This is a genomic window from Nonomuraea sp. NPDC049486 (genome assembly GCF_040676925.1).
Classification (GTDB): Bacteria; Actinomycetota; Actinomycetes; order Streptosporangiales; family Streptosporangiaceae; genus Nonomuraea; species Nonomuraea ferruginea.
The window spans coordinates 392,735-437,840 of sequence record NZ_JBFAPV010000007.1 but is presented as its reverse complement, the minus strand read 5'-3'; the positions used below and the strand labels follow the sequence as shown (position 1 = coordinate 437,840).

The window sequence follows — 45,106 nt, the reverse complement described above, 5'->3', positions numbered from 1 at the left end:
AGCTACCCGGACCGGACTTCCACCGGCAAGCGACGACGAGCTTACGAACAGCAAGATCCACCGCTATGTCACGGCTTCACCTCCTGCTCTGCTGGGCGCACGAAAAAGCCTCACTGTTCGACTGATCGACGTCGTCGGATGGCGACGCGTAATCGATCTTGACCCGGCATCAGTTTTCTGGCTTGATCGTTTTCGTTCGCGTCCTTGCCAGGAACGGAGTACCCACGTGCGCTTCTCCCCATCGGAACGGTCAGGCATCGCCCGGACCGTACGTCGGCTGGTCGCTCTCCTGTGTGCCATGACCATGACGACCGGCCTCGTCACCGCCGTGGCGCCCGTGGCCTCGGCCGCCGACTCGATGACAGAGCTCGGCTTCATCAACAACCGGCGGGGCAACAGCGACGTGGCCGCTGGAGGAGGCAAGGTCTTCGTTTCCGGAAATGACCGGATCGTGGTCGCGGACACCAGTGGGGAACTGGTCGGCGCGATCACCGATCTGGCCGGGCCGGCAGGACTCGCGGCGGCACCTGACGGCACCCGCGTGTATGCGGCGCTGTATGAGTCGCACGAGGTCATCGAGATCGACACCGCGACCCTCGCAGTCACGCGGCGGATCGACTTCGCGGCGCACCCGTGCCCGGTCAGTCTGTCGCTGTCCGGCGATGTGCTGTGGACCGCGTACGGGTGCGACCGTGGCGTCGGTGGTGTCGCCGGTCTCGATGTGTCGGCCCCGGCGCCGCAACCTGTCGCGGTCGTGACGGGGAGGTACACCCCACCTCTGATCGCCGCCGCGGGGAACACGCTGGTGCTCGGTGACTCCCGCGTCGAACCAGTCGACCTCCAGGTGTACGACGTGAGCGCAGGTTCCGTCGAGTTGCGCGGCGAGATCGACGAGGGCGCCCATGCCATGACCAACCTGAGAGATCTCGCCGTCACACCGGATGGCTCGAAGGCCGTGCTGACCTTCTCGGACCGGTACGAGACCTGGGACACCACGAGTCTGACCAGGGTCCGGGTCTACGGCGAGGACATGTCGGCCCAGGGCCATGCGGCAGCCGTGGCGGTCAGCCCGGATGGCAGTCATATCGTGGGCGGGTGGACCACTCGAGGCGTCGAACTGTACGACGTGGTCACGGGGGCCACGACCTACTCGCAGAAGAGTCCTACCGGGTGGCCCAGCCCCGTGATCATCAGCGGAGGGGTGACCGTCGCCGGTGATGACGTCTTCGCCGTGCTGTGGGTCCCCGGCTCCGAAAGGCTCCGCCTGTGGCGGCTGGAAGACGCCACTCTGGTGCAGACGACCATGACCTTGACGGCTCCGGAAGAGGCCACGGCGCTGGAGCCGCTCACCCTGACCGGCCGTCTCACCCGGGCTGACGGCGCGGCTCCGGGAAGGCAACGGCTGGAGGTGTCCCACCGGCTGCCCGACGGGACCAGCACGGCCCTCCGCCGTGCACGGACAGCGGCAGACGGTACGTTCACCATCACCGTCACCCCGCCGGTCGCCGGGACGGTCGGCTATGACGTGAACTGGCCCGGTGCCGCCGGCGTCCGAGGGAGCACGGCATCGGTGGCGGTGATGGTGTCCCTGCAGTCGGCGTTCGTGACGTTGACCGGGCCCGTGGACGGAGTCGTCGGAAAGCGGCTCCGCTTCAAAGGCGAGTTGAAGTTCGGCGACCAGGCGCCCACCACACGCCCGTCGTTGACGGTGATGCGTGAAAGCGCCGATGGCGTCGTCGAGGACCTCGGCACGGTGCGGGTCGCCAGGAACGGGTCGTTCCGCTTCGACGACCGACCCGATCAGGAGGGCAGGTACATCTACGGGGTCTGGTGGGATGGTGACGATGCCACCGAACACGCGGGTGCCGCCCGGCACGTCACGGTGAGGCCCGGAAACGGCTGAAGCCGGTCTCGAAGGCGGGTGAGCCGGTCGTCGGCGACGGCGATCGGCTACCGCCCGTGGCCCACGGCGGTGAGGCCGGCGACCGCCGCGACGACCTCGTCCACCTCCTGTTCGGTGTTGTAGTAGTGCGGCGACAGGCGCAGGCACCAGTCGACGTCCTTGTCGCCGAAGTCGAACTGCGCGAAGTGGCGGAAGCTGAGCGCCGAGTTGATCCGGCGGGCGTCCATGGCCGCCTTGAACGGCTCCGGCTCCCAGCCGTCCACGGCGAAGGTGACCAGGGCGCCCAGGCGCCGGCCGTGGTCGAGGACGCGGATCCCGGGCAGGCCGGCGAGCGCGTCGCGCAGGCGGGCGGCCAGGGCGGGGGTGCGGCGGCCGATGGCGTGCATGCCGACCTCGCGGGCGTAGCGCGCGGCGGCCGCGCAGCCGAGGACGAGGGCGTACGGGAACTCCCAGTCCTCGAACCTGGCCGCCGTCTCGACCGGCTCGTAACGGCCGAGCTCGACCCAGCGCGCCCCGTACATGTCGATGAACAGCGGCTCGTAGCCCGCGCGCAGCACCCGGTCGGACACGTACAGGAAGCCGGAGCCGCGGGGGCCGCGCAGGAACTTGCGGCAGGTGGCGGTGAGCAGGTCGCAGCCGATCTCCTCGACGTCGATCGGGTACTGGCCGACGGACTGGCAGGCGTCGACCAGGTAGAGCAGGTCCAGTTCGCGGCAGAGCCGGCCGATCTCGGCGACCGGCTGGACCAGGCCGGAGTTGGTGGGGATGTGGGTGACGGTCACCAGGCGCGGGCGGTGCAGGCGCATCAGCGCGGCCATGGCCGCCACGTCCACGCCGCCCTCGGGCAGGTCGGACGCGTGCACGATCCGTACGCCGAACCTCTTGCGCAGCGACAGGAAGGCGATCTGGTTGGAGATGAAGTCGTTGCGGGTGGTGAGGATGACGTCGCCGGCCTCGAACGGGATCGCCGACAGGGCGGTGGAGAACGCGTGGGTGGCGCTACCGGCGAAGGCGATGTTCTCGGGAGCGCAGTTGATCAGCGCGGCGGTCTCGGCGTAGAAGCCGCGGACCTGCTCGGCGCGGGCGGCCGCGGCCTCGTACCCGCCGAGGTCCGCCTCCAGCCGCAGGTGGTCGACCATCGCGGCCAGCACGGGCGCGGCCATGAGGCCGCAACCGGCGTTGTTGAAGTGCACGACGCCCGCGGCCCCGGGAGTGTCGGCGCGCAGGGCGGCGACGTCCAGAAGCGGTTCTGGGGAGATGCTGGAAGCGCTATTATCGATCCTCATGTCAGACGGTAGCAGTTCGGTCGAGCTGGCGGCCAGGCTTCGCGCGGAGATCGAGCGGCTGGCGCCGGGTGACCGGCTGCCGAGCAGCCGGGAGCTGATCCGGCGCCACCGGGTGGGCCCCGCCACCGTGTCGCAGGCGATCGCCACGCTGGCCGCCGAGGGCGTGGTGGTCACCCGTCCGGGCAGCGGCACCTACGTCGCCGCCCGCGCCCAGCGGCGCGCCGAGGTGGCCGACACCTCCTGGCAGACCGTCACCCTCGCCGACCGGAGCGTGGACACCCGCCTCCTCACCGACGCCGGCGGCCCGCCACCCGCGGGGACGATCATGCTGGACGGCGGCTACCTGCATCGGTCGCTCCAGCCCGGCAAGATCCTGACCGCGGCGCTGGCCCGCGCGGCGCGCCGCCCCGACGCCTGGGACCGCGCCCCCGCCGGCGGCCTGGCGGCCCTGCGCAGCGTGTTCGCCACCATGGCCGGCGACGGCGTGCACGCGGACGACATCCTGGTCACCGCCGGCGGGCAGAGCGCCCTTTCCATGGCGTTCCGCGCCATCGCCGGGCCGGGCGACCCCGTCCTGGTGGAGTCGCCCACCTACCCGGGGGCGATCGCGGCGGCCAGAGCGGCCGGCCTGCGCCCGGTCCCGGTGCCCATGGACGCCGACGGCCTGCGGCCCGGCCTCCTGGCCGACGCCTTCGGCATGACCCGCGCCCGCCTGCTCTACTGCCAGCCGACCCATCACAACCCCACCGGCGCCGTGCTGGCGCCGCCACGCCGCAGGGAGATCATCGACGCGGCCAGGGCGGCGGGCGCGTTCGTGATCGAGGACGACTTCGCGCGGCACCTCGGCCACGGCACGCCGGCGCCGCCGCCCCTGCTGGCCGACGACCGCGACGGCACCGTGATCTACCTGACCTCGCTCACCAAACCGGCGGCGCCGAGCCTGCGCATCGGCGCCCTGGTGGCCCGGGGCCCCGTGATGGCGCGCCTGCGCGCCGTCCGGCTGGTCGACGACTTCTTCATCAGCCGCCCGCTCCAGGAGACGGCGCTCGAACTCCTCAGCTCTCCGGCCTGGGAACGGCATGTCCGCGCCCTGGCGGTGGCGTTGCGGGAGCGGTGCGGGACGCTGGCGGCCGCCGTCACGCGCGAGCTCCCCGGCTGGACACTCGACCGCGTCCCCGCGGGCGGGCTCCACCTCTGGGTCCGCCTGCCGCACGGCGCCGACGAAACCACGGTCGCCGGCACGGCCCGTCAGCACGGCGTCGCCGTCAGCGCCGGCGACCGCTTCTTCGCCACCGAGCTCCCCGCCGCCTACCTGCGCCTCAGTTTCGCCGGCGCCGCCGACCGGGCCGAGCTGATCGAAGCCGTACGCCGGCTCGCGTCCTCCGGTCCCTGACGCGCGATCCCACATCTCAGGGCGCCCACCGGTCAGAGCACTCCGGGAAGCCCGACCCGTACTGGCAAATCGGGGGCTTTCGACTCAACTGCCTCATGGCTACGATCGGGCATCGGTCGCCGATGCGGCGATCTTCTCCAAGAACGCACCGATCGCCGAGGAGAGTGTCCCGCACGTGGCTGAGTCAGGCAGGACCGGGCGACAACGGACGGGGACGATGGACGACGGGAACGGGTTAGCGGGGCCGTCCGGCGACGGCCCGCGGCGACGGGGCGGTGTCCGGCGGCTGCCGTTGCGCACCGTGCTGCTCATCGTCGTGTTCGTGCCGAGCCTGACCTTCGCCCCGCTGCTCGCTTCGGGCATGAACCAGTTGTTCACGCAGTGGCAGGCGGAGAAGGCCCAGATGGACCTGGCCACCACCACGGTGGGCGTACCCGCGTCCGCCCTGTTCTTCGGCCTCGACCAAGAGCGGCGGCTCACCGCGGAGGTGCTGGCCGGCTCGGCGAGCGCCCGCGCCGAGCTCACCGAGCAGCGCCGGGTGACCGACCAGGCCGTGGCGGCGTTCCGTCCGCTGACCGCCCTGGACGTCCCCGACGCGCAGGAGGGGCTCGCCGACGCCATCGCCAGGACCGATCGCGGCCTCGGCCTCCTCGCCGAGCAGCGCCGGGCGGTGGACGCCGGCCGGTCCGGCGCGCAGCGCGCGTTCGACTACTACAGCGGCGTCCTGGAGTCGGGCCTCGGCGTGCTGACCACGCTCGGCAGGACCGACGAGGGCCAGGTCAACAGGGAGGCGCAGGCGCTGAGCGACCTTTACTGGGTCGTCAACCTGCTCGGCCGCGAAGACGCCGTGCTGGCCCGCGGCTGGGGGACGGGGCGCCTGACGAGGGACGAGTACGTCCTCGTCTCCGACGCCGTCGGCGCCAGGAACCACCTCATGCGCTCCCGGGTGATCCCCGCTCTCAAGGGCGACGAGACCCCGTACGCGAAGCTGACGGACGGCAAGGCGTGGGCGACCATGACCGCCATGGAGGAGCGGCTGGTCACCAGCGCCCCCGAGGGCGACCAGGTGACGCTCCGCGGCGACAGCGTGGCCTGGCGCTCCTCCGCGGAGGCGGTCACCGGGCAGCTGCGGCAGCTGATCGACCTCCGGTTCGAGAACGTCAGCAAGATCGGTTACGACCACGCCCGCATGGTCTTCACCGTCTTCGTCAGCATCTCCAGCGTCGGCCTGCTCGCCCTGGCTCTGGTGATCTTCACCAGCTGGCGGCTCACCGCCATTCTCCGCCGTCGCATCCTGCACCTGCGCCACGAGGCCCACGAGCTCCAGGAGCGGCTGCCCGACGTGGTCGCCCGGCTCGAACGCGGCGAGGACGTCGACGTGGACGCGGAGGTGCGCACGCTCCAGCCCACCCCCGACGAGCTCGGCGAGCTCGGGCAGGCGCTCAACCTGGCCAGCCGCAGCGCCGTGCTCACCGCCGTGCGGCAGGCCGAGCAGCACCGCGGCTTCCAGCGCATGCTCCAGCGCATCGCCCGCCGCACCCAGATCCTCATCGGCCTGCAGCTGAAGAAGCTGGACGAGCTGGAGCGCAGGCACGAGGACCCCGAGGTGCTGGAGGGCCTGTTCGACCTGGACCACCTCACCGCCCGGCTGCGCCGCTACGAGGAGAACCTGGTGATCCTCGGCGGCGGGCAGCCGCAGCGCCGCTGGCGCAAGCCCGTCCACCTGCTCGACGTCCTGCGCGCCGCGCAGGGCGAGGTCCAGGACTACCGCCGGATCGCGATCGACGTCGAGGGCGAGTCCTGGATCGCGGAACGCGCGGTCGGACCGCTGGTCCACGTCCTGGCCGAGCTCATGGAGAACGCCACCGCCTTCTCCAGGCCGCTGACCCCCGTGGAGGTGCGCGCCGCGCCGGTCAGCCGGGGCGTCGCCGTGGAGATCGAGGACCGGGGCCTGGGCATGGAGCCCGAGCAGTACGACGCCGCCAACGACCTGCTGCGGTCGCCGCCGCGGCTCGACGTGATGACCCACGCCGACGACGTGCGTCTCGGCCTGTACGTGGTCGCCCGGCTCTCCGCGGGCCTGGGGCTCAAGGTGGAGCTGCGGTCGTCGGCCTTCGGCGGCACCCGGGTCATCGTGCTGATCCCCGAGTCGCTGGTGGTGGACCGGCCCCGCGCGGTGCCGGTTCCCGAGGAGGTCTCCAGTCCCCGGGAAGACGCCCGCCCGGCTCACGAGGACGGCGATCTGCCGGCCCGTTCCAGGGGACGCGCGATGGCGCACGTGACCGCCTCGGCGTCACCGGAACGGGACGACGCGCCGGCGTCGTCCGGCCTCCGGCCGCTCCCCCAGCGGGTGCGCCAGGCCAGCCTCGCCGCGGAGCTCAAGGTCCCGGCGGCCAGAGACGAACGGACCGGCCAGGAGTTCGCCGTGCGCGACCAGCCCGGCCGGTCCAGCGCCGCGATCGGCGCCTTCCAGAGGCAGTCCCGCAAGCGCCGGACCGGTGACGACGCCTCCCGGCCCGGGCAGGGCGGATCCGCCGAGTCCAGTTCCCCTACGACGGAAGATCGATGATGACGCAGCGCACCACCGCCACGAACATAGACGTGGACTGGCTCCTGGACGGCCTGGTCGACCGGGTCGCGGGCACCCGGCACGCCATCGTGCTGTCCGACGACGGCCTGGTGATCAGCCGGTCCAGGACCATCGAACGCGCGGACGCCGAACGCCTGGCCGCGATCGCCACCGGCCAGCAGAGCCTGGCCCGCGGCGTCGGGCAGCTGTTCAGCGGCGGCCCGGTCCACCAGGTGATCATCGAGATGGCCGACCTGTGGCTGTTCGTCACGGCCGCGGGCCGGGGGACCCATCTGGCCGTGGTCGCGTCCCAGGAGGTCGACGCCGAGCTGATGAGCGTCGCGATGCACACCCTGATCCAGCAGGTGGGCCAGGCGCTGGGCACCGAGGCGCGCTCCCCGCATGACGGGGGGAGACACGGATGAGGCACTGGACGGAGGGCTTCGAGGACGAAGACGCCGACGAGTCCCTCGTCCGTCCCTACACGATCACCGGCGGACGGACCGCGCCCGAGCGGGACGACCTGGCGCTGATCACCCTGGTGACGACGGTCTCCGAGGCCTTTCCGGAAGCCGCGCGCGGCCGGAGAAGGATGCAGCCGGAGCACCGCACCATCTTCACGCTCTGCAAGCGGCCGCTGGCGGTGGCCGAGGTCGCCGCCGCGCTGAACCTGCCGGTGTCGGTGACGAAGATCCTCATCGGCGACCTGATCGAGTCGGGTCAGGTGCTGGCCCGGCCGCCGCTCTCCTTCGCACAGGCAGGCGGTTTCCCCGACATGGCAATCCTTGAGGCGGTGAGGGATGGGCTACGCGAACTCTGACCATGCGGACGCCGCTCCCCTGGCAGTGAAGATCCTGGTCGCCGGCGGTTTCGGCGTCGGGAAGACGACCCTGGTCGGCGCGGTGAGCGAGGTCGCCCCCCTGCGCACGGAGGAGTACCTGACCCACGCCAGTGTCGGCGTCGACGACCTGGAGGGCGTGGGCGGCAAGTCCACCACCACCGTCGCGCTGGACTTCGGCCGCATCACCATCAACAGGCAGCTCGTGCTCTACCTGTTCGGCACGCCCGGCCAGGAGCGCTTCTGGTTCATGTGGAACGACCTCGTCAACGGGGCGATGGGCGCGGTCGTCCTGGTGGACACCCGCCGGCTGGAGGTGAGCTTCGCGTCGATCGACTTCTTCGAGAGCCGCGGCATCCCCTTCGTCGTCGGCGTCAACTGCTTCCACGGTGTCCGTGACCGGACGCGGGAGGAGATCCGCAAGGCGCTCGACCTCGACCCGCAGGTGCCGCTGGTGCTCGGTGACGCCCGCGACCGGGCGGCGGGGCGCGACGTGCTGCTGGCGCTCATCGACCACCTGATGGCCACCCGGTCCCGCACCGCGCCGCATCCCGTGGCCTGACGCGTCCTACCAGGCGGAGCCGTCGTGGCTCCGCCTTGGCGGGCGGTTCAGGCGCGGCCGTTGGCGGCGCACCAGCTCGCCCAGGTGGTGGCGCCCTTGCCGAGCTGCTTGTTGTAGAAGGACGTCCACGAGTTCTCGCTCGGCCCAGGCGCGCCGGGGGCGGCCTTGTACAGCGGATGGCTCTTCTCGACCTCGGCCCGCAGCCACGGCTCGATGTCGGCGTACGAGCTCAGCGACCAGCTGCGGGCGTGGTAGGTGAGCTGGCCGCGCACGTCGGTCTCCGCCAGGCACATGAACGGCGCCCACGGGCTGGTCCGCGACCAGCTGATCTTCGTCTTCATCGCGCCGGACGGGACGCCGGGCTTGGTGCGGGCCGCCACCTCGCGGTCGTCCACGGAGAAGTCGAACATCTCCTGCGCCGCGTACACGCCGCCGACCAGGCCGAACCGCTCGCCGAGGGTGGCGCCGAAGTCCGTCCTCACGGGGATGTCGCTGGTCCACACGGTCTCGTCGTGCAGGCGCTGCAGCGGCGGGCCGACGTAGGAGGAAGTGATCGGGAACGGGCCGAAGTTGACCGTGTCGTTGTTGATGGGGACGACGGGATACGTCTTGCCGTCGACCGGGTTCTTCCACGTGCGCACGACGTGCTTCGGGTCGGCCGGGTCGGTGTAGAAGACGATCTCGCGGGAGAGCTGGTAGAGCTGGGTCGTCCCGGGGACCCGGTACAGCCGCCGGATGTTGTAACCCTCGATGTTGAAGAGCTTCTGGCCGTGGCGTAGCTCCGGGTCCAGGCTGTTGCCCTCGATGTTCGCGTACACCGAGCCGGAGATCCGGAAGACCATGTCCTTCCCGTCCGGGCGTCCGAACGTCTGGAGGGAGAGCTTCGCGCTCTTGTCGGTGACCGTCTTGTAGACGGGCCCGGGGTCTGTGGGGGCGCCGCCGTCCGCCGCCGCGCCCGGCATGCCGGTACCGAGGACCAGGACGACAAGGGCTAAGAGCCCCGTAACACTTCGTTTTAACACATGAACGCCTTTCACTTGGAGACGCAAGCGAACAGCGCCATATGTGATCATGCCGAGCGAAGGGTTGTCCAGGCGGCGTCAGCGCCGGGGGTCGATGTGGATCTTCGGACCGGCGCCTCCGGGACGGCGGCCGGCGAGCACGCCGGCCGTATCGGCGAGGCCGACCGTGGCCGCGACCAGCGGGCGGGCGTCCACCGAGCCGTCGGCGTAGGCGGCGATCGCGCCGGCCAGACCGGCCGAGCCGCCCAGGATGCCGACGGCGGTGACGTCCTTGAGTACGAGGTCGCGGGTGTCGAGGGTGGACGGGCTCCGGGCCAGGCCGATGTAGACGAGGCGACCGGCGGGTTCGACGAGGTCGAGCGCGAGTGCGGGCAGTCCGGGCGCGTTGGAGGCGTCGATGACGGCGTGCCAGGGCAGCGCGGGCAGCGACGCCCTGGTCCAGGCGCCGGTGAAGCCGAGGTCCGCGGCCAGGCGCAGGCCCTCGTCGTCGCGGCCCATCAGGTGGACCTCGACGCCTTGGGCGCGGGCGAACAGCGCCGCCAGCAGGCCGATCGTGCCAGTCCCCAGGACCAGCAGCCGCTCGCCCGGATCCAGGGCGGCGCCGCGGACGGCCCGCAGCGCGTTGCCGCCGGGTTCGACGAGGGCGCCGAGCGCGGGGTCCACGGTGTCCGGCAGCCGGTGCAGGGCGGTGACGGGCAGGGCGACTTGTTCGGCCAGCGCGCCGGGGCGGCCCCGGCTGATGCCGATCTCGGCCAGCTCGGCGCACACGTGGTGGCGGCCGGCGCGGCAGCGGGCGCAGTGGCCGCAGCCGAGCATGGTGTCGCCGGTGACGCGGCGGCCGAGCCAGGCGGGGTCGACGCCCTCGCCGGCGGCGGTGACGCGCCCGCACCACTCGTGGCCCGGCCGTAACGGGTAACGGGACCGGCCGGTGCTCAGATAGCTCATGTGGCCGGTGAACAGCTCGACGTCGGTGCCGCACACGCCGGCCCTTTCGACGTCCACCACCACCTCCCCGGGCGCGGCGACCGGCGGCTCGACCTCCTGGACCTCCGCCTCCCCCGGGCCGGTCAACACCAGCGCCCGCGTCACCGGGGGCCGATCACCTTCTGGCGCTGGCTGCCCAGGCCGTCGATGCCCAGCTCCATCACGTCGCCGGGCCGGAGCCAGACGGGCGGGTTCTGGCCCATGCCGACCCCGGGCGGGGTGCCGGTGTTGATCAGGTCCCCCGGCTCCAGCACCATGAACTGGCTCAGGTGGTGCACGATGACGTACGGGTCGAAGATCATCGTCTTGGTGGTGCCGGTCTGGCGGCGCACGCCGTTGACCGTCAGCCACATGCCGAGGTTCGTGACGTCGGCGATCTCGTCAGGGGTGACGAGCCAGGGACCGGCCGGGTTGAAGGTCTCGGCGGACTTGCCCTTGCTCCACTGGCCGCCGCGCTCCATCTGGAAGGCGCGCTCGCTGACGTCGTTGACCACGCAGTAGCCGGCGATGGCGTCGCGGGCCTCCTCCACCGAGTCGAGGTAGGAGGTGCGCCTGCCGATGACGATGCCGAGCTCGACCTCCCAGTCGGTCTTGGTGGAGCCGCGCGGGATGCGCACGTCGTCGTACGGCCCGACGAGGGTGTTGGGTGACTTGGTGAACAGGATCGGCTCGTCGGGGACGGCCTGGCCGGTCTCGGCGGCGTGGTCGCTGTAGTTGAGGCCGATGCAGAGGATCTGGTGCGGCCTGGCGATCGGGGCGCCGACGCGCTCGCCGGCGAACGCGCGGGGCCGGCCCGCGGCGACCCGGTCGGCGAGCAGGGCGGCGCCGCCCCGGGCGAAGAACCGCTCGTCGAAGTCGGGGGTGACGTCGGAGACGTCGATGTAGTGGGTCTCGTCCACGCGGACGACGGGCTTCTCGGCGCCTGGCGCGCCGATGCGCATGAGCTGCACGTGTCTTCTCCGTTAGCTGGAAGGGGGCCGATCGCCGGAGACGATGGCGAGGATGGCGGGCAGGTCGTCCACGAGCGCCCGCACGGGGGTGCGGTAGGCGAGGCCGCTGATGCTGATCGCGCCGCTGGGCACGGTGGGCGAGGTCAGGTAGGCCGGGACCGCCAGGCAGTTGACGCCCGGCTCGTTCTCCTGGTCGTCGACGGCATAGCCCTGCCTGCGGACCCGTACCAGCTCGGCGTGCAACTCCCCGGCCGTGCCGATGGAGCGGCCGGTGGGCCGCTCCAGCGTCCGGTCGCCCACCCAGGCGCGCACCGCGTCCTCGTCGGGCAGGGCGGCGGCCAGCAGCATCTTGCCCACGCCCGTGCAGTGGGCCGGGTTGCGGCCGCCCACGACGGAGCTCAGCCGCACCGCCCCGGACGGCGGGTCGAGCTTGGAGCGGTAGACGACCCAGGGGCCGTCGAGCACCGCGTAGTGCACCGTCTCGCCGTACCGGTCGCACAGCGCCTCAAGGATCGGGGTCACCCGGACGTGGTCGGGGCGGGCCTCATGGTGGGCGAAGGCCATGCGCAGGAACTCGTCGCCGAGCACGTAGCGGCCGTGTCCGTGCCGGCTGGCGAACCCGGCCCGGCGCAGCGAGGCCAGCGCCCGATGCACCGTCGGCTTCGAGCTGTCCACCGCCCGCGCCATCTCCTCCAGCCCCACCCCGTCGGGGTGACGGGCCAGCTCCGCGAGCACCGCCAGCACGCGATCGGAGCCTACGAGCCGCTGCTCCTCCGTCCATTCGGGCATATTCCGTACGTTAGACCGTCGTTCCAGGAAACGGAAGTTGCTCCCGGCGAAGCCTTCCCCCGGACGGCGGGAGCCGGTTAGCCTCGCAGACAGTTCCACCCATGTGTTATCGATTCCGACTATTGGAAAGAGACATGCGCACCGCTCTCATCACCGGCGGGGTCAGCGGCCTGGGCAGAGCCGCCGCCGTCCGCCTGGAAGCCGACGGCGTCCGGGTCGTCACCCTCGACGTCGCCGACGGCGCGGACCTGGTCGTGGACGTCACCGACGCCGCCGCCGTCCAGGCCGCCGCCGACGAGATCGGCCCGGTCGACATCCTGGTCAACTCCGCCGGGATCGTCGGCCCCAACGCCCCGCTCTGGCAGCTCCCGCTCGACGGCTGGCGGCGCACCTTCGAGGTCAACGTCGACGGCACCTTCCACACCTGCCGCGCCTTCGTGCCCGGCATGCGCGAGCGCGGGTGGGGCCGCGTCGTCAACATCGCCAGCATGGCCGGCAAGGACGGCAACCCCAACATGGCGCCGTACTCCGCCTCGAAGGCCGCCGTCATCGCGCTGACCAAGTCGCTCGGCAAGGAACTCGCCACCAGCGGCGTGCTGGCCAACGTGATCGCCCCGGCCGTCATCGAGACCCCGATGAACGCCGACACCGGCCCGGAGGCGCTGGCGCACATCACCGGGCTCATCCCGATGCGCCGCGTCGGCCGCCCCGAGGAGGTCGCCGAACTGATCGCCTGGCTGGCCTCCGACAAGGTCAGCTTCTCCACCGGCGCCGTGTACGACATCAGCGGGGGACGCGCCACGTACTGAGCTTCATAGGCGAACATTTGACCGTTTTGTGCCTTTTTGCTACGTTTGAGGCTTGCAGCAGCGGGGTCCGCCATGCGACCGCTGTGTTCTGCCCGGACCGCGCCTTCGCGCGGCCGCCTAATCCGCCATCCGGCGGAGCCGGGGACCCACTCTCCTTCCGGGGTGAATCGGCGCCCGATCTCGCGCCGTAGGGCACTTCCACGCCCGAACCCGTCAGCTAACCCGGTAGGCGGCATGGAAGCTAGGAGCAATCCCTTCATGCGTCTCACCCAGCGGATCAGCAGTGCCCTGCTCGGCCTCGCCGTAGCCACGGGCGCCATGACCACCGCCGCCGGCGCCGCGCAGGCCGCCACTCCGGCCGCGGCCGTCGAGCGGCCCCTCGCCAACGCCCCCTCCGTGGCCGGCAGCGCCGCGTACCTGATGGACGCGGAGAGCGGCGAGGTGCACTTCAGCAAGGAGGCCGACCTGCGCAGGCCGGTCGCCAGCCTCACCAAGGCGATGACCGCCTACACCGTGCTCAAGCAGGCCAAGCCGACGGACAAGGTCACGATCACCGCCGAGGACGTCGAGTACGGCAGCCAGGGCGGCGCGTCGGTGGCCCACCTGCGCGCCGGCGACACCCTCACCGTCGAGAACCTGCTGTACGGGCTGATGCTCCCGTCCGGCGCCGACGCCGCGCACGCGCTCGCCCGCGCCTACGGCCCCGGCGTGCCCGGGTTCGTCGCCGAGATGAACGACACCGCCCGCAAGCTCGGCATGACCGACACCGTGTACGTGAACGCCGACGGCATGCCCTATCAGGGCGGCGGCCACTCCACCGCCCGCGACCAGGCGACGCTCGCCAAGGCGACGCTGGACGACCCGACCCTCAAGAAGATCACCTCGACCCGGTACCACGCCGTGGAGTCGACGTCCGAGCACGGCTCGTACGCGTGGAAGAACACCAACCGCCTCCTCGCCGCGCCGGGCGCCCTCGGCGTGAAGACCGGCTACACCAGGGACGCGGGCTACACGCTCGCCTTCGCCGGCGAGCGCGACGGCAACCGCCTGGTCGGCGTGATCCTCGGCGAGACCGACTCCGGCCGCCGCTTCCAGACCGCGCAGGCTCTGCTGGACTGGGGGCACGCGGGCAACCGATAGGTCCCTTTCCTGCTTGTTGCCTGGGAAGATGTGGCCTGGTGACAGCCGGGGCCGCACGATCGGCTAGCGTCGAAAACGGCGCGTGCGGACGGTTTGTCCGGCACGCGCCCACTCGCCGGTCGCAGGTCCAGGCCCCGGCTTCGAAAGGAAAGAGATGGTGGAGCCGGTGCCGGCTGACCTGAACACGATTGAGCGCCGAGGCGCGATGCCGGGACGGGGGTGCGCGCGATGAGCGTCGCGCTGGGCCTGGTGGCCATCTTCGTCCTCACCCTGGCCACCGGCTACTTCGTCGCCCAGGAGTTCGCCTACGTCACCGCCGACCGGCTCGCGCTGACGCAGCAGGCGGCCGCGGGCGACAAGAAGGCGGCCAAGGCCGTCAAGGTGCTGGAGCGGCTGTCGTTCATGCTGTCCGGCGCGCAGCTCGGCATCACCGTCACCGCGCTCGTGGTCGGCTTCATCGCCCGCCCGGCGCTGGCCGAGCTGATCTCACCCGCGCTGACCGCGCTCGGCATGCCCGCGGGGCTGGTGGACGCGGTGGCGCTGGCGATCGGGTTCGCGCTCGCCACGATCATCCAGATGGTGATCGGCGAGCTCGCCCCGAAGAACCTGGCGCTGGCCAGGCCGGAGCCGCTGGCCCGCGCGCTGGCCTCGTCGACCCTGATCTACCTGGCCGTCGCCGGGCCGATCATCAAGCTGTTCGACGCCACTGCCAACAGGCTGCTGCGCGCGGTCGGGATCGAGCCGGTCGAGGAGCTGCACCACGGCGCCACCCTGGAGGAGCTCGGCCACATCATCGGCGAGTCCGAGGCGCACGGCCACCTGCCCGGCAGCCAGGCCGACGTGCTGGAGCGGGCGCTCGCCTTCTCCGACCACACCGCCGAAGAGGTCATGGTGCCCCGGGCCGACGTGGTGGCCGTCGCCGCGTCGGCGACCGTCGCCGAGCTGGACGAGCTCATCGCCGCCCACGGCCACACGCACTATCCGGTGCTCGGCGCCACGCTGGACGACGTCGCCGGGCTGGTCAGCCTGCGTGACGTCGCCGCCGTGCCGACCGGCGCGGCCGCCACCACCCGGGTCGGCGACCTGGCCCGCGAGGTGCTCGTCGTGCCGTTCTCGCAGCCGCTGCCCGACCTGGCCGGCCAGCTCCACGCGCGCGGCGAGGAGGTCGCCTGCGTGGTCGACGAGCACGGCGGCCTGGCCGGCCTGGTCACCTGGGAGGACGTCGCCGAAGAGCTGGTCGGGGAGATCGCCGACGAGAACGACGCCGACACGCCCGCCGCGGTGCGCCGCGGCGACGGCTGGGAGCTGGACGCGGGCCTGCGGATAGACGAGATCGCCCTGGCCACGGACCTGAGCCTGCCGGACGAGGACGACTACGACACCCTGGCCGGGCTCATCCTGCACCGGCTGGGCCGCTTCGCCGTGCCCGGCGACGTGATCATCGCCGACCTGCCCGCCACCCTCGACCCCGGCGCGCCCACCCACGCCCGCATCGAGGTGCTGACCCTGAACCGCCACGTCCCCGAGCGCGTCCGCCTCACCCCGTACCGGCACGAAGGCGAGCAGCAGCCGTGAACCTGACCCTGGGCCTGGCCCTCACCCTGTTCCTGCTCGTCGGCAACGGCTTCTTCGTCGCCGCCGAGTTCGCCCTGGTCGCCGCCAAGCGCCACCGCCTGGAGAAGGCCGCCGCGCGGGGCAGCCGGGCCGCCGCGGCGGCGCTGGCGGGGATCAAGGAGCTGTCGCTCATGCTGGCCGGCGCCCAGCTCGGCATCACGCTCTGCTCGCTCGGCCTCGGCGTGGTCTCCGAACCGCTCATCGCCGGCACGCTCACCCCGCTGTTCCACGCCGCCGGGCTGCCCGAGGCCGCCGCGCACGCGGTCGCCTTCGTCATCGCGCTGGCCATCGTGACCTTCCTGCACATGGTCCTCGGCGAGATGGCGCCCAAGTCCTGGGCGATCGCCCATCCGGAGCGCTCGGCCACCGTCCTGGCGCTGCCGTTCCGCGGCTTCACGCTGGTCGTCCGTCCCCTGATCAGCGTGCTGAACGCCGTCAGCGACGCCCTGCTCCGCCTGTTCAAGGTCAGGCCCCGGGAGGGCGACGCCAACCCGCGCACCCCCGAGCAGCTCCAGCACCTGGTGGAGGAGTCTCGCAGGCTCGGGCTCATCGAGGCCGACGACCACGCCGTGCTCACCCAGGCCCTGCACGCCCCGAACACCGGCATCGCCGAGCTGATCACCCCGATCGACCGGATCGTCGGCGTGCCCGCCGCCGCCTCGGCCCAGGACGTGGTCGACGCCTGCCTGAACGCCGGGCGCTCACGCCTGATCGTCGGCCCCGCCGCGGCGCCGCTGGGCGTCGTCCACATCCGCGACGCCTACCTGGCGCGCCGCCGCTCCCGCGACGTCACCGCCGAGCAGCTCGCCTACCGCGTCCCGGCCCTGCACGCGGGCGCCTCGGTGTCGGACGCGGTGTCGGCGCTCCGGGCCGGCCACAGCCAGCTCGCGCTCGTCCGCGACGACGACGCCACGATCGGCATCGTCAGCCTCGACGACCTGCTGACCACCCTGCTGGTGCCAGGGAACGGGGAGCCGACGGCGCGCTGACGAGTCACGTGGCGATCCGGCCATTCCGAGGCCATGGCGGGAGGAATGGCGCTCTGGCTCACGGTGATGCGCCCGGGCACCGAGCGCGCCGACGTACGGGCACGTCAGACGGCGTGGCTGCTGACCACGGCGCCCGTCGCGCTCACCCTGACCTGTGCGGGCCTGGCAGTCGGCGGCTCACCGGCCCTGCTCCCGTGGGCGATCATCGCGATGGCGGTCGTGCTCGGCGACGCCGTGGACGTTCCCTGCACGGCTGGGCGCACCCTGGCCGGTGGTCGTCGGCGGCGCGCTGATCGCCCTGGGAACCCTGATCTACCTGCTGATCCTCGTACGTCTGACGGCGAGACTCCGCTCGCCGGGCGTGAGCATCGGCGGCGGGCTCATCGGCCCCCGGGCCGTCCGTCCACGGCGTTCCCGGAATCCCGCAGGTGGGTGGCGAGCTGTTTGCGCACGGGCCCGTAGTGGGCCTCGATCGCCGCCTGGAAGGCGGCCACGTCGCGCCGCCGGGCGGCCGCCACGATCTCCGCGTGCGCGTCGGCGGTCTCGCGTCCGTCGGCGGTGGACGGGGCCAGCAACGGGGCGACCATGCTGTGGACGTCCCAGAACGCCCCGGTGAGCTGCTGGACGAGGTCGATCTTCAGCGGCTCCATGAGCAGCAGGTGGAAGGCGCGGTCCTGCTCGACGAACGTCTCCCCCTTGTCGGCCAGCTCCCGCATCTCGGACACCAGCGCGGCCAGGGCGTCGAAGTGGGGCTCCTCCAGAGCCGCCACGAGGGAGGCAGCCAGGCCCTGTTCGAGCAACTGCCGGACGCCGATCACCTCGCCGAGCACGGTGAAGTCGTCGCGGCTGCTGAGCTGGACGCGGAAGGCGAGGCTCTCCACCAGGGCCACCAGGGACAGGCGGCCGACGTACATGCCGTGGCCGTGCCGCACCTCCACGATGTCGAGGGCGCTCAGCGTCTTGATCGCCTCACGCACGCTGGAGCGGCTCGCCCCCAAGCTCTCGCAGAGCACGGACTCGGTGGGCAGCGGATCGCCGGGCTTCAGATGGTTCCGCAGGATGAACGCCTTGATCTGCTCCGTCACCTCCTGCCGCCGCAACGGATGCCGCCCCGTGGCGGGTCCAGGGAAGTCCAGCGTCATCTTCTGCCTTTCCCGCGATGCCGGTCTCTGGCGTGCACCCTAAGCATAGGACGTCAGACGTCGTACGCCTCCCGGCTTCACCGCGTGCCCGGGGACGATTCTGCCGGAACCGTGGCTGTCACGCCCCCGGCCTCGTCACTCTGTCGGCGAACCAGCGGGTGATGGTCGTCGGGTGGGTGATGGCGGTGCCGACGACCACGGCGTACGCGCCCGCCTCGACGGCTGCGGCGGCCTGCTCCGCCGTGTGGACCCGCCCCTCGGCGATCACCGGGACGGGCAGGTCGCGGGCGAGCCCGGCGACCAGTTCGAGGTCGGGGCCGGGTCCTGGGCGGGAGTACGCCGTGTACCCGGACAGGGTCGTCCCGACCACGTCCGCGCCTGCCTCGGCGGCGGCGATTCCTTCCTCGTACGTGGAGACGTCCGCCATCACCAGCCGGCCGGTACGCTCGTGCACGGCCTTGACGGTTTCGGCGAGCGTGCGGCCGTCGGGGCGTGGTCTGCAGGTGCCGTCCACGGCCACGATGTCCGCGCCGGTCGCGGCGACGGCGAGGGCGTGGTCGAGGGTCGGCGTGATGAAGACGTCTCCGTCGCCGTCCTTCCACAGACCGATGAGCGGCAGGTCCAGCGCCGCGCGGATCCGCCGCAGGTCCTCCAGCCCCTGCGCCCGGATCCCCGCCGCCCCGCCGGCGGCCACCGCCCGCGCCACCCGGCACATCGTGTCCGGGTCACGCATCGGCTCCCCGGGGTACGCCTGACACGACACCACCAGACGGCCCCGAATGGCGGCCAGCGCAGGGTGCTCAGCGGCCGACGTCATGATCCTCCTCGATTGGTGATCGCGCGAATCCTCGATGGTGGTCGCGCGAAGCGGGCCGATCATTCGCGCGTCCAGTACGGTTCCAAGCGCCCAGCGGGCCAGCGCGAAACGGGCCGACGCGAAACGGCTCACGCGAAGCGGACCGACGCAAGGCGGGACCGGCGCGAAGCGGGGCGGCGCGAAGCGGAAAGTGGTGTCGGTCATGGGGACGCTTCCAGGGCCATGCGGGCGGCGCCGAGCAGGGCGGCGGCGCCGGCGAGGGCGGCGGGTTCGACCGGGACGTCTCGCAGTGCGGGCAGCACCTCTGCGGCGATGGCGGCGCGCAGCGGTCGCCACCACGGTTCGCCGCATCCGGCGACGCCTCCCCCGATGACCACGATCTCGGGGTCGATGACGTTCATCAGCCCTCCGATGAGCGAGCCGAGCGCGGCCCCGCCCTCGGCCAGGACATCCGCGGCTAGAGGATCCCCGGCCGCAGCCAACCGAGCCACCCCGGCGAGGTCCGCAGCGTCCGTACCGCCCCGGCGACGGTACTCACCAATCAGGGCGGGGCCGGACGCGACCGCCTCCACATGCCCCTGCCCGCCGCACGGGCACGGCCTCCCGGCCGCCGCCGCCACCGGCACGTGGCCCGCGTGCCCGGCCACAGCGTGCGCCCCGTGCCGGACCCGCCCACCGAGCATGACCGAGGCGCCGACGCCAGTGCCGACCGCGACCAGCAGGACGTCCTCCCGGCCGGCGGCGGCACCGCGCCACTGCTCGCCGAGGGCGTGCGCGTGCACGTCGTTGCCGACCACCACCGGCACCCCGAGCCTGCGCGACAGCTCGCCACGCAGATCGGTCCCCGCCCATCCAACCAGCGCCCCGGTCGCCGAGACCACCACACCACGCCCCGGATCGACCACCCCAGCACTACCGACACCGACCGCAGTCACAACCCCCCGGCCACCGCGACCCCCGACACCAGCCGGCTCCACGGTCCCATCGTGGAGGTCACGACCGAACTCCGCATTACCACCCGCCCTCACGGACCTACGCCCGTCACGGACACCGCGACCGAACTCCCCACTACCGGCGGCGTCCACGGCCCTCCGCCGGTCACGGAGGTCACGACCGACCTCCGCACTACCCGACTCCACGGCCCCCCGCCTCTCACGGAGGTCACGACCGGCCTCCGCAGGCGGCCCCACCGATCTCCGCCCATCGCGAAGGTCACGACCGAACTCCGCACTACCAGCCGCCCTCGCGGACCCCCGCCCATCACGGAGATTCCGACCGAATTCCGGACCACCGTCCGAGCCCACAGCCCCCCGCCCATCACGGAGATCCCGACCGAACTCCGCACCACCGGCCGCGATCACAACCCCACGGCTCTCGGTGAGGGTGTGGATGAGGGCGGTGGCGGTGGTGAGGATGGCGTCGGGGCCTTCGGTGGCGGGGGTGGGGCGGGTGGCCGTGGCCAGGAGGGTGCCGGAGTGGTCGACCAGGCCGGCGGCGATCTTCGTGCCGCCGATGTCCACGCCGACGACGAGGCTCACAGCAGCCCGGCCTCCTCCAGATGGGCGGCGACGGCGCGGCCCTCGCCGGCGGTCAGCTCGCGCATCGGCGCGGCGACGGCCGCGTGGCCGATGACCCCGCGCAGGGCCAGCGCGGTCTTGAACGCCCCGACGCCCCGCGTGCTGCCACCGGCGGTGGCAGGGGAGGCCGCCTCGACGATGCGGAACAGCCGGGTCAGGCGGTCCTGCTCGGCCTTGGCGTCGGCCCAGCGCCCGTCGGCGCAGGCCCGCAGCAGCCGTACGTAACCGTGCGGGTCGACGTTGGCCAGGCCGGGCACGGCGCCGTCGGCCCCGGCGAGCATCATCGCGTCGACCACGACCTCGTGCCCGGTCAGCGCCGAGAACCCGGCGAGCCCGGCGGCCCGCAGGACCACCTGGCGGAATCCCACGTCGTCGCCGCTGGAGTCCTTGAGCCCGTCGACGACCCCGTCCGCGGCCAGGGAGAGCACCAGGTCGGCGGTGAGCTTGGTGTGCACCGACACCGGCACGTCGTAGGCCAGGAGCGGCAGGTCCACGGCGGCCCTGACGGCGCGGAAGTGCCGGTCGACCTCGACGGGATGAATGCGGGCGTAGAACGGCGCGGTCACCACGACGGCGTCCGCGCCGAGCTTCCTGGCGATCTCCGCCCGCTCGATCACGCGGCCGGTCGTCGTCTCGATGCAGCCGGCGAGCACGGGCAGCCGGCCGGCGGCCGCCCGCACCACGACCTCCAGCGCCTTGTCCCGGCGGGCGTCGGTGAGGAAGACCGCCTCGCCGGAGCTGCCGAGGGCGAACAGGCCGCTGACGCCCGCCTCGATCAGGAACTCGACCAGCCGCTCCAGTGACGCGGCGTCGATCTCGCCGTCCGGCGTCAGAGGGGTGACGACCGGCGGGATGACGCCGCTGAAGCGGGGCTTGCGGGGGCTCAAAGAAGGCTCCTTACGGGCGATTCGGGGTGGACGCAGTGCCAGAAGTGCGCCTCCGCCTGAGTGGCGGGCGGGAACTCCTGCGCGCACGCCTCGGTGGCCTTCCAGCAGCGGGTGCGGAACGGGCAACCGGACGGCGGGTGAGTGGCGGACGGGACCGGGCCGGTGAGCACGATCCGTTCGGTGTCGTCGAGCAGGCTGGGCGTGGCCGAGAACAGGGCCCGCGTGTACGGGTGGCGCGCCCGGCCGGCCACGTCGGCGACCGGCCCCTCCTCGACCACGCGGCCGAGGTACATGACCGCGATCCGGTCGGCGAGGTAGCGGACCGTCTGGATGTCGTGGGAGATGAACACCAGGCCGAGCCCCAGGCTCGTGCGCAGGTCGAGCAGGAGGTTGAGCACCTGGGCGCGGACGGAGACGTCCAGCGCGCTGGTGGGCTCGTCGGCGACGATCACGTCGGGTTCGAGGGTCAGGGCGCGCGCCACGGCGACCCGCTGGCGCTGGCCGCCGGAGAGCTGGCCGGGCAGCGCCTCGGCGACGTGGCCGGGCAGCCCGACCAGGTCGAGCAGGTCGCGCACGCGTTCCTCGCGCTGCTTCGGCGTGCCGCGCCGGTGCACGTCGAGGGGGTCGCGCAGGATGCGGCGCACGGACAGGCGGGGGTTCAGCGCGGTGGAGGCGTCCTGGAACACCATGGCCACGGCGGCCCCGAAGTCCCGCCGGCGGCGCCGTACCGGCAGCGTCCACAGGTCCTCGCCGCGGAAGCGCACCGTGCCCGAGGTGGGCGCCTGGAGGCCGACCACCACCTTGGCGAGGGTGGACTTGCCGCATCCCGACTCGCCGACCACGCCGAGGATCTCGCCCCGGCCGACGGAGACGGTGGCGTCGGTGAGTGCGTGCACCTTGTCGCGGCGCACCAGGCCGCCGCTGCGCGCGGTGTGCACCACGTGCACGTGTTCGAGGCTGACGACTGGTTCGTTCACCGTTGTCCCCCTCCGGGATGGAAGCAGGCCCGCGCGTGATCGTGCGGGTCGCCGGCCAGCGGCGGCGGAGCGGTGCGGCAGGTCGCGTCCGCGGCCGCGCACCGGCCCGCGAAGCGGCAGCCGGGCCCGAAGTCGCGGGGCGCGGGCACCACGCCGGGCACCTGGTGCAGCCGCTTGGCCCCGCTCTCCAGGGAGAGCACCGAGCCGAGCAGGCCCCGGGCGTAGCGGTGCTCGGCGCCGGACAGGAGCGAGCCGGTCGTGCCGATCTCGGCGAGCTGGCCGGCGTACATCACGGCGATCCGGTGCACGAGCTGACCGACCAGGCCGAGGTCGTGCGAGACGAGCAGCATCGCGAAGCCGAGTTCGTCCCGCAGCTCGACCAGCAGCTCCACCACCTGCGCCTGCACGGTCACGTCGAGCGCCGTGGTGGGCTCGTCGGCGACCAGCAGCCGCGGGCCGCGGGACAGGGCCATCGCGATCAGCACGCGCTGGCGCTGGCCGCCGGACAGCTCGTGCGGGTAGCTGCGCCGGGTGCGCGCCGGGTCCAGGCCCACGAGTTCGAGGAGCTGCTCCGGCGTACGGGTGCCGCCCCGCTTGGTGAGCTGGCGCAGCTGAGTGCCCACGAGGACCGACGGGTTCAGCGACGACATGGCGTCCTGGTAGACCATGGCGATCTCCGGGCCCGAGATCGCCCGCCGTTCGCCTGGCGGCAGATGCAGGATGTCGCGGCCGTCGTAGACGATCCGGCCGCTCACCTGCGCGGCGCGGGGCAGCAGACCCATGATCGCCAGGCTGGTCAGGCTCTTGCCGCAGCCGGACTCGCCCACCAGCCCGAGCGTCTCGCCCACCCGTACGTCGAAGGAGAGCGACTGGACGACCGGGACGTCCCCGTATCGCTGCGGGAAGCGGATGGTCAGGTCCTCGACCGACAGCAGCGGCGCGGCCCCGGGCGGCAGCGGCGGGACGCGCGGCGGGCGCTCGCCCGCCACGACGGCGAGCCTGGCGAGCGCGTCCCCGGTCTCGGTGCTCTCCTCGGCGGGTACGGCCGCCGAGGAGACGTCGTCGGCCGGTGCGGCGGCGCGGCGGGCGGAGCGGGGCGCGGCCCACGCGTCGGTGAGCCCTTCGGCGAGCAGGTTGAGCGCGAGCACCGTGACCAGGATCGCCAGGCCGGGGAAGAAGGTGGCCCACCAGCCGCCGGCCAGGACGAGCTGCCTGCCGTAGGCCAGCACGTTGCCCCAGCTCGGCGCCGGGTCCTGGATGCCCGCGCCGATGAACGACAGGCTGGCCTCGAAGATGATCGCGTCGGCCACCAGCACGGTGGCGAACACCATGATGGGCGCGGCGCAGTTGACGGCGACGTGCCTGACCAGGATGTGCGGCCTGGTGGCGCCGATGACCTTCTCGGCGGCGACGTAGTCCTCGCCGTACTGCGCCAGGACGTTGGCCCGCACCACCCGCGTCAGCTGCGGCACGTACAGGAAGGCGATCGTGCCGATCAGGACCGGGAGGTGGCGGCCGAAGACCGCCACCAGCACCGCGGCGAGCGCGATGCCGGGGAAGGCCATGACCACGTCGAGGACGCGCATGATGCCCTCGCTGACGGCCTTGCGCGAGGTGGCCGCGAGGCTGCCCAGCACCGCGCCGGCGGCGACGGCGAGCGCGGTGGCGCCCAGGCCGATGAGGAGGGAGGACTGCGCGCCGTGCGCGATCCTGGCGAAGACGTCACGCCCGGCCCTGTCGGTGCCGAGCCAGTGGTCGGCGCCGGGCGGGACGGCGGGCGTGCCGGTAGCGAGCGGATCGCCGGCGAAGAGCGGCGCCAGCACGGCGAAGAGCGCGATCGCCACGAGCACGGCGAGGGAGACGACGGCGACCGGGGAGAGGCGCGCGAAGCGGATGCCGGGGTCGGAGAGCCGGGCGGTCAGGCCTGATCTGAGCATCTCACACCGCCCTGATCCGCGGGTTGACGAGCAGGTAGAGCAGATCGACGACGAGGTTCACGAGGAGGAACGCCACCGCGATCGTCAGCACCGCGCCCTGCACCAGGGCCACGTCGCCGTTCGTGACGCCTTCGAGGATGAGCTTGCCCATGCCGGGCAGGTCGAAGATCGTCTCGATGACCACGGCGCCGCTCAGCAGGTAGCCGACCCGCAGGCCGAGCACGGTGAGCGGGGTGATGAGCGCGTTGCGCAGCGCGCCGCGTACGACGATCGCGCGGGGCAGGCCGTTGCCGGTGGCGGTGCGGACGTAGTCCTTGTCCAGTTCCTCCACCATCGAGGTGCGCACCAGGCGCGACAGCGAGGCCGCGGCCGGGACGGCGATCGCGATCGAGGGCAGGGCCAGCGACAGGAGCCAGCCGGTGACGGAGTCGGCCGGGTTGACGTAACCGCCGGTCGGGAAGATCGGAACGCCGAGCGCGAACTCCTGGATGAGCAGGATGCCCAGCCAGAAGGAGGGCATCGCCACCCCCGCGATGGACAGCACGCGGGTCACCTGGTCGGGCCACCGGTCGCGGTGGAGCGCGCCGGTGACCCCGAAGGCCAGGGCGCCGGCCACGGCGAGCACCAGGCCCAGCACGGTGAGCTGGATCGTGAGCGGGAAGGCCGTGACGACCCGGTCGATCACCGGGGTCGCCGGCGGGGCGGTGTAGCCCAGGTCGCCCTGCGCCAGCTGCCCCAGGAACCGGACGTAACGCAGCGGGAGCGGGTCGTCCAGCCCGTGCTCCGCCCTGTAGGCGGCGCGCGCCTCCGGGCTCGCGCCGTCGCCGAGTGCGTTGTACGCGGGATCGTTGGGCGAGAACTGGAGGACCACGAAGACCAGCAGCGTGACGCCCAGCAGCATGGGCGGCAGGATCACCAGCCGTCTCACGGTCAGCCGTAGGAGTGCGAACATGGCGCTTTCTCGTCGGGGCGGTCAGACGCGGGCGACGTCGAGGAAGGACAGGCCCGTGGTCGGGATGGGCTGGAAGCCGGTGAGCGCCTTCTCGTCCCAGGCGGTGGGCAGCTTGCGGTGCAGGATCGGGTAGAGCGGCACCTCCTCGGCGACGAGGTCGACGGCCTGGCCCCACAGCTTCTTCTGCTCGGCGGCGTCGTCGGTCCGCACCGCGGCGTCGAGCAGCTCCAGCATCTTCTTCGCCTCGGCGGTCTCGCTCCAGCGGTAGCGGTTCTCCGGCCAGATGCCGTCGTAGAACCAGCGCAGCAGCAGGTCCATGTCGTTGCCGAAGACCGAGGGGTCGCCCGGCGCCACCAGGACCTGGAACGCGCCGGGGTCGATCTTGTTGGTGTACTGCCCGCCCGACTGGCCGATGTCGAGCGTGGTGGTCACGCCGACGGCGTCCCAGGACTCCTTGATGATCGGGACGACGTCCTTCACCCAGCCGGTGTCGGTGGTGACCATGGTGACCTGGAGGTTCTCGACCCCGGCCGCCTTGAGCAGCTCCTTGGCCTTGTCCGGGTCGTAGCCGTAGACGGTGGCCGCCTCGGCGTACGCGGGATGCGACTCCTGGACGTAGCCGGTCGCCGCGGCGGCGTTGCCCAGCATGCCCGTCCGGATGACCTTGTCCTTGTCGATCGCCCAGTGCAGCGCCTGGCGCACCCGCTTGTCGTCGAAGGGCTTCTCGGCGCAGTTGAACATGAGGAAGAGCAGGCCGAAGGACTGCACCGCCTCCAGCTTGTGCTTCTGGCCGACCTTCTCGGCGTCGAGGTACGGCACGTCCTCGATCGCCGCGACCCGGCCGGACTCCAGCGCGGTCACGCGGGCGGACGGGTCGGACAGCAGCCGCCAGGTCATGTTCTTGACCTTCGCGGGGCGCGGCCCGTTGTACTCGTCCCACCGCTCGAAGACGATCTTGTCTTCCTTGGTCGCCTCGATCAGGCGGTACGGGCCCGAGCCCACGGGCTTGGCGTCGAAGGCGGCCTTGTCCTTCTCCACGATCGCCCTCGGCACGATCTTGACGACCGCGAGCCGCTCCTTGAGCAGGGGGAAGGCGTGCTTGAGCTTGATCTCCGCCGCCGTGTCGCCGACCGCGGTGACGCTCTCCACGAACGGGATGAACTGCACCATGAGCGAAGCGTTGGCGGGGTCCATGACGCGCTCGAAGCTGAAGGCGACGTCTCCGGCCGTCACCGGGGAGCCGTCGTGGAAGGTGGCGCCCTGGCGCAGGGCGACCTTGTACGTGGTGTCGTCGACCTTCTCCAGCTCTCCGGCGGCGAGCGCGGCGTACGGCTCGCGGGTCACCGGGTCGAGGTCGAACAGCGCCTCCAGGGTGTGCATGTTGGCCGCGACGGGCGTGGCGCCGGACGAGGTCATCGGGTCGAAGCCGGTCGACAGGGCGTACGAGATTCCGGCCTCGATGCTGTCGGCGGCGGCGGCGGGCGCCGCGCTGCCGGTGGAGGCGGGGCCCGAGCACGCGGCGAGCGAGCCGGTGAACGCGGTGGCGGCGCTCATGGCCCCTACGAGCCGCAGGAAGCCGCGGCGGTTGACGGACGGGGCGGGATCGGGCATGGCTACCCCTCTCCTTTGATGGTGACCGTTTTGGGGGGTATCGTCACGGGTGCGGCACAGGACACATGACGTCTGATGTCTGATGCCGATGCGGGGAATGTAGACGACCTTTGGACGAAAGGGCAAGATGTTGGCCGTGATCGAGCCCATCTCGCGACCGTCCCGCGGTACGCAACTGCGACAGCGAGAGGTGGCCGAGCGCATCAAGCAGTACATCCTGCACCACCGCCTGCGGCCCGGCGACGCGCTCCCCACCGAGGCGGAGCTGTGCGCGGCCATCGGCGCGAGCCGCTCCAGCGTGCGCGAGGCGATCAAAACCCTCACCGCCCTCGACATCGTCGAGGTGCGCCACGGATACGGCACCTACGTCGGCAAGCTGTCACTCGCCGCCCTGGTCGAGAGCCTGAGCTTCCGGGGGCTGCTCAGCCGGTCCGACGACTACCAGGTGCTCTCCGAGCTGGTCCAGGTCCGCCAGACCCTGGAGCAGGGGCTCGCCTCCGCGATCATCCCCGCCCTGGGCGAGGATCTGCGCGGCGAGCTGGAGAGGCTCACCGACGAGATGGACGAGCGGGCGCGGGCGGGCGAGACGTTCATCGAGCAGGACCGCGAGTTCCACCTGCTCCTCATGAAGCCTCTGGGCAACGAGCTGGTCACCCAGCTCACCGCCGCCTTCTGGGACGTGCACGCGATCGTCGCGCCCACGATGCCCACCACCCCCGAGTCGGTGCGCGAGACCGTCGCGGCGCACCGCGCGATCGTGCGGGCGGCCTCCGCCGAGGACCTCCACGGGTTCGCGGAGGCGATCGCCGCCCACTACGCCCCGGTGCGGCGGCACCTGAGGGAAAATCGCGGGCATTGACGGCTCTCCACCCCGCGCTTACAGTACGGGACGTCTGATGTCTGATGCTCCTCGGCTCCAACCCCCCGAACCGAAGGAGCGATCGATCCGTGACGTCCCTGCCCAGAAGGCTCCTGCGCGGAGTCTTAGCCCTCGTCCTGTCCGTCGCCGCCGCGGCGGTCCTCGTCCCCGCCCCCGCCTTCGCGGCCGTCCCCGGCGTGTCGGCGACCGTCGGAGCGGACTGCCCGCTCAGCCGGCTCCAGCTCACCCTGGACAACAAGTCGGCCCAGACCCAGACGTACACCGTGACCTGGCCCGGCCGCTCCGGATCGCCGTGGACCCGCACGGTGCCCGCCGGAGGCAGCGCGCTGCTCCACTGGACGCTCGACCCCGGCACCCCGTACACCCTGCGCACCACCACCCCGACCGGCCACGACACCACGCAGAGCGGCAGGTTCCACTGCGGCGGCGGGATGTCCGCGCTCGTCGGCTTCGACTGCACGGAGAGCCGCCTCCAGCTCATCCTGGAGAACCGGACCACTGCGTCGAAGACGTTCACGGTCACCTGGCCGGGCCGGACCGGCTCGCCCTGGACGCGCACCGTCGCCGCGGGCGGTAACTACCTGCACTACTGGACGGTCCCGGCCGGCACGCCGTACACCCTGCGGACCACGGCGGAAGGCTTCGACGACACGCGTTCCGGCGTCGCGCGCTGCGGTATGGCCGCCGACGCGCCCCAGCTGAACTCGACCGCCGTGCTCCGCACCAGCACCACCATCAGAGGGCTCAACGGCCCCGATGGCCGCTACGACGGCACCGTCCGATCGGTGCGGATCCCCGGCATGGCCGTCACCGGGAACGGCACCGTCATCGCCGTGGCCGACGCGCGCGTCGACGGCTCCTACGACCTGGGCGGCGGCACCAACAACATCCAGATCGTGCTGATGCGCAGCACCGACCACGGCCTCACCTGGGAGCAGCCGCGCGTCATCCACCACGCCGCCACGACGGCCCAGGGCGTCGGGGACCCGAGCGTGCTCGTCGACCGCTCGACCGGAGAGGTCTTCGTCTTCTACACCTACTCGCCGCGGCCGGGGATCAGCTTCTGGTCGGGCGGGTCCGGCTCCAACGCCGCGAACGACCCCGACAGCCTGCACATCCAGTACGTCAAGAGCACCGACCACGGCCTCACCTGGAGCGCCCCGGTCGAGCTCAACCCGTCGGTGAAGGACCCGGGCTGGCGGCAGCTCTTCGCGTCGTCCGGGCACGGCATCCAGACCAGCTCCGGCCGGCTGATCCAGCCGATCGTCTACCGCGACGCCGCCGGGACCAGCCACGCCGCCAACATCTACAGCGACGACCACGGCCGGACCTGGCAGCGCGGCTCGTCGGCGAGCGGCAACGTCAACGAGAGCAAGGCCGTGGAGCGCAGCGGCGGCGCCGTGGCGCAGAACATGCGGCACAACGGCGTCCGCTCCCGCTTCCTGGCCACCTCGGCCGACGGCGGCCGGACCTTCGGCGCCGCCGCCGCCAGCCCGGTGCTGACCGATCCGCTGTGCAACGCCGACGAGCTGTCCTACCTCACCCCCGGGCAGCGCGGCTCGAACGGCGCGCCGATCCGCACCGCCACGGTCCTGTACAGCGGCAACGCCCACCCGACCGCCCGCAACGACCTGACCGTCCGGCTCTCCACCGACGACGGGACCACCTGGCCCGCCAGGGCGCTGGTCAAACCCGGCGCGGCGGGCTACTCGACCATGGCCGTGCTCGCCGACGGCCAGGTCGGCGTCCTCTACGAGATCGGCGACACCGGCGGCATCGTCTTCGCCCGGTTCACCCCCGCCTGGCTGAGGGCCGCCTGACCTGCCGAACACGGACCCGCCGGCCTGCGAACGGCCGGCGGGCCCCGGGGCCACCGGCGGTGGTAGCCGACCAGGGCGACCGCGGCCCGGGAGCGCCGGGCTCGTACAGGACCATGGCCGACCGGGACCGTGTCATGGGGGGTCGGGCCAGAGGTAGCGGACGGCCGCCAGTGCGGCCAGGCCGCCCGCGAGGTTCATGGCCAGCCGGGCGACGGACGCGGTCCACGGCTCCGGGTAGCTGAAGTCGGCCAGCAGCAGCACCGTGACCGGCATCCAGAACGACCAGTAGACGTAGTTGGCCGCCCGGTAGGCGTGCGCCAGCGTGCCGGCCGCGCCCACGCACAGGGCGGTGACCAGGGTGGACGGACGGCAGAGCAGGATCAGCGCCGCCAGCGCGCTGCCGGCCAGGCCGCCCAGCATCCGCTTGACGTAGCGGGAGCCGGTGGCTTCCGGTGTGGGCCGCAGGGTGACGAGGATCGCGGTGACCAGCCAGTGGCCCTCGGCGACGCGCAGCCCGAGCAGAACCGTGATCGACATGGAGGCGGCGACCAGCACGCCGAGCCGGGCGGCGTGCCGGGCGCGGCGGGCGAGGCTCAGCTCGGACGGCGGGACCGTGGCCGACAGCCGGCCCAGGGGCAGGACGACGAGGGCCGCCCAGGCAGCCCCGGCGAGCTGGGCCAGGCCGGGCACGCCGATGCCGGGGTCGTCCATGATGGCCATGAGCAGGGCTCCGAGCGCGGCCGTGGTGCCCAGGAGCGGCCAGAAGCTCCCGGCGACGGCCGCCGCCGTCACGCCGGCCGCCAGCAGCCAGGGCTGCCCGGCGACGAGCCAGACGAACACGCCCGCCGCGGTGACCGCCGCCCCGCGCACGAGCATGACCAGGGACAGCGGCTGGGGCGCCGGGTACAGCATGAGCGTGGCCGCCAGCGTCACCGCCGCGCCCAGCGAGGTCCGGTGCAGCGCGGCCCCGGCGAGCAGCGGCACCACGATCAGCACGCCCGCCGCCAGCCCGGCCGGGAAGTCCGGCTTGCCTTGCGGCCGCAGCAGGTCCCACACCTGCTCGGCCCAGCGGCCGGCCGTGCTCAGGGTTTGCGCCTGTCGGGCGCCGGGGTTCCGGTGATCATCCGCCTGGCGACGTCCCACAGGCGTTCCAGCGCCGCGATGACCGGCGGGGACTCCGGCCCGAGCAGCCTCGCCCAGGCGCCGGCGCGGTTCGGCAGCGTGCTGGCCCCGCCCGTGAGCCCGCTGCCCGCCACCGCCCCGTGCAGCGCGTCGGCCAGCTCGGCGGCGTCCACCGCGGACGTGATCACGTACAGGGTGGACAGCACGCCGTGGCCGCCGAACATGGCCGGGCCGGTGACCGGCGCCCGTCCGGGGACGAGCCTGATCGGGTCGGCGAACAGCAGCTCGCCGTCCGGGCCGCACACCTCCAGGTCGCTGCAGCAGGCGTCGTAGGCGTGCCGTTCGCCCCTGGCCAGCCGCCCGGCCAGCATCGTCTCGCCGAGGATCACGGTGGCGGTGGGGTCGGCCGTCACCCTGATCCGCTGGTAGAAGCGCGAGCCGGTGAACGGGATGACCGGGTCCGGCAGGTACTCGACGTAGCCGCCCGGCCCCGCCGTGATGGTGACGAGCTGGCTGGCGTAGTCCTGCTCCATCCGGTAGATCTTCGTGGCGGCCTGCGTCGTCACGTGCGTCGACGCCCCGGCGCCGCAGGCGAGGTCGATCCGGTAGCGGTCGCCCTGCAGCACTCCCCCGCCCGTGGACATGACGATCACGTACGGCAGGTCAGGCCGGTCGGGGTCGTAGTAGAGCGGCCGCATGATCTGCAGCGGCGCCTTCTGGTAGTGGCCGGTCAGCTCCGACCGGCCGCCCCGCCGCTCGAAGGCCAGGTCGAGCACGCCGACCTTGCCCGGACTGCCGACCGGCAGCGTGTGCGGCACCTCGGCGTGCCGCGCCACGTCCTCCGGGATCGAGGTGATCGTGTAATGCGAGGCCGCCAGCCGGTCTACGCGCTCGGCGACCATACCGGCCTGCGGCTGGCGATGAAGTCCGCGACCTCCGCCACGCCCGTGCCCTCCAGCGAGTCGGTGAGGATCACCGGGCGCCCGTCACGGACCCGGCGGGCGTCGCGGGTCATCACCTCCAGGTCGGCGCGCACGTACGGAGCGATGTCGATCTTGTTGATGACGAGCAGGTCGGAGTCGGTGATGCCCGGCCCGCGCTTGCGCGGCATCTTGTCGCCCTCGCCGGTGTCCAGGACGAACACGTACACGTCGGCCAGGACCGGGCTGAAGGTGAGCGTGAGGTTGTCGCCGCCACTCTCGTACAGCAGCGTGTCGATGTCGCCGAAGCGGCGCAGCATCTCGGTCCCGGCGGCCAGGTTCATCGTGGGGTCGTCGCGGACGGCTGTGTGCGGGCAGGAGCCGGTCTCCACGCCCACGATGCGCGCCGGGTCGAGCACGCCGTCGAGGGTGCGCTTGACGTGGTCGGCGTCCTCCATGGTGTAGATGTCGTTGGTGATGACGCCGACGCTGTGTCCCCGCCCGATCAGGATGGGGACCAGCGCCTCGATCAGGGCCGTCTTGCCGGAGCCGACGGGCCCGCCGATGCCGACCTTGAGAACGCCTTCCAGCTCGCGGGGCGTGTCGTGGTCCAGGTGATGGTGGTGGTGGGTGTGCATGGCGTACCCCCTTTCAGGTGGTGAAGAGCCGGGCTTCCGCCCGCTCGTGGACGGCGCTCATGGCGTCCGCGACCGGGGTGGCGGCGTGCAGGTCGAGGGGGCCGCGGGCGGCCAGCGCGTGCGCGGCGGCCAGCCCGATCGCGCCCCCCGCGCCGTACAGCGTGGCCTGCGCCCGCCGGAAGTCGAGCCTGCCGAGCCGGACGGCGGCGCTGACCCAGCTCGCGGCGAACGCGTACAGGTCGCCGATCACCGCGTCGTCCACCGGGACGCCGAGCCCGGCGTAGGCGGCGCCCAGGACGACGGCGTGGTTGCCCGGCGTGGTCCCGGCCTCGACCAGCTCGGTGAGCCGGGCGAGCTCCGGGGTGGCGAAGACCAGGGTCGCGGTGCGGAGCACCTGGTTGCCGGTTCTGGTGGCGGCGGCGCGGATCTCCCGGTTGAGCTTGATCGCGTGCAGCCGCCGGTCCGTCTCCACGACCGCGTCCCAGTCGCCCGCCGTCACCGCCCGGTGGATGAGCACCAGGGCGGTGGCGTCGCCCGGCCCCGCCGCGTGCAGCAGCACGTCCTCCAGCAGCACGCCGACGTCGACCGGCCCGGCCTGCGTGTACGCCTCCAGCCCGTGGGAGAGCGTGTAGAGGCCGCCGGGAAAGGCCGAGTCGGTCAGCTGAAGCTGGGCGAGCAGGGTCATGCCAGGAAGAACAGGTGGTTGAGCGGCAGTTCCTGGGCCGGCGCGATGGTGGCGTGCTCGCCGTCGACGGTGACCTTGTACGTCTCCGGGTCCACGGTGATCGTGGGCAGCGCCGAGTTGCGCACCATGTGCCGCTTGTCGACGGTACGGGTGTGGCGGACCTTGGCGATCAGCCGTTGCAGGCCGAGGCGTTCCGCCACCCCGGCGGCGATGGCGGCGTCGGGCAGGAAGGTCACGTTGCTCTTGCGCTGCGCCATGCCCATCGCACCGAACATCGGCCGGAAGTAGACGGGCTGCGGCGTGGGCAGTGAGGCGTTCGGGTCCCCCATCCGCGACCAGTTGATCATCCCGCCCTTGACCACCATCGCGGGTTTGGCGCCGAAGGAGTGGAACGGCCAGAGCACGATGTCGGCCAGCTTGCCGTCCTCCAGCGAGCCGACCGTCTCGGCGATGCCGGTGGTCCTGGCCGGGTTGATGGTCAGCTTGGCCAGGTAGCGCAGCACCCGGAAGTTGTCGTTGCGCTCGGAGTCCTCCGGCAGCTTGCCGCGCTGGTCCTTGTTGTGGTGCGCGGTCTGGAAGGCCCGGGTGAAGGTCTCCCCGATCCGGCCCATCGCCTGGGAGTCGGAGGAGAACATGCTGATCACGCCCATGTCCTGGAGGACCGTCTCGGCGGCGATGGTCTCGGCCCGCACCCGGCTGTCGGCGAACGACACGTCCTCGGGGATGTCGTGGCTGAGGTGGTGGCAGACCATCACCATGTCGAGCAGCTCGTCCACCGAGTTGATCGTGTACGGCAGCGTCGGGTTCGTCGAGGACGGCAGCGCGTTGGCCTCGCCGGCGATGCGGATCAGGTCCGGCGCGTGTCCGCCGCCCGCGCCCTCGGTGTGGAAGGTGTGGATGGCGCGGCCGTTGATGGCGCTGATCGTGTCTTCCAGGTAGCCGGCCTCGTTGAGGCTGTCGGAGTGCAGCGCCACCTGGACGTCGTACTGGTCGGCCACCCGCAGCGCGCAGTCCACGACGGCCGGGGTGGAACCCCAGTCCTCGTGCACCTTGAGCACGCACGCCCCGGCCTCGATCTGCTCGACCAGCGAGGCGGGCAGGCTGGAGTTGCCCTTGGCCATGATGCCGATGTTCACCGGCAACGCCTCGACGGCCTGGAGCATCCGGCCGATGTTCCACGGGCCCGGCGTGCAGGTCGTGCCCCGGGTGCCGTCCGTGGGGCCGGTGCCGCCGCCGATCAGCGTGGTGATGCCGTTGGTGAGCGCGGCCTCGGCCTGCTGCGGCGAGATCAGGTGGACGTGCGGGTCGATGGCGCCCGGCGTGGCGATCATGTGCTCACCGGCCAGCACCTCCGTGCCCGCGCCGATGACCAGCCTGCGGTCCACGCCGTTCTGGGTGTGCGGGTTGCCGGCCTTGCCGATGCCGACGATCCTGCCGTCCTTGATGCCGATGTCGCCCTTGACGACGCCGAGGATCGGGTCGAGCACGACCGCGTTGGTGATCACCAGGTCGAGCGCGATGGTGGCGTTCTGGGAGAGCGGGTCCGCCGCCATGCCGTCGCGGGCGGTCTTGCCGCCGCCGTAGACGGCCTCGTCGCCGTAGTAGCCGGCCGTGTGGTCCTTCTCGATCTCGATCACCAGGTTGGTGTCGGCCAGCCGGACCCTGTCGCCCACCGTCGGGCCGAACATGGATCCGTACTGCTTGCGGCTCATCGTGGCCATGTGTCAGCCCTTCTTCCCGGCTTGCGGCTTCTTCCCTGCGGACGGCTTCTTGCCGGAGGGAGGCTTCTTCGCCGCCTTGCCGGCCCCGACCGGCTTGGCGGCGCCCTTCGGGCGGATCTCGGCCGACGGCTCCGGCTCGTCGGTGTAGCCGAGCTCGGCCAGCCGCCGCAGCGCGTGGGTCCGGGCGTCCCTGGCCTTGATGCCGCCGTTGAGCAGGCCGGCGAAGCCGACGATGCGCATCCCGCCGCCGTACTGGACCAGGTTGACCTGATGGGTGTCGCCCGGCTCGATGCGGACCGCGGTGCCCGCCGGGATGTCGAGGTGCATGCCGTACGCCTTCTCGCGGTCGAAGCTGAGCGCCCGGTTGGCCTCGAAGAAGTGGAAGTGCGACCCGACCTGGACGGCCCGGTCCCCGGTGTTGCGCACGGTGAGCGTGACCGTGGCCCGGCCGGTGTTGATCTCGATGGGGTCGTCGGCGTAGACGACCCTGTCCATGTCCGTCATGACGAACCGGTCCCTTCTGGTCGGGCGGCGGTCAGCCGCCGATCGGGTCGTGGCAGGAAACGAGCTTGGAGCCGTCCTTGAACGACGCCTCGACCTGCATCAGCTTGAGCATTTCGCGCACTCCCGGCATGACGTCGCCGGCGCCGAGCACGTTCTTGCCGAGCTCCATGCACTCGGCGACGGTCTTGCCCTCGCGGGCCGCTTCCAGGACGGCGGCGCTGATCAGGGCCACCGCCTCGCTGTAGTTCAGCTTGAGACCGCGATCCCGCCGTTTGGCCGCCAGATCGGCGACCACGTAGATCAACAGTTTGTCCATCTCGCGAGGGGCGAGGTTCATCAGCTCTCCTTAGGTAGGACTGCGCCGCAGGCCGGAGAACGCCGGCACTGCCGCCAGGAAGATCCAGGTGACGATGACGAAAGGCCAGGTCAGGGTGTGTCCGCCGACGGGCTTGAAGAAGTCGGTGACGAACGCCGTGAGCACGGTCGCCGCTACCGCCCCGGCCACCGCGTACAGCACGCCGAGCCGGGACAGGACGACGAACGTGCCGGTCAGGGCGATACCGGTGAGCACCGCGTTGTAGCCGTACAGTCCGGCGCCGATGTCGGCGGCGGGCGCGCCGAGCACGATCGCCACCACGATGCCGACGGCGCTGGCGAGGAGCGCGGACAGGGCCACGAGCCGGCCGGCGAACGCCAGGCCGATCAGGAAGATGAGCCCGACGTACCACTTGCTCTGGAAGAACACCTGGCCGACCCCGTTGAACAGGCCCTGCCACAGGTCGGTGAACGTCAGCTCGCGCCCGGGATAGGCGGCCGACGGCGGCGGCGCCATGCTGCGCCCCCTCCAGATCCGCTCGAAGGCCGGGGCGCCGATCACCATGATCGTGGTGACCGCGCAGAACGGCGCGGTGAAGGTCGGCAGGTTGTACGGGCCGAGCAGCGCGACGAGCGCCGAGGTCAGCACGCTTCCCATGATCGCGCCGATGATCACCAGCAGCACGGTCACCCAGCGGACGTCGAAGTACAGCACCAGCGCGACGCCGATCAGCGTCCCGTTGAAGCCCTCCAGCCCGCCGGTCACCCGATCGGACGAAACGCCGAGCACCACGGCGGTGAGCGTGGCGACGGCGGCGCCGAGCAGGCCGAAGACCCCGAACTGCCAGCCGCCGACGAACAGCGCGACGATGAAGCACAGAGCCGTCCGGTAATCGACCTGGAAATCGACCTGGCTGACACCGCGGACTATCGCGGGCGGCAGCTCGGAAGCCTTGACGTTCAATGCCCGCCCCTGTTCTCCGGTTCCAAAGATTCAACGAGCCGCAGCATTCCCTGGCGCGTACCCGCTAAAGCGCAAATGCCATTAGCTGGACAATCATCAGAAAATGCCACCTAACTCTTTAACCGCGATCAACCCGCGACGGCTCTGCCGAGCAGATAGCAGAGGCTCACCGCGACGAGACCCGCCACGACGTTCATGCCGATGTTGATCAGCCCCTTGCCGGTCGAGCCGGACGAGAGCAGCTTGTACGTGTCGGTGCTGAACGTGCTGAACGTGGTGAGCGCACCGCAGAAGCCGGTGCCGATCAGCGACAGCACGGCGTGAGGCAGCGCGTCGACCGAGGAGAGCCCCATCAGGAAGCCGAGGATGGCCGAGCCGATGACGTTGACGGTCAGCGTCCCCCACGGCAGGGCCGACCCGAACCTCCTCTTGACGGAGGAGTCGACCAGGTAGCGGGTCGGCGCGCCGACCAGGCCGCCGATGAAGACGGCGAGGACCGTGATCATTTCCGGCTCCCTCCCAGCGTGATGCCGGCCCAGACGGCCAGGAGTCCCAGCCCGACGCTGAGCACGAGGTAGACGGCGGCCCAGCCGGGCGAGCCGCCCACCGTCAGCTCCCTGACCCCGTCGACGAAGTGCGAGAACGTGGTGAAGCCGCCCAGGAAGCCGGTGCCGAGCAGCATCTTCACCGGCTGGCGGTGCAGCGGGTGGCGGGTCAGCTCGCCGGTGAGCAGGCCCATCAGCAGGCAGCCCACGGTGTTGACGATCAGCGTCGGCCAGGGCAGCGGGTGGGAGGCGCCCAGCAGCGCCTCGGTGAGCAGGTACCGGGCGACCGCGCCGAAGCCGCCGCCGACCGCGACGAACACCAGGGCGCGCCCCACGCGCGGGGCGTCGGCCATCATTCCTCCTTGCCGAGTTGCATGTCGGAGCCGGCGAGCTGCTCGGCCTCGGTTTCCCGCATGCGCAGGAACCGGTCCACGACCTTGCCGATCACCCAGGTGACGACGAAGGAGTAGATGGCCACCGCGATGACCGCGACGATCTGCTTGAGCAGCAGCGTGATCGATCCCCCGTACAGCAGGCCCTTGGTGGTGCTGGCGGTGGCACCGGTGGCGAACAGGCCGATGAGAACGGTGCCGACGACGCCGCCCGCGCCGTGCACGCCCACCACGTCGAGGGTGTCGTCGTAGCCGAGGACGAGCTTCCAGGTCACGGCGAACGACACCACGACGGCGGCGACGATGCCGATGACCAGCGCGCCCTCGACGTTGACGAAGGCGCAGGACGGGGTGATGGCGACGAGCCCCGCGAGCGCGCCGGTGGCGGAGCCGAGCCGGGTGAAGTGCCGGTACTGGAACCACTCGATGACCAGCCAGGTGAGCATGCCGGCGGCTCCGGCGATCATGGTGCTCAGGAACGCGGTGACCGCGGTCCTGCCGTCGGCCATGGCCGAGCCGGCGTTGAAGCCGAACCAGCCGAACCAGAGCAGGGCGAGACCCAGCATGACCAGGGGGATGTTGCTCGGCTGGGGCGGCTCCTTCCTGCGGAACCTGACGCCTGGGCCGAGCGCGATGGCGAGGGCCAGCCCCGCCATGCCGGAGTTCAGCTCGACGACCAGTCCGCCGGCGAAGTCGAGCACCCCCCACTTGTTGATCCACCCGGCCGGGTCGAACACCCAGTGCGCGATCGGGAAGTACACCAGCGTCACCCAGACGACGGAGAACACCACCCACGGCCCGAGCCGCGTCCGGCCGGCGACGGACCCGCTGATCAGCGCGACGGTGATGATCGCGAAGGTGAGCTGGAAGAGCGCGAAGGCGTACGTGGGCACCCGGCCGTGCAGCATGCCGGGCGCGATGTCGGAGAACCGCAGGTCGCCGAAGCCGATCAGCCCCACGCCGCCCACGTCAGGGCCGAACACCAGCCCGTAGCCGTAGGCGAACCACACGATCGTCACCAGTGAGATCGAGACGAAGCTCATGAAGATGATGCTCAGGACGTTCTGCGCGCGGACCATGCCCCCGTAGAAGAAGGCCAGTCCGGGGGTCATGAGCAGCACCATGGCGGTGCTGACGAGTACCCACGCGGAGTCTCCGGTGTTCAGACCTGGCGGCATCGCTCGACCTCGTTTCTTTTCCTGCTTCTCCAGGAGTGATCAGAGAAGTGCGGATCAAAACCGAGGATGGGGGCGCTTTTGCCATTTCCTTTCGAAATTAGACTCGCTATCAGGAACCCGAAAAATCGGGATAAATGCGGGAATTTGACGCTCCGGATGATCTACGGCGGCGGCGAGTGCGTACTTTTCCACACTCCTGCCGTTGAACTCGGCGGCGCGGCCGGCCGTACCAAGCCACAGAGAACAGCGAAAGGGTCAAGATGCACAAGCGCACCCTCGTGGCTCCCGGCCTGGCCGCCGCCACTGCTCTGATCGCCACCTCGCTCAGCCCGGTCTCGGCGCAGGCCACCACCCCCGTCTACCTGGCGGCGGCGCTCAAAGGCGCCAACGAGGTGCCCGCCAAGGGAGGGAAGGCCGGCGACCCCGACGGCGACGCCCTCGCCGTGTTCAGGATCCACGGTCAGCGCGTCGACTACGCCATCAGATGGCACGGCGTGGCCGCGCCCAGCGGGTTCCACATCCACCGGGGCCAGAAGGGACAGAACGGCCCCGTCACCGTGCCGTTCTTCGGCCAGGCGCTGCCCGCCACGCTGCACGCCGTCAAGGGCACCGTCCGGGTGAAGGATCTCGGGCTGCTGCGCCGTATCATCACCAACCCCGGCAACTGGTACGCCAACCTGCACAACGCCCAGTTCGCCGCCGGAGCCGTACGGGCGCAGCTCTACCGGATCCATCCGGTGGAGCTGGAGTCGGTGCTCTCGCACGGGTTCGGCAAGACGCTCACCACCCAGGCGAACGGCCGCCAGGAGGTGCCGGCGCCCGGCACGAAGTCCGGCGACCGCGACGGGCGCGCCGGATGGCTGGTGCAGCCGGAGGGCAAGCGCGTCTGGTTCGCCACCGCGTGGAAGCGGATCGGCGCACCGGTCGCCGCGCACATCCACCGCGCCCCGAAGGGCAGGAACGGACCCGTGGTGGTGCCCTTCTTCGCCGCGGAGAAGGGCCTACCGGCGGGGGTCAACGGCGTCGCGGGCAGCGTGCCCACCCCCGCGGCGACGGGCCGCCGCATCTGGAACAACCCGAAGAACTGGTACGTCAACCTGCACAACAAGCAGTTCCCCGGCGGCGCCGTCCGCGGCCAGCTCTACCGCGGCGACTGGTGACCCGTCAGGGTCTCAGCCGGACGCGGCGGTCGAGGACTGCGTCATCCGGTAGTGCGACGGCGGGACGCCGTAGCGGTCGACGAACGCCTGGCGCAGGGTCTCGGCGGTGCCGAACCCGCATCTCGCCGCCACCACGGCCACCGGCAGGGACGTGGCCGCCAGCAGGTGGGCGGCCGCTTCGGTGCGGGCCTGCCTGATGAACCTGCCGGGCGTCAGGCCCGCGTGCTTGAGGAACAGCCGGGTCAGGTGACGCTCGCTCACGCCCGCGCCGGCGGCCAGCGTGGTCGTGGTCAGATCGCCGTCCAGGTTGGCGACGATGTGGCTCATGACGCGCTCGACCAGGCCGTTGCCGGGCGGGGGCGCGGCGGTGAACATGCTCATCTGGGCCTGGTTGCCGGGCCGCTGCATGTAGGTGACGAGGTTGCGGGCGACCCGCCGGGCCACCTCCGGGCCGTGGTCCTCCTCGACGAAGGCGAGGGTGAGGTCGAGGGCGCTGGTGACCCCGGCCGAGGTGGCGATCTCGCCGTCGCGGACGAAGATCGGATCGGGATCGACCGAGACCTTCGGGTACTTCGTGGCCAGATGCCGCGCCCACTCCCAGTGGGTGGTGACGCGCCGCCCGTCGAGCAGCCCCGCCGCCGCCAGGATCTCCGCCCCCGTGCAGACCGACGCGACCCGCCGGCTCTCCCTGGCCAGGCGGCGTACGTGGGCGAGGATCCGCGGGTTGTCCGCCGCCGCCATGCAGCCGATGCCGCCGGTGACGACCAGCGTGTCGAGCGGGCCCTTGACCTGTTCGAGCGCCTCGTGGGCCTGCAGGGTCAGGCCGCTGGCGCAGGTGACGGGATGGCCGCCGGGACTGGCCATGACCATCCGGTAGGCGGGCGCGGCTCCGTACCAGTTCGCGCTCTGCAGCGTCGAGGTCACGCAGGCGATGTCGAGCAGCTGCGCGTCGGGATAGCCGACGACGACGACACGACGCTCGTGCATGAGAAGACTGTACGGCGTGCGGGCCGTGAGCGGAGGACCCCGGCGGCGGTCAGATCATCCGGGGCCGGGGCGGTGGTCGGTGGGCAGGGGCGCGGGAAGCAGCTTGCCGAACGGGACGGCGCGCATGGCGCGCAGGCGTTCGGCGGCGCGAAGGTGGCCGTGTCCCGCGGCGAGCCTGTAGTAGGCCCTGGCGATGTCGAGCTTGGACGGGCCCTCCTGCTCGTAGGCCCGGCCGTAGGCGAAGGCCAGATCCGCCGCCAGGTCGATCGGCGGCCGGTGACGGTCGAAGGCCTCGGCGCCGGGATGACGCCGCTGCACCGCGACGTAGGCCCAGTGCCGGGACTCCGCGACCTCGCCCAGCAGCGCCTTGATGATCGCCAGACGGTAGGCGGGCTCGGAGTCGCCCTCGGCCGCCCGGCGGACCAGGTACGCGACCATCCTGGAGGTGCGCCGGTCGGCCTCCTCCGCGGGCGTCCGGTAGAGGTCGTACGTGCCGGTCGTGTGCGTGCGGGGCTCGTACGCGCCGCCGGCCTGCGCGCGGGGCTCCTTCCTGGCGGCGAGCCAGCGGGCCTGCCACTGCGGCACGGTGCCGAGGGGGGCCACCGGCAGGCCGGTCTGCTCGGCGTGGCGATGACAGACCGTGACGAAGGAGGAGACCAGCTCCCAGTCAGGGAGGCGTTCCCGCTTGCCGTTGAGTATGTCGCTGAGCGTGCTCGTGGGCAGTTCCTTGGGGATGCCCGGCGCGCGCGACAGCCGGTTCATCCGGCCATAGCTCGGCTGCCCGGCCGCTTCCCGCAGCTCTATGAGCTGGGCTATGAAGGCGTGGTGCTCGCCCTTATGCGTTTCAGTCATCGTCCTTGAAAGTGTCGAGCGGATCAGGTTGTCGCCATATTTGCAGAAAAAATCTCGCAGTTTGGACGGTTTTCCGATATCCATCTATTTCGGCATCAACGGCCACTTTCATTGATCTCCGGCGCAGCCGTACCAGGTGTGGTACCGCTGGTCAGACGGCCGATGGGATCGTCTTAGGTGGCTGATTTCCGGATAAGTCCGGAACAAGCCGGACGACCTCGTACGATCGCGGAAGTTTGCCCCCGGGGACGCTTCGTTGTCGATCTCGTCCGGCTCTGTCCGGGCATGTTTGCACCACTGGCCGGCGCCTTTCCCGGAGCCGCACCATGGGTCGCGTCCACCGCCGCCCTCCGGGAGGCCAGCGCCCCCATGCCGCTTCTCACGGCTCGCCCCTCAAGCATCACGTACCGCGCCGACGCTCCCTGCCCGGCGGACGAGCACCTGCTGGTCACCCTCCTGACGACCTGGGTGCTCGCGACCGGGCGCACACCTCCTGCCGTGCGCCCGGAAGAGATGACCCCCGAAGAGCTCATCGACTTCTGGGCCGACGACCGCGCCTGAAGAAAGAGGACCGATGTTCACCACCTGCCAGTTGCTCACGCTCACCGTGACGATCATGATCGCCGCGATCACCTGCGCGCTCTTCCTGGCCACCGGCGCGCCCTGGCCGGCCGCCCTGCTCGGCGGCGGCGGGGCGGGCGGGGCGACGCTGGTGGCCCTGCCCAAACTGCTGAACAGGCTCGACCCGTGACGCGTGAGAGATCCGCCTTTCCCGGGAGCTGTCCTGCTACGGTTTAGCCGCTCATTGGACACATAAGGGGATATATGTTCGGCATTGTCCGCCCATGCCGGCACGTCATGTGCGAGGGACTCTTCGCGGACTGGATGGGCCATCTGTGCGGGCTCTGCCTGGCGCTCCGTGACGAGCACGGGCACCTGTCCCGCCTGGTGACCAACTACGACGGCCTGCTCGTGTCCGTCCTCACCGAGGCCCAGTCCCCCGCGTCCGCGCCGCGCCGGCGGGCGGGCGCGTGCGCGCTGCGCGGCTTCAAGGGCGCCGACGTGGTGGAGGCCGAAGGGGTGCGGCTGGCGGCCTCGGTGTCGCTGCTGCTGGCGGCGGGCAAGGTACGCGACCACGTGGCGGACGGGGACGGCGTGTACGCCCGCCGTCCGGTGGCCGCCGGAGCCACCCGGCTGGCGAGCCGCTGGTCCTCGGCGGGCACGGCCATGGCGGGCACGCTCGGGTTCGACCCAGCCCCGCTGACGGCGGCGGCCAGCCGCCAGGCCCTCCTGGAACGCGCGCCCGCCCGCGCCCTGCGTGAGCTGACCGGGCCCACCGAGGACGCCGTGGCCGCCGCCTTCGGGCACACGGCGGTGCTCACGGGGAAGCCGCACAACCGGGCGGCCCTGGAGGCGGCCGGGCGCGGGTTCGGCAGGCTGGCCCACCTGATCGACGCGGTGGAGGACCTGGCCGACGACAAAGCGTCCGGCGCGTACAACCCGCTCGCCGCCACCGGCACCGGCCTGCGCGAGGCCCGCCGCCACTGCGACGCCGCCCGCGCCGACGTCCGCGCGGCGGTCACCGAGCTGGACCTGCCGCACCCCTCCCTGGCACGCGCCCTCCTGGTACGGGAGACCGGCCGAGCCGTCTCCCGAGCCTTCGCCATCGCGGAGGGCAGTGAAGCACAGCCCCACCACGCCGCAGACGACCGTGCGGGAAGCCATCACGCGGGGAACCACCTCGCGGGAGACCACCGCGCCGGGCGCTTGTCCGGGCGGGCGCCTGAGACGCCGCCCGGTGATCCCGGGGCGCCGCCGGGCAAGCGTCCGCCGAAGCGGGATCCCGGAGGGTTGCTGTCCTCGTTGTGTGCCGCGCTGACCTGCTGCACGTGCGGGTTGTACCGGCCCGCGTGGGACGAGGACCATGAGAGTTCCTGCTGCCAGCGCTTCGACTGCTCGGGCTGGGACGCCTGCGGCAACTGCGGCGAATGTTGCAATTGCTGCAACTGCTGCGGCGGAGACGGGTGCTCCTGCGACTGCTGATCCCTCGTAGGGAACTTGACACTGCATGCTGCTCTATTGCATCTTGCAATATAGAAGGAGGCAGTATGAGACTGTTAGTGATCGGGGCGACGGGCCGTACCGGTGCGCACGTCCTGGAGCAGGGTGTCGCGCGCGGCCACGAGGTGACGGCGTTCACCCGGAAACCGGAGCTCCTGAAGGGGCGCGAGGGCCTGCGCGCCGTCGTGACCGGGGACGCGACCGACCTGCCCGCCGTGCGCGAGGCCGTGGCGGGCCAGGACGCCGTCATCTCGGCGGTGGGCACGAGCGGCATCGCGAGGACGCTGATCGCCGCGATGCGCGAGACCGGCGTGCGCAGGGTGGTGATGACCAGCAGCCGCTCCATCCCCGCCACCCGCCCCCGCCTCGCCGTCGGCCTGGCCTGGCTGTTCTTCCGATCGGCCTACGTGGACCTGGCGCGGGCCGAGGGCATGCTGGAGGTCTCCGGCCTCGACTGGACGATCGTCCGCGCCACCATGCTGACCGGCAAACCCGCCAACGGCCGGCTGCACGTCGACTTCGAGGCCAACGCCACCGGCGGCGAGGCCACGCTGCCCCGCGCCGACTACGCGACGGCGCTCCTGGACGCGGCCGAGGACGACGCCATGATCGGCAGGACGCCGGGCGTGTGCGGCGCCCGGGCCTGAACCGGACCCACCATCGGCAGCTTGCCGGTCGGCTCGACGTCGCCGAACAGCACGTCGGCGACCCCCTGCCCCTCGGTGCCCGGCAGCCAGGCGGCGACCAGCGCGTCCCAGCCGGACAGGTGCTCGGCGACGTCCAGCGGGCGGCCGGACACCAGCACCACCACGAGGGGGATGCCGGCCGTGCCGCCGTCGCCGATGTAGTGCTTGGCGGTGGCCAGCACGGACGGGGTCCCGTCCTGCAGGCCGGTGACCAGTGTGGCCATCGAGGCGGCCAGTTCCGGCGTCTCGCCGAAGGACTCGTACGTCCTGCCCCACCGGTCGTCGCGGGCCACGCACAGGCACGGGGCGAAGTTCCAGCCGGTGCCGGTCCCGGCCATCTCCTCGGCCACGGCCCGGCCGATCCGCTGGACCAGGGCGGGGTCGCGGGTGGCGTCGAGCCCGATGTTGTGCGGGAAGATCGTGGCCCCGTGGACGTTGTTGTGCCCGTGCACGGCGTCGACCCCGTACAGGATGGGGATGCCGAGCGGGGTGGCCAGCTCCGCGTTCTGGAACCTGTCGTACATGTCCGCCCAGGCAGCCGGAGTGTTGGTGACGGCGCGGACCCGCCGCCCGACAGCACGGACCCGAGGCGGTAGGCGGTGACGTCGGCGGGCGCGGGAGCGGTCCAGCCAGGGCGTACCACAGGCCCGATGGAGTGAAACTTTCACCCTTCCCTAACAAGATCGCGCCATGTATGGTCAAGCCGTTGCCGAAAGAAAGTTTCACCCACGGAGGATCGATGGGCAAGAAGCTTCACCTGCTGGCCGTTCCGATCGCGGCCGTCGCCATGGCCGCACTCACCAGCCTTCCCGCACAGGCCGCCGACGGCTACGACCGGTGCCAGCCGGGGAACTACTGCATGTTCTCCGGCCTCGACGGCACCGGTGACATCATCCAGATCACCGCCGACACCCCCGACCTCGCGGCG

Annotated in this window: 45 protein-coding genes, 1 pseudogene and 1 riboswitch (1 of these 47 only partly in view); of the genes and pseudogenes, 18 read left to right on the top strand and 28 right to left on the bottom strand. The window is 71.8% G+C overall.

What is annotated here, in order from left to right; translation table 11 throughout:
* The first annotated feature begins 298 nt into the window (after positions 1-298).
* Positions 299-1,903 (top strand): hypothetical protein, encoded by a 1,605-nt coding sequence (locus AB0K05_RS23000; protein WP_364231448.1) that lies wholly within the window; start codon positions 299-301, stop codon positions 1,901-1,903.
* A gap of 47 nt (positions 1,904-1,950) precedes the next feature.
* Here the strand turns inward: AB0K05_RS23000 and AB0K05_RS22995 are convergent, their stop codons facing one another.
* Entirely contained in the window at positions 1,951-3,189 is a 1,239-nt protein-coding gene (locus AB0K05_RS22995) for an aminotransferase class V-fold PLP-dependent enzyme (RefSeq protein ID WP_364231445.1), read from the bottom strand.
* Here AB0K05_RS22995 and AB0K05_RS22990 point away from each other — a divergent pair.
* The 5 genes from AB0K05_RS22990 (at position 3,188) to AB0K05_RS22970 (ending at position 8,551) form a co-directional block, all read left to right on the top strand.
* Positions 3,188-4,582 carry a PLP-dependent aminotransferase family protein gene (locus AB0K05_RS22990; RefSeq protein WP_364231442.1) on the top strand — a complete coding sequence of 465 codons (1,395 nt, stop codon included), beginning with the start codon at positions 3,188-3,190 and terminating at the stop codon, positions 4,580-4,582. The genes AB0K05_RS22995 and AB0K05_RS22990 overlap by 2 nt on opposite strands.
* A gap of 217 nt (positions 4,583-4,799) precedes the next feature.
* On the top strand, positions 4,800-7,151 hold the full coding sequence (locus AB0K05_RS22985; RefSeq protein ID WP_364231439.1) for a nitrate- and nitrite sensing domain-containing protein: 2,352 nt from the start codon (positions 4,800-4,802) through the stop codon (positions 7,149-7,151).
* Positions 7,151-7,576: a roadblock/LC7 domain-containing protein gene (locus AB0K05_RS22980; protein ID WP_364231470.1), complete on the top strand. Its 426-nt coding sequence runs from the start codon at positions 7,151-7,153 to the stop codon at positions 7,574-7,576. The genes AB0K05_RS22985 and AB0K05_RS22980 overlap by 1 nt, the downstream gene beginning before the upstream one ends.
* Positions 7,573-7,971, top strand: a complete 399-nt coding sequence (locus tag AB0K05_RS22975; RefSeq protein ID WP_148029748.1) for a DUF742 domain-containing protein — start codon at positions 7,573-7,575, stop codon at positions 7,969-7,971. The genes AB0K05_RS22980 and AB0K05_RS22975 overlap by 4 nt, the downstream gene beginning before the upstream one ends.
* Entirely contained in the window at positions 7,952-8,551 is a 600-nt protein-coding gene (locus tag AB0K05_RS22970; RefSeq protein WP_148029747.1) for an ATP/GTP-binding protein, read from the top strand. The genes AB0K05_RS22975 and AB0K05_RS22970 overlap by 20 nt, the downstream gene beginning before the upstream one ends.
* A 47-nt stretch (positions 8,552-8,598) precedes the next feature.
* Here AB0K05_RS22970 and AB0K05_RS22965 read toward each other — a convergent pair whose 3' ends face one another.
* From AB0K05_RS22965 to AB0K05_RS22950, 4 genes are all read right to left on the bottom strand, one after another.
* Positions 8,599-9,513 carry a DUF1838 family protein gene (locus AB0K05_RS22965; protein ID WP_364231434.1) on the bottom strand — a complete coding sequence of 305 codons (915 nt, stop codon included), beginning with the start codon at positions 9,511-9,513 and terminating at the stop codon, positions 8,599-8,601.
* A gap of 138 nt (positions 9,514-9,651) precedes the next feature.
* Positions 9,652-10,662 (bottom strand): alcohol dehydrogenase catalytic domain-containing protein, encoded by a 1,011-nt coding sequence (locus AB0K05_RS22960; RefSeq protein ID WP_271277747.1) that lies wholly within the window; start codon positions 10,660-10,662, stop codon positions 9,652-9,654.
* Positions 10,659-11,507: a fumarylacetoacetate hydrolase family protein gene (locus tag AB0K05_RS22955; RefSeq protein WP_364231430.1), complete on the bottom strand. Its 849-nt coding sequence runs from the start codon at positions 11,505-11,507 to the stop codon at positions 10,659-10,661. Before AB0K05_RS22955 ends, AB0K05_RS22960 begins: the two co-directional genes overlap by 4 nt.
* A 12-nt stretch (positions 11,508-11,519) precedes the next feature.
* Positions 11,520-12,296 (bottom strand): IclR family transcriptional regulator, encoded by a 777-nt coding sequence (locus tag AB0K05_RS22950; protein ID WP_148029743.1) that lies wholly within the window; start codon positions 12,294-12,296, stop codon positions 11,520-11,522.
* A gap of 134 nt (positions 12,297-12,430) precedes the next feature.
* On the opposite strand from AB0K05_RS22950, the gene AB0K05_RS22945 reads away from it, so the two are divergent.
* The 4 genes from AB0K05_RS22945 to AB0K05_RS22930 all read left to right on the top strand — a co-directional run bounded on the left by AB0K05_RS22945 (position 12,431) and on the right by AB0K05_RS22930 (position 16,848).
* The gene (locus AB0K05_RS22945; RefSeq protein ID WP_271277745.1) at positions 12,431-13,105 is read left to right on the top strand and encodes an SDR family NAD(P)-dependent oxidoreductase; all 675 of its coding nucleotides are present in this window, start codon (positions 12,431-12,433) and stop codon (positions 13,103-13,105) included.
* Positions 13,106-13,209: 104 nt separating this feature from the next.
* Positions 13,210-13,352, top strand: a riboswitch (cyclic di-AMP (ydaO/yuaA leader).
* Between the two features lie 11 nt (positions 13,353-13,363).
* On the top strand, positions 13,364-14,245 hold the full coding sequence (locus tag AB0K05_RS22940; RefSeq protein ID WP_364231426.1) for a serine hydrolase: 882 nt from the start codon (positions 13,364-13,366) through the stop codon (positions 14,243-14,245).
* Between the two features lie 228 nt (positions 14,246-14,473).
* Complete coding sequence (locus AB0K05_RS22935) at positions 14,474-15,820, top strand: hemolysin family protein (protein ID WP_364231423.1); 1,347 nt, start codon at positions 14,474-14,476, stop codon at positions 15,818-15,820.
* Positions 15,817-16,848: a hemolysin family protein gene (locus AB0K05_RS22930; RefSeq protein ID WP_364231420.1), complete on the top strand. Its 1,032-nt coding sequence runs from the start codon at positions 15,817-15,819 to the stop codon at positions 16,846-16,848. Before AB0K05_RS22935 ends, AB0K05_RS22930 begins: the two co-directional genes overlap by 4 nt.
* Positions 16,849-16,952: 104 nt before the next feature.
* Here the strand turns inward: AB0K05_RS22930 and AB0K05_RS22925 are convergent, their stop codons facing one another.
* The 9 genes from AB0K05_RS22925 to AB0K05_RS22885 all read right to left on the bottom strand — a co-directional run bounded on the left by AB0K05_RS22925 (position 16,953) and on the right by AB0K05_RS22885 (position 26,748).
* On the bottom strand, positions 16,953-17,099 hold the full coding sequence (locus AB0K05_RS22925; RefSeq protein ID WP_271277741.1) for a hypothetical protein: 147 nt from the start codon (positions 17,097-17,099) through the stop codon (positions 16,953-16,955).
* A gap of 129 nt (positions 17,100-17,228) precedes the next feature.
* A complete protein-coding gene (locus AB0K05_RS22920) occupies positions 17,229-17,990 on the bottom strand; it encodes a GntR family transcriptional regulator (RefSeq protein WP_345483034.1) in 762 nt (253 codons plus the stop codon).
* A gap of 118 nt (positions 17,991-18,108) precedes the next feature.
* Positions 18,109-18,807, bottom strand: a complete 699-nt coding sequence (locus AB0K05_RS22915; protein ID WP_364231416.1) for a putative N-acetylmannosamine-6-phosphate 2-epimerase — start codon at positions 18,805-18,807, stop codon at positions 18,109-18,111.
* A gap of 200 nt (positions 18,808-19,007) precedes the next feature.
* Positions 19,008-20,327: an ROK family protein gene (locus tag AB0K05_RS22910; RefSeq protein ID WP_364231467.1), complete on the bottom strand. Its 1,320-nt coding sequence runs from the start codon at positions 20,325-20,327 to the stop codon at positions 19,008-19,010.
* Positions 20,328-20,341: 14 nt separating this feature from the next.
* The gene (locus tag AB0K05_RS22905) at positions 20,342-21,271 is read right to left on the bottom strand and encodes a dihydrodipicolinate synthase family protein (protein WP_364231413.1); all 930 of its coding nucleotides are present in this window, start codon (positions 21,269-21,271) and stop codon (positions 20,342-20,344) included.
* Entirely contained in the window at positions 21,268-22,248 is a 981-nt protein-coding gene (locus AB0K05_RS22900) for an ABC transporter ATP-binding protein (protein ID WP_148029734.1), read from the bottom strand. The genes AB0K05_RS22905 and AB0K05_RS22900 overlap by 4 nt, the downstream gene beginning before the upstream one ends.
* Positions 22,245-24,185: a dipeptide/oligopeptide/nickel ABC transporter permease/ATP-binding protein gene (locus tag AB0K05_RS22895; protein ID WP_364231410.1), complete on the bottom strand. Its 1,941-nt coding sequence runs from the start codon at positions 24,183-24,185 to the stop codon at positions 22,245-22,247. Before AB0K05_RS22895 ends, AB0K05_RS22900 begins: the two co-directional genes overlap by 4 nt.
* A gap of 1 nt (position 24,186) precedes the next feature.
* Positions 24,187-25,137, bottom strand: a complete 951-nt coding sequence (locus tag AB0K05_RS22890; protein WP_148029732.1) for an ABC transporter permease — start codon at positions 25,135-25,137, stop codon at positions 24,187-24,189.
* A gap of 21 nt (positions 25,138-25,158) precedes the next feature.
* Positions 25,159-26,748 (bottom strand): ABC transporter substrate-binding protein, encoded by a 1,590-nt coding sequence (locus tag AB0K05_RS22885; protein WP_148029731.1) that lies wholly within the window; start codon positions 26,746-26,748, stop codon positions 25,159-25,161.
* Between the two features lie 136 nt (positions 26,749-26,884).
* On the opposite strand from AB0K05_RS22885, the gene AB0K05_RS22880 reads away from it, so the two are divergent.
* Entirely contained in the window at positions 26,885-27,607 is a 723-nt protein-coding gene (locus tag AB0K05_RS22880; RefSeq protein ID WP_364231406.1) for a GntR family transcriptional regulator, read from the top strand.
* A gap of 89 nt (positions 27,608-27,696) precedes the next feature.
* Positions 27,697-29,448: a sialidase family protein gene (locus tag AB0K05_RS22875; RefSeq protein WP_271278014.1), complete on the top strand. Its 1,752-nt coding sequence runs from the start codon at positions 27,697-27,699 to the stop codon at positions 29,446-29,448.
* Between the two features lie 132 nt (positions 29,449-29,580).
* Here the strand turns inward: AB0K05_RS22875 and AB0K05_RS22870 are convergent, their stop codons facing one another.
* From AB0K05_RS22870 to AB0K05_RS22820, 11 genes and pseudogenes are all read right to left on the bottom strand, one after another.
* Positions 29,581-30,591 (bottom strand): FUSC family protein, encoded by a 1,011-nt coding sequence (locus tag AB0K05_RS22870; RefSeq protein WP_364231403.1) that lies wholly within the window; start codon positions 30,589-30,591, stop codon positions 29,581-29,583.
* On the bottom strand, positions 30,531-31,472 hold the full coding sequence (locus tag AB0K05_RS22865; protein WP_271278016.1) for an urease accessory protein UreD: 942 nt from the start codon (positions 31,470-31,472) through the stop codon (positions 30,531-30,533). Before AB0K05_RS22865 ends, AB0K05_RS22870 begins: the two co-directional genes overlap by 61 nt.
* Complete coding sequence (ureG, locus tag AB0K05_RS22860) at positions 31,454-32,128, bottom strand: urease accessory protein UreG (protein WP_219543884.1); 675 nt, start codon at positions 32,126-32,128, stop codon at positions 31,454-31,456. The genes AB0K05_RS22865 and ureG overlap by 19 nt, the downstream gene beginning before the upstream one ends.
* Positions 32,129-32,141: 13 nt before the next feature.
* Positions 32,142-32,813: an urease accessory UreF family protein gene (locus AB0K05_RS22855; RefSeq protein WP_271278017.1), complete on the bottom strand. Its 672-nt coding sequence runs from the start codon at positions 32,811-32,813 to the stop codon at positions 32,142-32,144.
* The gene (ureC, locus tag AB0K05_RS22850; RefSeq protein WP_271278018.1) at positions 32,810-34,534 is read right to left on the bottom strand and encodes an urease subunit alpha; all 1,725 of its coding nucleotides are present in this window, start codon (positions 34,532-34,534) and stop codon (positions 32,810-32,812) included. The genes AB0K05_RS22855 and ureC overlap by 4 nt, the downstream gene beginning before the upstream one ends.
* Before the next feature lie 198 nt (positions 34,535-34,732).
* Positions 34,733-35,029, bottom strand: a pseudogene (locus AB0K05_RS22845) (urease subunit beta); the annotation flags it as partial.
* A 40-nt stretch (positions 35,030-35,069) separates the two neighbouring features.
* Positions 35,070-35,375, bottom strand: a complete 306-nt coding sequence (locus tag AB0K05_RS22840) for an urease subunit gamma (protein ID WP_219543880.1) — start codon at positions 35,373-35,375, stop codon at positions 35,070-35,072.
* A gap of 9 nt (positions 35,376-35,384) precedes the next feature.
* On the bottom strand, positions 35,385-36,317 hold the full coding sequence (locus AB0K05_RS22835) for an urea transporter (protein WP_364231397.1): 933 nt from the start codon (positions 36,315-36,317) through the stop codon (positions 35,385-35,387).
* Positions 36,318-36,445: 128 nt separating this feature from the next.
* Positions 36,446-36,823 carry a fluoride efflux transporter CrcB gene (gene crcB, locus AB0K05_RS22830; protein WP_271278020.1) on the bottom strand — a complete coding sequence of 126 codons (378 nt, stop codon included), beginning with the start codon at positions 36,821-36,823 and terminating at the stop codon, positions 36,446-36,448.
* A complete protein-coding gene (gene crcB / locus AB0K05_RS22825; RefSeq protein ID WP_364231393.1) occupies positions 36,820-37,215 on the bottom strand; it encodes a fluoride efflux transporter CrcB in 396 nt (131 codons plus the stop codon). Before crcB (AB0K05_RS22825) ends, crcB (AB0K05_RS22830) begins: the two co-directional genes overlap by 4 nt.
* Positions 37,215-38,432 carry an ammonium transporter gene (locus AB0K05_RS22820; protein WP_219543876.1) on the bottom strand — a complete coding sequence of 406 codons (1,218 nt, stop codon included), beginning with the start codon at positions 38,430-38,432 and terminating at the stop codon, positions 37,215-37,217. Before AB0K05_RS22820 ends, crcB (AB0K05_RS22825) begins: the two co-directional genes overlap by 1 nt.
* Positions 38,433-38,692: 260 nt before the next feature.
* Here AB0K05_RS22820 and AB0K05_RS22815 point away from each other — a divergent pair, with 260 nt between their 5' ends.
* Positions 38,693-39,592, top strand: coding sequence for a CHRD domain-containing protein (locus tag AB0K05_RS22815; RefSeq protein WP_364231390.1), 900 nt, complete (start codon positions 38,693-38,695; stop codon positions 39,590-39,592).
* A gap of 12 nt (positions 39,593-39,604) precedes the next feature.
* Here the strand turns inward: AB0K05_RS22815 and AB0K05_RS22810 are convergent, their stop codons facing one another.
* Positions 39,605-40,579, bottom strand: coding sequence for a GlxA family transcriptional regulator (locus AB0K05_RS22810; protein WP_271278022.1), 975 nt, complete (start codon positions 40,577-40,579; stop codon positions 39,605-39,607).
* A 54-nt stretch (positions 40,580-40,633) separates the two neighbouring features.
* Positions 40,634-41,431 (bottom strand): hypothetical protein, encoded by a 798-nt coding sequence (locus tag AB0K05_RS22805; RefSeq protein ID WP_364231386.1) that lies wholly within the window; start codon positions 41,429-41,431, stop codon positions 40,634-40,636.
* A gap of 369 nt (positions 41,432-41,800) precedes the next feature.
* Here AB0K05_RS22805 and AB0K05_RS22800 point away from each other — a divergent pair, with 369 nt between their 5' ends.
* The 4 genes from AB0K05_RS22800 (at position 41,801) to AB0K05_RS22785 (ending at position 44,139) form a co-directional block, all read left to right on the top strand.
* A complete protein-coding gene (locus AB0K05_RS22800; RefSeq protein ID WP_187280989.1) occupies positions 41,801-41,992 on the top strand; it encodes a hypothetical protein in 192 nt (63 codons plus the stop codon).
* 13 nt (positions 41,993-42,005) lie between these two features.
* Complete coding sequence (locus AB0K05_RS22795) at positions 42,006-42,182, top strand: hypothetical protein (RefSeq protein ID WP_219543872.1); 177 nt, start codon at positions 42,006-42,008, stop codon at positions 42,180-42,182.
* 74 nt (positions 42,183-42,256) lie between these two features.
* Positions 42,257-43,474: a DUF5685 family protein gene (locus tag AB0K05_RS22790; RefSeq protein WP_364231382.1), complete on the top strand. Its 1,218-nt coding sequence runs from the start codon at positions 42,257-42,259 to the stop codon at positions 43,472-43,474.
* A 65-nt stretch (positions 43,475-43,539) separates the two neighbouring features.
* A complete protein-coding gene (locus AB0K05_RS22785) occupies positions 43,540-44,139 on the top strand; it encodes an NAD(P)H-binding protein (protein WP_364231379.1) in 600 nt (199 codons plus the stop codon).
* Here the strand turns inward: AB0K05_RS22785 and AB0K05_RS22780 are convergent.
* Positions 44,058-44,702: a glycoside hydrolase family 3 N-terminal domain-containing protein gene (locus tag AB0K05_RS22780; protein WP_364231376.1), complete on the bottom strand. Its 645-nt coding sequence runs from the start codon at positions 44,700-44,702 to the stop codon at positions 44,058-44,060. The two genes, AB0K05_RS22785 and AB0K05_RS22780, sit on opposite strands and share 82 nt — an antisense overlap.
* Before the next feature lie 215 nt (positions 44,703-44,917).
* Between AB0K05_RS22780 and AB0K05_RS22775 the strand changes: the two genes are divergently transcribed.
* Positions 44,918-45,106, top strand: the start of a protein-coding gene (locus tag AB0K05_RS22775) for a peptidase inhibitor family I36 protein (RefSeq protein ID WP_364231373.1). 231 nt of this gene lie beyond the right edge of the window; 189 of the gene's 420 nt are visible here — the first part of the coding sequence; it begins with the start codon at positions 44,918-44,920; its stop codon lies off the right edge, out of view.

Excerpts from the sequence above, each read along its gene's own strand:
- AB0K05_RS22940 (WP_364231426.1), top strand. The coding sequence starts at position 13,364 with ATGCGTCTCACCCAGCGGATCAGCAGTGCCCTGCTCGGCCTCGCCGTA.
- ureC (WP_271278018.1), bottom strand. The coding sequence starts at position 34,534 with ATGGCCACGATGAGCCGCAAGCAGTACGGATCCATGTTCGGCCCGACG.
- AB0K05_RS22980 (WP_364231470.1), top strand. The coding sequence starts at position 7,151 with ATGACGCAGCGCACCACCGCCACGAACATAGACGTGGACTGGCTCCTG.
- AB0K05_RS22890 (WP_148029732.1), bottom strand. The coding sequence starts at position 25,137 with ATGTTCGCACTCCTACGGCTGACCGTGAGACGGCTGGTGATCCTGCCG.
- AB0K05_RS22945 (WP_271277745.1), top strand. The coding sequence starts at position 12,431 with ATGCGCACCGCTCTCATCACCGGCGGGGTCAGCGGCCTGGGCAGAGCC.
- AB0K05_RS22780 (WP_364231376.1), bottom strand. The coding sequence starts at position 44,702 with ATGTACGACAGGTTCCAGAACGCGGAGCTGGCCACCCCGCTCGGCATC.
- AB0K05_RS22975 (WP_148029748.1), top strand. The coding sequence starts at position 7,573 with ATGAGGCACTGGACGGAGGGCTTCGAGGACGAAGACGCCGACGAGTCC.
- AB0K05_RS22820 (WP_219543876.1), bottom strand. The coding sequence starts at position 38,432 with ATGCCGCCAGGTCTGAACACCGGAGACTCCGCGTGGGTACTCGTCAGC.
- AB0K05_RS22915 (WP_364231416.1), bottom strand. The coding sequence starts at position 18,807 with ATGACGTCGGCCGCTGAGCACCCTGCGCTGGCCGCCATTCGGGGCCGT.
- AB0K05_RS22805 (WP_364231386.1), bottom strand. The coding sequence starts at position 41,431 with ATGACTGAAACGCATAAGGGCGAGCACCACGCCTTCATAGCCCAGCTC.
- AB0K05_RS22885 (WP_148029731.1), bottom strand. The coding sequence starts at position 26,748 with ATGCCCGATCCCGCCCCGTCCGTCAACCGCCGCGGCTTCCTGCGGCTC.
- AB0K05_RS22965 (WP_364231434.1), bottom strand. The coding sequence starts at position 9,513 with ATGCCGGGCGCGGCGGCGGACGGCGGCGCCCCCACAGACCCCGGGCCC.
- AB0K05_RS22985 (WP_364231439.1), top strand. The coding sequence starts at position 4,800 with ATGGACGACGGGAACGGGTTAGCGGGGCCGTCCGGCGACGGCCCGCGG.
- AB0K05_RS22970 (WP_148029747.1), top strand. The coding sequence starts at position 7,952 with ATGGGCTACGCGAACTCTGACCATGCGGACGCCGCTCCCCTGGCAGTG.
- AB0K05_RS23000 (WP_364231448.1), top strand. The coding sequence starts at position 299 with ATGACCATGACGACCGGCCTCGTCACCGCCGTGGCGCCCGTGGCCTCG.
- crcB (WP_364231393.1), bottom strand. The coding sequence starts at position 37,215 with ATGGCCGACGCCCCGCGCGTGGGGCGCGCCCTGGTGTTCGTCGCGGTC.
- crcB (WP_271278020.1), bottom strand. The coding sequence starts at position 36,823 with ATGATCACGGTCCTCGCCGTCTTCATCGGCGGCCTGGTCGGCGCGCCG.
- AB0K05_RS22810 (WP_271278022.1), bottom strand. The coding sequence starts at position 40,579 with ATGCACGAGCGTCGTGTCGTCGTCGTCGGCTATCCCGACGCGCAGCTG.
- AB0K05_RS22840 (WP_219543880.1), bottom strand. The coding sequence starts at position 35,375 with ATGAACCTCGCCCCTCGCGAGATGGACAAACTGTTGATCTACGTGGTC.
- AB0K05_RS22895 (WP_364231410.1), bottom strand. The coding sequence starts at position 24,185 with ATGCTCAGATCAGGCCTGACCGCCCGGCTCTCCGACCCCGGCATCCGC.
- AB0K05_RS22800 (WP_187280989.1), top strand. The coding sequence starts at position 41,801 with ATGCCGCTTCTCACGGCTCGCCCCTCAAGCATCACGTACCGCGCCGAC.
- AB0K05_RS22995 (WP_364231445.1), bottom strand. The coding sequence starts at position 3,189 with ATGAGGATCGATAATAGCGCTTCCAGCATCTCCCCAGAACCGCTTCTG.
- AB0K05_RS22790 (WP_364231382.1), top strand. The coding sequence starts at position 42,257 with ATGTTCGGCATTGTCCGCCCATGCCGGCACGTCATGTGCGAGGGACTC.
- AB0K05_RS22855 (WP_271278017.1), bottom strand. The coding sequence starts at position 32,813 with ATGACCCTGCTCGCCCAGCTTCAGCTGACCGACTCGGCCTTTCCCGGC.
- AB0K05_RS22815 (WP_364231390.1), top strand. The coding sequence starts at position 38,693 with ATGCACAAGCGCACCCTCGTGGCTCCCGGCCTGGCCGCCGCCACTGCT.
- AB0K05_RS22795 (WP_219543872.1), top strand. The coding sequence starts at position 42,006 with ATGTTCACCACCTGCCAGTTGCTCACGCTCACCGTGACGATCATGATC.
- AB0K05_RS22865 (WP_271278016.1), bottom strand. The coding sequence starts at position 31,472 with ATGGTCGCCGAGCGCGTAGACCGGCTGGCGGCCTCGCATTACACGATC.
- AB0K05_RS22935 (WP_364231423.1), top strand. The coding sequence starts at position 14,474 with ATGAGCGTCGCGCTGGGCCTGGTGGCCATCTTCGTCCTCACCCTGGCC.
- AB0K05_RS22990 (WP_364231442.1), top strand. The coding sequence starts at position 3,188 with ATGTCAGACGGTAGCAGTTCGGTCGAGCTGGCGGCCAGGCTTCGCGCG.
- AB0K05_RS22950 (WP_148029743.1), bottom strand. The coding sequence starts at position 12,296 with ATGCCCGAATGGACGGAGGAGCAGCGGCTCGTAGGCTCCGATCGCGTG.
- AB0K05_RS22785 (WP_364231379.1), top strand. The coding sequence starts at position 43,540 with ATGAGACTGTTAGTGATCGGGGCGACGGGCCGTACCGGTGCGCACGTC.
- AB0K05_RS22920 (WP_345483034.1), bottom strand. The coding sequence starts at position 17,990 with ATGACGCTGGACTTCCCTGGACCCGCCACGGGGCGGCATCCGTTGCGG.
- ureG (WP_219543884.1), bottom strand. The coding sequence starts at position 32,128 with ATGCACACCCACCACCACCATCACCTGGACCACGACACGCCCCGCGAG.